The sequence below is a fragment of the Myxococcus sp. AM010 genome (genome assembly GCF_013372585.1).
GTDB classification, from domain to species: domain Bacteria; phylum Myxococcota; class Myxococcia; order Myxococcales; family Myxococcaceae; genus Myxococcus; species Myxococcus vastator.
Map to the genome: position 1 here is coordinate 1 of NZ_JABXEO010000043.1, position 57,671 is coordinate 57,671.

Annotated in this window: 43 protein-coding genes (1 of these 43 running past the window's edge); 19 read left to right on the forward strand and 24 right to left on the reverse strand. The window is 71.0% G+C overall.

From position 1 onward, the window contains the following. The first annotated feature begins 73 nt into the window (after positions 1 to 73). Positions 74 to 1,162: a glycosyltransferase family 1 protein gene (locus HV826_RS20030; protein WP_176418674.1), complete on the forward strand. Its 1,089-nt coding sequence runs from the start codon at positions 74 to 76 to the stop codon at positions 1,160 to 1,162. Here the strand turns inward: HV826_RS20030 and waaL are convergent. From waaL to HV826_RS20095, 13 genes are all read right to left on the reverse strand, one after another. Continuing rightward, complete coding sequence (waaL, locus tag HV826_RS20035) at positions 1,102 to 2,478, reverse strand: O-antigen ligase WaaL (protein WP_368670958.1); 1,377 nt, start codon at positions 2,476 to 2,478, stop codon at positions 1,102 to 1,104. The two genes, HV826_RS20030 and waaL, sit on opposite strands and share 61 nt — an antisense overlap. 1 nt (position 2,479) lies before the next feature. Beyond that, on the reverse strand, positions 2,480 to 3,595 hold the full coding sequence (locus tag HV826_RS20040; protein ID WP_176418632.1) for an LptF/LptG family permease: 1,116 nt from the start codon (positions 3,593 to 3,595) through the stop codon (positions 2,480 to 2,482). After that, the gene (locus HV826_RS20045) at positions 3,592 to 4,704 is read right to left on the reverse strand and encodes an LptF/LptG family permease (protein WP_176418633.1); all 1,113 of its coding nucleotides are present in this window, start codon (positions 4,702 to 4,704) and stop codon (positions 3,592 to 3,594) included. Before HV826_RS20045 ends, HV826_RS20040 begins: the two co-directional genes overlap by 4 nt. Beyond that, positions 4,701 to 5,966, reverse strand: a complete 1,266-nt coding sequence (purD, locus tag HV826_RS20050) for a phosphoribosylamine--glycine ligase (protein ID WP_176418634.1) — start codon at positions 5,964 to 5,966, stop codon at positions 4,701 to 4,703. The genes HV826_RS20045 and purD overlap by 4 nt, the downstream gene beginning before the upstream one ends. Position 5,967: 1 nt before the next feature. Beyond that, a complete protein-coding gene (locus HV826_RS37865; protein WP_176418635.1) occupies positions 5,968 to 8,826 on the reverse strand; it encodes a zinc-ribbon domain-containing protein in 2,859 nt (952 codons plus the stop codon). Positions 8,827 to 8,829: 3 nt separating this feature from the next. Then, positions 8,830 to 10,374, reverse strand: coding sequence for a bifunctional phosphoribosylaminoimidazolecarboxamide formyltransferase/IMP cyclohydrolase (gene purH, locus HV826_RS20060; protein WP_176418636.1), 1,545 nt, complete (start codon positions 10,372 to 10,374; stop codon positions 8,830 to 8,832). Positions 10,375 to 10,479: 105 nt separating this feature from the next. After that, entirely contained in the window at positions 10,480 to 10,971 is a 492-nt protein-coding gene (locus HV826_RS20065) for a sigma factor-like helix-turn-helix DNA-binding protein (protein ID WP_002635080.1), read from the reverse strand. 42 nt (positions 10,972 to 11,013) lie between these two features. Further along, complete coding sequence (locus HV826_RS20070) at positions 11,014 to 11,538, reverse strand: MerR family transcriptional regulator (protein ID WP_176418637.1); 525 nt, start codon at positions 11,536 to 11,538, stop codon at positions 11,014 to 11,016. Between the two features lie 301 nt (positions 11,539 to 11,839). Further along, positions 11,840 to 14,122 (reverse strand): protein kinase domain-containing protein, encoded by a 2,283-nt coding sequence (locus tag HV826_RS20075; RefSeq protein ID WP_176418638.1) that lies wholly within the window; start codon positions 14,120 to 14,122, stop codon positions 11,840 to 11,842. Positions 14,123 to 14,142: 20 nt separating this feature from the next. Next, complete coding sequence (locus HV826_RS20080) at positions 14,143 to 16,476, reverse strand: serine/threonine-protein kinase (protein WP_176418639.1); 2,334 nt, start codon at positions 16,474 to 16,476, stop codon at positions 14,143 to 14,145. Positions 16,477 to 16,606: 130 nt separating this feature from the next. Continuing rightward, positions 16,607 to 16,993, reverse strand: a complete 387-nt coding sequence (locus HV826_RS20085; protein WP_176418640.1) for a hypothetical protein — start codon at positions 16,991 to 16,993, stop codon at positions 16,607 to 16,609. A gap of 108 nt (positions 16,994 to 17,101) precedes the next feature. Further along, positions 17,102 to 20,068 carry a choice-of-anchor D domain-containing protein gene (locus HV826_RS20090; protein ID WP_176418641.1) on the reverse strand — a complete coding sequence of 989 codons (2,967 nt, stop codon included), beginning with the start codon at positions 20,066 to 20,068 and terminating at the stop codon, positions 17,102 to 17,104. Between the two features lie 156 nt (positions 20,069 to 20,224). Continuing rightward, on the reverse strand, positions 20,225 to 20,869 hold the full coding sequence (locus HV826_RS20095) for a phosphatidylcholine/phosphatidylserine synthase (protein ID WP_176418642.1): 645 nt from the start codon (positions 20,867 to 20,869) through the stop codon (positions 20,225 to 20,227). A gap of 146 nt (positions 20,870 to 21,015) precedes the next feature. On the opposite strand from HV826_RS20095, the gene HV826_RS20100 reads away from it, so the two are divergent. Both HV826_RS20100 and HV826_RS20105 read left to right on the forward strand, forming a co-directional pair. Further along, a complete protein-coding gene (locus HV826_RS20100) occupies positions 21,016 to 23,526 on the forward strand; it encodes a penicillin acylase family protein (RefSeq protein WP_176418643.1) in 2,511 nt (836 codons plus the stop codon). Positions 23,527 to 23,741: 215 nt separating this feature from the next. Continuing rightward, the gene (locus tag HV826_RS20105) at positions 23,742 to 24,188 is read left to right on the forward strand and encodes a DofA protein (protein WP_176418644.1); all 447 of its coding nucleotides are present in this window, start codon (positions 23,742 to 23,744) and stop codon (positions 24,186 to 24,188) included. Here HV826_RS20105 and HV826_RS20110 read toward each other — a convergent pair. Then, positions 24,116 to 24,976, reverse strand: a complete 861-nt coding sequence (locus HV826_RS20110; RefSeq protein WP_255208287.1) for a ThiF family adenylyltransferase — start codon at positions 24,974 to 24,976, stop codon at positions 24,116 to 24,118. The two genes, HV826_RS20105 and HV826_RS20110, sit on opposite strands and share 73 nt — an antisense overlap. Before the next feature lie 567 nt (positions 24,977 to 25,543). On the opposite strand from HV826_RS20110, the gene HV826_RS20115 reads away from it, so the two are divergent. Further along, positions 25,544 to 26,884 (forward strand): hypothetical protein, encoded by a 1,341-nt coding sequence (locus HV826_RS20115; protein ID WP_255208286.1) that lies wholly within the window; start codon positions 25,544 to 25,546, stop codon positions 26,882 to 26,884. A 10-nt stretch (positions 26,885 to 26,894) separates the two neighbouring features. Here the strand turns inward: HV826_RS20115 and HV826_RS20120 are convergent, their stop codons facing one another. Beyond that, on the reverse strand, positions 26,895 to 28,685 hold the full coding sequence (locus HV826_RS20120; protein WP_176418646.1) for a sigma 54-interacting transcriptional regulator: 1,791 nt from the start codon (positions 28,683 to 28,685) through the stop codon (positions 26,895 to 26,897). Between the two features lie 211 nt (positions 28,686 to 28,896). Here HV826_RS20120 and HV826_RS20125 point away from each other — a divergent pair, with 211 nt between their 5' ends. From HV826_RS20125 to HV826_RS20175, 11 genes are read left to right on the forward strand one after another with little or no spacing between them, the layout of a single operon-like run. Beyond that, positions 28,897 to 29,505, forward strand: coding sequence for a 4Fe-4S single cluster domain-containing protein (locus HV826_RS20125; protein WP_217918698.1), 609 nt, complete (start codon positions 28,897 to 28,899; stop codon positions 29,503 to 29,505). Then, a complete protein-coding gene (locus HV826_RS20130) occupies positions 29,502 to 30,578 on the forward strand; it encodes a hypothetical protein (RefSeq protein WP_176418647.1) in 1,077 nt (358 codons plus the stop codon). The genes HV826_RS20125 and HV826_RS20130 overlap by 4 nt, the downstream gene beginning before the upstream one ends. Next, positions 30,575 to 31,141, forward strand: coding sequence for a hypothetical protein (locus HV826_RS20135; protein ID WP_176418648.1), 567 nt, complete (start codon positions 30,575 to 30,577; stop codon positions 31,139 to 31,141). Before HV826_RS20130 ends, HV826_RS20135 begins: the two co-directional genes overlap by 4 nt. Next, positions 31,138 to 33,258, forward strand: coding sequence for an AAA family ATPase (locus tag HV826_RS20140; RefSeq protein ID WP_176418649.1), 2,121 nt, complete (start codon positions 31,138 to 31,140; stop codon positions 33,256 to 33,258). Before HV826_RS20135 ends, HV826_RS20140 begins: the two co-directional genes overlap by 4 nt. Further along, positions 33,251 to 33,517, forward strand: coding sequence for a hypothetical protein (locus HV826_RS20145; protein WP_176418650.1), 267 nt, complete (start codon positions 33,251 to 33,253; stop codon positions 33,515 to 33,517). The genes HV826_RS20140 and HV826_RS20145 overlap by 8 nt, the downstream gene beginning before the upstream one ends. Then, on the forward strand, positions 33,517 to 36,789 hold the full coding sequence (locus HV826_RS20150) for a hypothetical protein (RefSeq protein WP_176418651.1): 3,273 nt from the start codon (positions 33,517 to 33,519) through the stop codon (positions 36,787 to 36,789). The genes HV826_RS20145 and HV826_RS20150 overlap by 1 nt, the downstream gene beginning before the upstream one ends. Beyond that, positions 36,786 to 37,808, forward strand: coding sequence for an AAA family ATPase (locus HV826_RS20155; protein ID WP_176418652.1), 1,023 nt, complete (start codon positions 36,786 to 36,788; stop codon positions 37,806 to 37,808). Before HV826_RS20150 ends, HV826_RS20155 begins: the two co-directional genes overlap by 4 nt. Before the next feature lie 7 nt (positions 37,809 to 37,815). Further along, positions 37,816 to 39,288: a hypothetical protein gene (locus HV826_RS20160; protein ID WP_176418653.1), complete on the forward strand. Its 1,473-nt coding sequence runs from the start codon at positions 37,816 to 37,818 to the stop codon at positions 39,286 to 39,288. A gap of 50 nt (positions 39,289 to 39,338) precedes the next feature. Next, entirely contained in the window at positions 39,339 to 40,691 is a 1,353-nt protein-coding gene (locus HV826_RS20165; protein WP_176418654.1) for a WGR domain-containing protein, read from the forward strand. A 38-nt stretch (positions 40,692 to 40,729) separates the two neighbouring features. Then, positions 40,730 to 42,079: a TIGR02996 domain-containing protein gene (locus tag HV826_RS20170; protein ID WP_176418655.1), complete on the forward strand. Its 1,350-nt coding sequence runs from the start codon at positions 40,730 to 40,732 to the stop codon at positions 42,077 to 42,079. A 6-nt stretch (positions 42,080 to 42,085) separates the two neighbouring features. Further along, positions 42,086 to 43,222 (forward strand): STM4014 family protein, encoded by a 1,137-nt coding sequence (locus HV826_RS20175; RefSeq protein ID WP_176418656.1) that lies wholly within the window; start codon positions 42,086 to 42,088, stop codon positions 43,220 to 43,222. Here the strand turns inward: HV826_RS20175 and HV826_RS20180 are convergent. The 6 genes from HV826_RS20180 to HV826_RS20205 all read right to left on the reverse strand — a co-directional run bounded on the left by HV826_RS20180 (position 43,210) and on the right by HV826_RS20205 (position 50,588). Continuing rightward, the gene (locus tag HV826_RS20180; protein WP_176418657.1) at positions 43,210 to 44,139 is read right to left on the reverse strand and encodes an STM4011 family radical SAM protein; all 930 of its coding nucleotides are present in this window, start codon (positions 44,137 to 44,139) and stop codon (positions 43,210 to 43,212) included. The two genes, HV826_RS20175 and HV826_RS20180, sit on opposite strands and share 13 nt — an antisense overlap. After that, positions 44,136 to 45,452, reverse strand: coding sequence for an STM4012 family radical SAM protein (locus HV826_RS20185; RefSeq protein ID WP_176418658.1), 1,317 nt, complete (start codon positions 45,450 to 45,452; stop codon positions 44,136 to 44,138). Before HV826_RS20185 ends, HV826_RS20180 begins: the two co-directional genes overlap by 4 nt. Continuing rightward, positions 45,449 to 46,258 (reverse strand): STM4013/SEN3800 family hydrolase, encoded by an 810-nt coding sequence (locus HV826_RS20190; protein ID WP_176418659.1) that lies wholly within the window; start codon positions 46,256 to 46,258, stop codon positions 45,449 to 45,451. Before HV826_RS20190 ends, HV826_RS20185 begins: the two co-directional genes overlap by 4 nt. Continuing rightward, positions 46,249 to 46,932 carry an HAD family hydrolase gene (locus HV826_RS20195; protein WP_176418660.1) on the reverse strand — a complete coding sequence of 228 codons (684 nt, stop codon included), beginning with the start codon at positions 46,930 to 46,932 and terminating at the stop codon, positions 46,249 to 46,251. Before HV826_RS20195 ends, HV826_RS20190 begins: the two co-directional genes overlap by 10 nt. Positions 46,933 to 47,096: 164 nt before the next feature. Continuing rightward, positions 47,097 to 48,242 (reverse strand): hypothetical protein, encoded by a 1,146-nt coding sequence (locus tag HV826_RS20200; protein ID WP_176418661.1) that lies wholly within the window; start codon positions 48,240 to 48,242, stop codon positions 47,097 to 47,099. A gap of 75 nt (positions 48,243 to 48,317) precedes the next feature. Beyond that, positions 48,318 to 50,588 (reverse strand): AAA family ATPase, encoded by a 2,271-nt coding sequence (locus tag HV826_RS20205; RefSeq protein ID WP_255217312.1) that lies wholly within the window; start codon positions 50,586 to 50,588, stop codon positions 48,318 to 48,320. A gap of 493 nt (positions 50,589 to 51,081) precedes the next feature. Between HV826_RS20205 and HV826_RS20210 the strand changes: the two genes are divergently transcribed. From HV826_RS20210 to HV826_RS20220, 3 genes are all read left to right on the forward strand, one after another. Then, positions 51,082 to 52,386: a heparin lyase I family protein gene (locus HV826_RS20210; RefSeq protein ID WP_176418663.1), complete on the forward strand. Its 1,305-nt coding sequence runs from the start codon at positions 51,082 to 51,084 to the stop codon at positions 52,384 to 52,386. Between the two features lie 87 nt (positions 52,387 to 52,473). Next, positions 52,474 to 52,791 (forward strand): antibiotic biosynthesis monooxygenase, encoded by a 318-nt coding sequence (locus HV826_RS20215; RefSeq protein ID WP_176418664.1) that lies wholly within the window; start codon positions 52,474 to 52,476, stop codon positions 52,789 to 52,791. Next, positions 52,785 to 53,966: an iron-containing alcohol dehydrogenase gene (locus HV826_RS20220; RefSeq protein WP_176418665.1), complete on the forward strand. Its 1,182-nt coding sequence runs from the start codon at positions 52,785 to 52,787 to the stop codon at positions 53,964 to 53,966. The genes HV826_RS20215 and HV826_RS20220 overlap by 7 nt, the downstream gene beginning before the upstream one ends. 167 nt (positions 53,967 to 54,133) lie before the next feature. Here HV826_RS20220 and HV826_RS20225 read toward each other — a convergent pair whose 3' ends face one another. Further along, positions 54,134 to 54,997 (reverse strand): LysR family transcriptional regulator, encoded by an 864-nt coding sequence (locus tag HV826_RS20225; RefSeq protein WP_255217313.1) that lies wholly within the window; start codon positions 54,995 to 54,997, stop codon positions 54,134 to 54,136. 48 nt (positions 54,998 to 55,045) lie between these two features. Here HV826_RS20225 and HV826_RS20230 point away from each other — a divergent pair, with 48 nt between their 5' ends. Further along, positions 55,046 to 55,915 carry an aldo/keto reductase family oxidoreductase gene (locus HV826_RS20230; RefSeq protein ID WP_176418666.1) on the forward strand — a complete coding sequence of 290 codons (870 nt, stop codon included), beginning with the start codon at positions 55,046 to 55,048 and terminating at the stop codon, positions 55,913 to 55,915. A 125-nt stretch (positions 55,916 to 56,040) separates the two neighbouring features. Here HV826_RS20230 and HV826_RS20235 read toward each other — a convergent pair whose 3' ends face one another. Beyond that, positions 56,041 to 57,570 carry an aminotransferase class V-fold PLP-dependent enzyme gene (locus HV826_RS20235; RefSeq protein ID WP_176418667.1) on the reverse strand — a complete coding sequence of 510 codons (1,530 nt, stop codon included), beginning with the start codon at positions 57,568 to 57,570 and terminating at the stop codon, positions 56,041 to 56,043. Between the two features lie 18 nt (positions 57,571 to 57,588). Continuing rightward, positions 57,589 to 57,671: the final stretch of an FGGY-family carbohydrate kinase gene (locus tag HV826_RS20240; protein ID WP_176418668.1), read on the reverse strand. It continues 1,525 nt past the right edge of the window; only the last 83 of its 1,608 coding nucleotides appear in the window; the start codon falls outside the window, past its right edge; its stop codon occupies positions 57,589 to 57,591.

Genomic DNA, 57,671 nt, shown 5'->3' on the forward strand with positions numbered 1-57,671 from the left:
TGCCCGCCCGCCCCCATGGAGGCCGCGCGTGTGATACGCGGAGGCCGTGGCTCACGTCCTCCTCGACCTGCGCATGGTGCGTGGCCGGCTGCATGGGATTGCCCGCTACGCCCTGGAGCTGGCGCGGCGGATGCCCGCGCTCGCGCCCGACCTGCGCTTCTCCGCGTTGGTGCCCCCCGAAGGGCTCGCTCCCGACCTGGGTGAGCTGACGCCACGCATGCCGCTTCACCGCGCGCTGGCCGGGTTTCTTTCGCCCATTGAGCAGCCGGCGCTCGCGGCGGACCTGGTGAGGCTGGCGCCAGCCGCGTTCCACGCCACGTCCTTCTCGCTGCCCCTCTTCTGGAACGGGCGGCTGGTGGCCACGCTCCACGACGCCAACCACCTGGCGCTGGCGGACCAGTACTCGCCGGCCCAGTCCCTCTACTACCGCGTCGTCGTGGGACCTCGCGCGAAGCGGGCCACCGCGCTGGTGACGGTGTCCGGGTTCTCACGCGACGAGCTCGCGAAGCACCTCAAGCTGTCGCCCTACCGCCTCCAGGTGATTCACAACGGAGTGGACGCCCGCTTCCAGCCGCCGACCCAGGCCGAGGCCGCCGCGTTCCGCGAACGGTACGCGCTGCCAGCGCGCTACGTGGCGGCGGTGGGCAACGCCAAGCGCTTCAAGAACCTGGCGCTGCTGAGGGACTTCGCTGGGGAGCTGCCGGTGCCCGTGGTGCTGCTGGCGGGCAAGGGCGCGGTGGCGCACGAGCTGGGGCTTCATGAGAACGTGCTCGACCTGGAGGAGCTGCCCGAGGACCAGATGCCGCTGTTCTACGGCGCGGCGTCGGCGCTGCTGCTGCCCTCACGCTACGAAGGCTTCGGGCTGCCGGCCCTGGAGGCCATGGGCGCGGGCTGTCCGGTGCTGGCGGCGGACGCGACCGCCCTGCCCGAGGTCGTGGGCAACGCGGCGCTGAGACTCCCCCCGGACGACGCGGCGGCATGGCGTGAAGCGACGCTGCGCGTGCTCCGCGACGACGCGCTGCGCCGGGAGCTGGTGGAGCTGGGCCGGGAGCGCGTGGCGCGCTTCACCTGGGACGACTGTGCCCGGCGCACCCTGGCCGTCTACCGCCGCGTGCTGGAGACCCCCGCGCCCGGAGGCTCGCGCGGGACGCCTGGCCGATAGGGCGTGGGCGCGCCTTCCAGCGGCAAGCGGCCCTGACGGGCCTCCCGGCCGCGCAGGCGCTCACTGCCCTCGCACAACCCCAGGCCCCAGACGAGCGAGAAGGACAGGTACACGCTGGAGTGGAACGGGAGGTAGTGCACCAGCGCGAGGATGTGGAAGCCCACCCAGGACAGCAGCGCGCCCGTGGCCGCGAGCGAGCCCTCGCGGTAGCGCCGGATGAGCGCGCGCCCCAGGAAGCCGTGCATCGCCAGCATCAGCAACAGCCCCACCAGGCCCGTCTCCGCCCACACCGTCAGCCACAGGTTGTGCGAATCGGTGGCCAGCAAGTCCGTGATGCCCGTCTCGTCTTGCGTGGCCAGGGCCGCCGGCTTGTGGTTGCCGAAGCCCACGCCCGTCAGCGGGTATTCGCGCACCAGGCTCCAGCCCACGACCATGGCGTGCTCCCGCTCGCCGCCGTAGATGTTGCCCAGCGCCTTCTCCAGGCGCGTGCGCCAGGCCGGGCTCATGGAGACGACGGCCACCAGCGCGAACATGAGCGCCAGCCCCAGCTTCCGCGCGGACCCCTGGACCAGCAGCAGCAGCGCCACCACGCTGACGAGCAGCGCCGCGCCCAGCGCCGCTCGCGCGAAGGCGTTGTAGATGGAGATGAGCATCCCCATCACCACCGCGCCCGCCAGGATGCGCCGCCGCGCCTGGTCCGCGCTGCCCAGCACCGACAGCGCGGGCCCGAGCGCCGCGATGGCGCCATGCGCGAAGCGAAGCCGGTGGGAGAAGAAGCCACCCGCCGCGTAGCGCGGAGACTCCTCCGTGCCGAAGTTCTCGTGCAGCCGCCCCAGGTTCAGCTTGAGGAAGGCGGGCAGCTCCATGGACCAGCGCACCCGGTTCTGGAACACCCCCAGCAGCGCGGCCAACAGCCACCCTCCCGCCAGGACGCCCGCCAGCAGCAGCCACGGCACGCCCACGGCGCCAATGCACGCGGCCGCGGCGCCCGCCACCGAGTCCAGCACCTGCCCGTACCGCGAGCCGCGCGGCCACGCCTCCGCCGCGCCCGTCAGCAGCGCCACCGCGGGAGACACCGCCTGCCACAGGCACAGCACCCCGCTGGCCCCGGCATAGGCGCGCACGTCCGGCGCCAGGCGGAGCCGCCCCCGCACCAGCAGAATCGCCGCCAGCAGCACCGCCGCCCCCGTCGCCACCTGGAGGACGACCTCCGCCAGCACCAGGCCCACGGTCCACGTCACCAGCACGGCGTTGATGGCGCGGCGCCAGCGCAGGTCCAGCGGAAGCTCGGACGCGGTTCCCATGAGCGCGGACACGCTACCTCACCGGCAGCCAGCGCCGCGGCAGGGACAGCCGGCCCTCGCGCCGCAACCACACCGCCCCCGCGATGAGGCCCAGCAGCACGGTGGGCGCCCACGCGGCGACGCCAGGAGACAGCCGCTCCGTGAGCACCAGCGTCCGGCACACCATCATCAAGCCCCACATCGCCACCGCCGTCAGCAGGCCCTCGATGATGGCGGCCGTGAGGTGCCCCCGCCGGTTGGCGCGCAGGGCCAGCCCCACCCCCAGCAGCGCGGCGGGGAAGGCCGCCATCGGGTAGGCGAAGCGGTTGTGCAGGGCCAGCTCGAACTGCTTCGTCGCCAGCCCCACGTCGCGGCGCGCGACAATCTGCTCGCGCAGCTCGGACGCCCGCATCTGCTCCGGACGCCCTGGCCGGATGCGGAACGCGGTGACGGCCACGCCCAGCGCGTACTCCGCCTCCGGGAGCTGCCGCACGGACGTCTTCCCCTCGCCGTCGAAGGTGCGCTCCACCACGTCCGTCAGGCGCCAGCGCATGCCCTCCACCGGGAACATGCCGGAGGCGTCCAGGCGCCGCTGAAGGTTGAAGGACTCCGTCACCGTGAAGACGGACACGTCCTGGAACCCCTCCTGCGCGCTGCCGCCCCGGAGGAAGAAGATGTTGTCTCCGCGCCGGAACCACTGCTTCGGCGTGTAGTAGAAGCGCCAGTCGCCCCACTTGTTGAAGCGCTGGGTGGAGATTTCGTCCACGCGCCGGCCGGAGTACGTCGCCACCCGCTCGTCGAAGGCCACCAGCCCCACGCAGGCCACGAACGACGCCACGAGGATGGGCAGGTACAGCGCGGACGGGCCGAAGGTCAGCGCCCGGATGGCGGTGACTTCGCCCTGCTTGCGCAGCGCGGACACCGTGGTGCCCGCCGCCAGCAGCAGCGCCGCCGGCCCCAGCTGCTGCACCGACATCATCGCCTTGTAGAAGTAGAGCTCCGCCGCGTCCCGCACCCAGCCCGGCCCCGTGTAGAGCTTCGCGCGGTCCACGAAGTCCACCACCACGAACACCAGCACCAGCCCCCCGAGGATGCCCAGGACGAAGCGCAGGTACGTGCGCAGCACGTAGAGGAAGAGCGTTCCCCTCACTTGACCGTCCCCGAGCGGCTCACCCGGAACAGGGCCCAAAGCCCCACCGCGATGAACACCAGGTTGGCCATCTGCCCCGCCAGGCCCACGGGCAACTGGCCCTTCTGCCCCATCTGCTCGAAGACGCGGCTCAGCAGGTAGTAGAGGACGTAGCCGCCCAGCGTCAGCAGGTAGCCCCACGCCCGGCCCGACTGGCGCCGGCCCATGGCCAGCGGCGTGCCCAGCAGCGCGAAGGCGATGGGCGCCAGCGCGTTCCCCAACCGGCTGTGCAGCGCCATCCGGAACACGCGCGCATCCTCGCCCCGCGCTTCCGCCTCGCGCGCCGCCTCCATCAGCTCGCCGGGCGTCAGCTCCTCACGGGAGAACGAGAAGCGGCTGCGCTTGCCCATGGAGGCGCCCATGCCCACGCTGATTTCGGCCTGGTCGAACCGGATGATGCTGTACTCCTCCGTCTCGCGGCCCGCGGAGCGGTGCACCTCCCCCTCCTCCAGCGCGAAGCGCAGCACCTCCCCGCCGGTGGACGTGCCCACCTGCCCCCGCTGCGCCAGCACCAGCAGCGGCGAGTTCGCCTCCCGGTCGTCATGCAGGAGCACGTGGGTCCACTTCCCGTCCGCCGACACCTGCTCCGCGTACAGCGTCAGGTTGCTGAGGTCCTCGTAGAAGACGCCGGACTTCACGTCGCCCACGGCGTTCTTCCGGATGACCTCGCTCACCAGCACCTTCAAGCCCGCAAGGCCCCAGGGCTGCGCCGTGGAGGTGATGACCAGCATCAGCACGCTGAGCGCCACCGCGATGCCCATCGGCGCGGCCAGCAGGCGCACCGGCCCGATGCCCAGCGCCTGGAGCGCGACCAGCTCCCGGTCCTCGCCCAGCCGCCCCAGCCCCAGGAGGATGGCCAGCAGGAAGGCGATGGGCAGCGCCATCATCAGGAAGTGCGGCGCCAGGTACGCCAGCAGCCGCGCCAGGTCCACCAGCGTCACCGACGAGCCCAGCAGCACGTCGGTGCCCCGCAGGAACTGCATGACGAAGAGCAACAGGAACATGAACGCCACCCACACGCCGAGCGGGACCAACAGCTCCCGGAGCAGGTAGCGCGAAAGGCGGTTCACGGGGCGGCCTTCATCCCTCGCGCGCCGATGTCCCGGCGCAAGTGCATGCCCTCGAAGCGCACGGCCGCCGCCGCCGCGTAGGCCCGCTCGCGCGCCTGCGCCAGGTCCTCGCCCCGCGCGCACACCGTCAGCACCCGGCCTCCGGCCGTCACGACGCCGCCATCACGCGCCTCCACGCCCGCCAGGAACACCGTGGCGTCGGGCGGCACCGCGTCCAGCCCCTCAATCCGCTGGCCCTTCTGCGGCGCATCCGGATAGCCCCGCGCCGCCAGCACCACGCCCACCGAGGCACCGGGCGCGGACACCAGCGTCCGCGGCGTGAGCGCGCCCCGCGCACACGCGTCCAGCAACGGCAGCAGGTCCTCACCCAGCTGCATCATCAGCACCTGCGTCTCCGGGTCACCGAAGCGCGCGTTGAACTCCAGCACCTTCGGGCCGCCGCGCGTGAGCATCAGCCCCGCATACAGCACGCCCCGGAAGGGAATTCCGCGCCGGCGCAGCACGGCCAGCGTCGGGGCAACCACGCGCTCGCCCACCTCGGCGAGCTGCGCGGCGGACAGGAAGGGCGCGGGGCTGTACGCGCCCATGCCGCCGGTGTTGGGCCCCGTGTCGCCTTCGCCCACGCGCTTGTGGTCCTGGGACAAGGGCAGCATGGCGTAGCGCTCGCCATCACACAGCGCCATCGCCGACACCTCTTCGCCCTCCAGCAGCTCCTCCAGGACCATCGTCTGGCCCGCCACGCCCATGGCGCCCACGGCCCGCACCGCCGCGCGCGCGGCCTCCACGTCGTGGGCGACGATGACGCCCTTGCCCGCCGCCAGGCCATCCGCCTTGACGACGATGCGGCCCTGCGCCACCGCGTAGGCCTCCGCCGCAGCCACGTCGGTGAACGTCCGGAACGCGGCGGTGGGCACGCCGGCCTCGGCCATGATCTCCTTCGCGAAGGCCTTGGAGCCCTCGATGCGCGCGCCCGCCGCCACGGGCCCGAAGCAGGCGATGCCCGCGTCGGCCAGCGCGTCCGCGACGCCCGCGACCAGCGGCGCTTCCGGGCCCACCACCACCAGGTCCACCGCCTCGCGCTTCGCGAACGCGGCGACCTCCGCGGGTGCGTCCGCGCGCAGGGCCACGTTGGTGCCCAGCTTCGCCGTGCCCGGGTTGCCCGGAGCGCACCAGAGCTGGGTCAACAAGGGACTCTGCGACAGCTTCCACGCGAGCGCGTGCTCACGGCCACCGGAACCGAGCAGCAGGACCTTCACATCCACCTCACCGTTCCAACAGGTAGAGCATCCGCTTCGCGGGGAGGTAGGCTGGATCCAACCCCACCACCTTCACCAGGGTGTCTCGCGCCGCGTCCTTGCCCCGGGCAGACTCCAGCTGCGCCAGCCGCGCCTGCGCCGACAGCAGGGTGGGCGCCAGGGCCAGCGCGTCCCGAAGCGCGCGCTTGGCCGGCTCCACCTGCCGGGCCTCCGCCAGCGCCAGGCCGCGCGCCAGGTGCGACACCGGCAGCTGCCGCCCCGCCGCCGCGGAGCGCTCGCCCAGGCGCCGGGCCTCCGCGGTCGCACCTCGCCGCAGCGCGATGAGCGCGCGGTAGGCCAGGGCCCCCGCGTTGTTCGCGTCCACCTCCAACACGCTGCGCAGATGGCGCTCGGCCGCGTCGAACTGGTGCTGGTGGAAGCGCAGCAGGCCCTCGTACAGCAGCGGAGACGGGTCCTCCGGCCCCTCGGACAGCGCGAGGATGGCCCCCTCCACGCCCTCCACCGTCTCGCGTGGGCGCAGCCAGTAGGCGGACGTCGCGGGCCGCGGCTCCAGCCGGAGCGGGTCTGACTGCAAGGCCTGGTGCAGCGCGCGGAAGGCATCGTCCCGCCGCTTCGCGCTCGCCGCGGCGACGCCCGCCAGCAGCTGCGCGTCCAGCCGCCGCGCGTCCAGCTTCACCGCTTCCTGGAAGGCCTCCAGGGCCTCCAGCGGCTTCTTCTCCAGGAGCAGCAGCCGGCCTTCGAGCACCTTCTCCAGCGCGCCGTCCTCCAACTGCCCGCGGAAGCCCGGCAGATGGGCTCGCGCCTTCTCCGCGTCGCGGCGGCCCAGGGCCACCAGGAAGAGCTGGAGCTGCGCCTCGGGCAGGTCCTTCACGAGCCGCAGGGCCTCTTCCGCCGACTTCACCGCCGCGTCCTGACTGCCCGCGGTGCGCTCCGCCGCCGCCAGGTGCACCAGCACCTCGGCCACCTCGGGCGCGTCGTAGCGCGCGCGGTTCTTCATCAGCGCGCGCAAGTCCCTCACCGCGCCCGCGGCGTTGCCCTCCGCCTGGTAGCGCAGCATCGCCAGCGGCAGCAGCGCGCGCAGCTCGCCGGGCTCCGCCTTCACCCGGGCCTCGTACAGCTTGCGCGCCTCCGCGGGCTCACCCACCTCCTGGTAGATGCGGGCGGTGAGCGCCAGGCTCTCCCAGTCCTTCGGGCTCGCCTCCAGCCGCTTGCGCAGGGTGTCCAGCGCGGCGGAGTACTCACCGCCCGACACATGCGCGAGCGCGCGGTAGTAGTGCAGCCGCTTGATGTCCGGCGACAGCTTCTGCGCGGAGTCGAAGTGGCTGCGCGCCAGCTCGCGGGACGACGACAGCCACGTGCGGCCCAGCACCAGGTGCGCTTCGGCCTTCTGCGCGTCGGGGAGCTCCGCGCGGGCCAGCAGCTCCTCCGCCAGCGGACGGGCCTGCTCGGGCTGCCCGGAGCGGGCCAGCAGGAGGTTCGCGTGCGCCAGCAGCAGCGGCGCCGTGCGGCCGGACCGGGACTCCGCCGCCGACAGCAGCGCGCGGGCCTCCTGGAACGTCGCGTCGTCCATGCGCGCGCCGCGTCCCAGGGCCAGCGCCTGGACGTAGCCCGCGATGGCGGCGTCGTTGGCCGGGTCCAGCACCAGCGCCTGCTGGAAGGACTCCTCCGCCTCGGCGTACGCGAAGCGCTCGTCACGGGCGAGCTGCTGCTGCCCGTACGCGAACCGCTCCGCGCTGGTGCCCTGAATCTCCAGGTACTTCAGCTTCCAGCGAGGCAGCACCGCCTGCACCGCCTCCGGGATGGGGGCCGCGGGCGGAGGGCCCGCCTGGCGGCGCGACGCCTCCTGCTGCTGCTGGTACAGGAAGTAACCGCCCACGCCTCCGCCCACGACGACGAGCCCCACGAGGCCCGCCACCAGCCCGCCCTTGCCTCCACGGGAGCGCCCGTCGCTGATGCGCACCGGCGCGGAGCGCGAACCACTGCGAGGCTCCGCGCCCAGCTGCGGCGAGGAGGCGCGGAGGCCACTGCGAGGCTCCGGCCCCATGTCCGGAATGATGTCGGTGCTGATGGGCACACGCGCGCCACCGCGGGACTCGGTCCCCGGCGCTGGCGCGGAGCCCTGCGCCTCCACCCCCGACGCGGAGCCCCCACCCAGGTCCGCCATGGGCGGCAGGAAGTCAGAGCTCCCGGCCGGAGCGGCCGGACGGCTCGCGGCGGCGGGCGGCACCTGCGCGGAACCAGGCTGGCGGCAGTCGTCACAGATGCCGAGCGCCTGGTCGAAGGAGTCCGTCAGCGGCCTCTGGCAGACGCGGCAACCGGACGTCGCGGCCGGCGCGGCGGCGGGCTTCGCCGGACGCGAAGGCTGGGACTCCAGGCCCTGCGGCGCGACGGGCGCCGGTCCCAGGAAGTCGAGCAGCGGGTCCTCCGCACCCGCCCCACCGCCTCCCGACGCCGGCGTCCCCAGGTCCGCGAAGGGGTCCACGGGCGGCGCGGACGCGGGAGCCGGCGACGGCATCGCCCCGAAGTCGCCGAACAGGTCCGAGCCGGACGCGCGCTCGCCCTGGACCGGCTTGGGCGCCGGAGCCGCGCCAGGTGTCGGCGCGGCGGGCGGCGGCGCACCGAAGTCGCCGAAGAGGTCGTCCGCGGGATTCGACGCGGGCGCGGCGCCGGAGACAGGCGTCAGCGTGACGGGCGCCGCGGGCTGCGACGCCGGAGCCGGCGCGCCAGCAGCGGGCACAGCCGAGGGATCGCGCCGGACCAACTGAAGGTTCCGGCAGCGAGGACACTGCGCGCGAACGCCCTTGGCGGTGATGAGCTTGTCATCAATCGCGTAGGCGGCCGCGCATTTCTGACAGACGATGCGCATGGCTCAGTGCCGGAAGTGTCGCACTCCCGTCAGCACCATGGCCATCCCATGTTCATCCGCCGCGGCAATCAACTCCGCGTCACGGACCGAACCGCCGGGTTGTACGACACAGGTGGCCCCCGCCCGGGCGGCCTCGTCCAGGCCGTCCCGGAACGGGAAGAAGGCGTCCGAGGCCACCGCGCTCCCCTGCAGGGCCGCTCCGCCGCGGTGCATCGCGATGCGGACCGAGTCCACCCGGTTCGTCTGTCCCCCGCCCTGCGCCAGCAGCTGGTCACCCGAGGCGAAGACGATGGCGTTGCTCTTGACGTGTTTGCACACCTTCCAGGCGAAGCGCATGGCCCGCTCCTCCTCCGGCGTGGGGGCCCGCTTGGAGACCACCTTCCACGACAGCGGCGGCTCCACCGCGTCCCGGTCCATCAGCAGCATGCCGCCGGACACGCTGCGAGCGTCCAGCTGGGCACGCGGCCGGGCCTGGGGACTGGCGAGCGCGGGGCCCGCCTCCAGGAGCCGCAGGTTCTTCTTCGCCGCCAGCACCCGCAGCGCCTCCGGCGAGTAGGACGGCGCGATGACCGCCTCCAGGAACGTCTCCGCCATGGCCTGGGCCGTGTCCGCGTCCACCTCGCGGTTGAGCGCGACGATGCCACCGAAGGCGGAGACCTCGTCCACCGCGCGGGCGGTGCGGTAGGCCTTCACCAGGGCGCCGTCCACCGCCACCCCGCACGGCGTGTTGTGCTTGATGATGACGGCCGCGGGGGCCTCCGGGAACTCCAGCAGCAGGCCCAGCGCCGCGTCCAGGTCCAGGATGTTGTTGTACGAGAGCTCCTTGCCCTGCAGCACCGTGGCGAAGGCGACCGTCGGCTCCTGGGGCGTGGCGTGCTCGCGGTAGAAGGCGCCACGCTGGTGCGGGTTCTCCCCGTAGCGCAGGTCCCGCGACTTCTGGAACGCCAGCGACAGCTCCCCCGGGAACGGCTCGCCCGCCTGCGCGGACAGCCACGCGGAGATGGAGGCGTCGTAGGCCGCCGTATGCGCGAAGGCCTTGCGCATCAGCCGGCGCCGCGTGTCCTCGCTCACCGCCTGCCGCTGCTCCAGTTCCGCCAGCACCGCCGGATAGTCGTCCGGGTCCACCACCACCGAGACGTGCCGGAAGTTCTTCGCGGAGGCGCGCACCATCGCGGGCCCGCCGATATCAATCTGCTCGATGACCTCCGGCTCCGCGGCGCCCGAGGCCACCGTCTGCCGGAACGGATACAGGTTCACCGCGACCAGGGAGATGGGCTCGATGCCGTGCGCCCTCATCTCCTCCCGGTCGGCCTCCAGCTCCAGCCGTCCCAGGATGCCGCCGTGGATGCGGGGGTGGAGCGTCTTCACGCGGCCACCCAGAATCTCGGGGCTCTGCGTGTGCTCGGACACCTTGGTGACGGGCACCCCCGCGCCCTTGAGCGCCTCCAGCGTGCCCCCGGTGGACAACAACCGGAAGCCCAGGCGGACGAGCCCCTGGGCGAAGGAAACCAGACCTCGCTTGTCGGAAACGCTCAGGAGAGCCAGCACGTGTGGGCCTCGGTGTGCGGGAAGCGGCGGTAGTAGCAACCACCCCCTGGGGTGTCAACGCAACACGTCGGCCCTACATTTGCGGGTGGAAACCACCCGCGGACATCAGGGCTTGCGAGCCGAAACCGGCGGCTCGGCTTCGGTGGCTTCGCGCAGCTTCATCAGCCCGCGCGTCTCCACCTGGCGGATGCGCTCACGGGTGAGGTTCATGATCTCCCCCACCTCCTCGAGCGTGATGCCGCCCTTCTCCGCCACGTCCAGGGCGCAGGTGTGCTCCAGCTCCCAGATCTCCTTGTCCGGGAAGTTGAGCTTGATGGACCCCGTCTCCGGATTCACGTCCAGGTAGAGGTTGTGCTTGCAGGAGACGAAGTTGCACGGCCGGGGACCGTTGATGCAGTCCGCGCGCGTGCGGGGCCGCGTGTCGTCCATCTGCTTCAGCAGGTCGGCCTCTTCGGGATCAACCTGCCCCGTGAGGCGCCGCCTCCGCAGGTCGCGCGCCATCTCCTTGCGCGACATGGTCTTGGAACGGCGGCGCTCCTGCGCCTGGTCCGATTCCTGGTCCCCCCCCTCCTCCTGTAGCTGCTTCACTTCCGACATGTCCCCTCCACGTGAGGCCAGTCTACCCGGTTCCCGGGTATTCTATTGCGAACGGATGGTTTCGTCTGCGCGTGCGGTCACGGCACTACCCAGCCGGGCGACATCCCGGACCAGATCCTGCGCTCTTTGCCGCAAGGTTGCTAGCTGCGCCTCAAGCGTACGCCGATGCTCCCCCCCAAAGGCACGGTCCCCCAGCTCCTCCTGGAACCCATTCAGGAGGCCCGCCAGGTCCCGCTCCAACTGGTCGATGTAGTTGCCGTGGAAGACATAGGACCGCTTGATGTCCTCCAGGGTGTGCCCCTCCGCCATCATCTTCTTGATGACATTGATGCGGCGCACCGCCTCCACCGGGTAGAGCCCGACACTCCCCTGGTGCTTCCCCTTCCGGCCCACCCGGCGGCTCCTGGGTAGCAAGCCCGCCTGCACGTACTTCCGGAACGTCGCCTCCGAGAGGCGCACGCCCCGTGGCCGGAAGATTTCCAGGATGGCGCTCGCGGGCAGACCGCTCGCGTTCTCGCGCTCGATCCGAGCAATCTCCTCAGGAGCCAGCAGGTCCATGGATTCCATTGAATATAATCCACTGAGTGGAGGCCACTGAGTGCCAGAACGGACGGTTGGGTGTCAAGGCAGACCACCAGGCAGGCAGGCGGCGACGGACGAATCGCGCGCCTTTGAACAGGCGGGACGGCAGGTGGGGCGAGGTAGGCGTGACAGGCCGAAGGCAGCTCGCCTGGTGCGCGGCGGCAGCGTTCAGCACTGGACTTCGACGGCGCTCAAGCCGAAGCGAGCACGGGCGGGTGACTTCGGACCTGCGGTCAGGTTCTGGCGCGGCCGCCGGTGAGGCCGCCGCGCCGGGAGCCGGCCTGGTTCAGCGGCCCCTGGGGGCGCGGAACTCGCGGCTGACGGTGCCTCCCGCGGTGACGGCGACGTCGTAGCGGCGCTCGCCGGACGGGTGCTGGAAGACGAGCTTGTGGTTGCCGGCGGGCAACCGGTACGACGCCCGTCCCGTCACCTCGCCCATGCGCTTGCCGTTGATGAACACGGTGGCGTAGGGCGCGGCCTGGACCTGGAGCGTTCCGCTGGCCGGCGCCGCGCGCACGCGCTTCGTCTCCTGGGGCTCAGCAGGACCCGGCGTGGGGGCGGCAGGCGGGTTGGTGGCGGCGACGAGCACTTCCTCGCGCATCAGCCCGTCCACCTCGGCGTCGGCGTCGGCGGCGTCGTCGGCGGCTACGGCGGGCGCCTGCTCCCCGCTCCCGGCGCTCCCAGGCGCCGCTGACGGCGCGGGCTGGTCATCCGGCACGGCCTCATCCACAACGGGTGCGGCCACCACGGGCTCCGTCGGCGTCACCGGAGGAGCTGCACCGGGCCCCCGCATCACAGCGAGGCCGCTCCCGACGACAGCGAGCCCCAACGCCACGGACAGCCCCAGCGCCCACGGACGGCGCGCCGTCGGCACGGCCCCTGGGGCCACGGGGCCGGGCGAACGGGCCCCCGCCGCGGACACCTCGGCCCCGGAGCCATGAGCACTCGCTGCGAGCGCCTCGGGACCGGACGAACGGGCCCCCGTCGCGGACACCTCGGCCCCGGAGCCACGGTCACTCGCTGCGAGCGCGTCGGGGCCGGGCGCACGAGCACTCGCCGCGCGAGCCTCGGGGCCGGACGCATGGACCCCCGCCGCGGGCACCTCGGAAGCCTCAGGCGCGGCTGCCCACATCCCGGGACGCGACTCTGGCTCTGTATTCGACGGGGTCCCTTCCTCGTCGTCGTCCTCATCGTCCCAGGCGCTGGCCAGCCTCAGGCTCCCGGAGGGCCCTGACGGTGACGCGACGGCGGCGCTCCCGTCCGGACGACTCGGGGTTCGCGCGCTCCCAGACACCGCCGGGACACCCGAGCTCCTGCTCGGCGTCTGCTCGGCCCGTGAATCCTCGCTGGAGGCGGCACCGCGAGGCACCGGCGACGACGCCACCGCGGGCAGCGGCATCATCGGCGTGGCCATGGGCGGCAGCGGCGCCGCGTCCAGCGCGGCCTCCTCGCCCCTGCGAGGCAACACGAAGGTCGGCGCGTTGACGTCCTCGTCCGGAGATGTCGGCAACGCCAGGCCGCTGCGGCCAGGAGGCGCCAGCACCGCGGTGGGCTCGCGCGGCACGGCCCCCACCCCTGCCCCAGGTGCCGGCTCCCCTTCCACGACGACGTGCGTGCGCTCCTGCACGGTGGGAATCGCCTGGGTGAGGCTGGTGGGGAACAAGCGGCGCATGAAGGCGCTCAGGTCCGTGTCATCCACGGACCTCGCATGCGTCAGCACGCACTGGGCCAGGGCGCGCTCGAACTCGGCGGCCGTCTGGAAGCGCAGCGCGGGGTCTCTGTCCAGCGCGCGCACCACGGCGGCATCCAGGTCCGCCGGCACGTCCGGATTCAGCCGGGCCGGAGGCGGGATGGTGCTCAGCTGCACCGCGCGCAGCACCGCCACCTCGGAGTCCCCGTCGAACAGGCGACCGCCGGTGAGCATCTCCCACAGCACCACGCCCAGCGCGAAGATGTCCGTGCGCGCATCCACGGCCTCGCCCCGGGCCTGCTCGGGCGACATGTACGCGAACTTGCCCTTCAGCACGCCCGGCTGCGTCAGCTTGTTGCCCGCCTTGGCGATGCCGAAGTCCGTCAGCTTCACCGCGCCGTCGAAGGACAGCAGCACGTTGTGCGGCGTGACGTCCCGGTGCACCAGGTCCAGCGGCTGGCCATTGACGCGGACGCGGTGCGCGTAGTGCAGCCCCCGGGCGACCTCGGCGCCGATGTGCGCCACCAGCATGGGCGGCACCGGCTCCATCAGCTCCTTGCCGCGCTTGCGCAGCTCCCACAACGAGCAGCCGCGCACATACTCCATGGCCAGGTAGTACGTGTCCTCGTGCTTGTCGAAGTCGAAAATCTGCACCACGTTCGCGTGGTTCAGCCGCGAGGCCAGCCGGGCCTCGGCGATGAACATCCCCACGAACTCCGGGTCGCTGGCGAGGAAGGCGCGCACCCGCTTGATGACGACTTCCTTCTCGAAGCCCTCCGCGCCGCGCGCCGTGCACAAGTAGATTTCCGCCATGCCGCCCTCGGCGAGCTTGCGGCGGACGACGTACTTGCCGATGTGAGTGCCGGCTTCGAGCGTCACGGGAGCATCCAAGGCATGTGCTATTCGAACTTCACGCTCACGACGTTGAGGTCGATGGGCTTCACCTCGATACGTCGACTGAGCGTCTTCTTGAGGTCGGGGTTGACGAAGCGGCAGTCATAGCTGCCCACGCGCAGCTCCACGGCCTCGAAGGGCGTTTCGCCCATCCGCTTGCCACCGCACGTCACCTCCGCCCATGGATGCACGACGAAGCGCACCCGGGCCAGTCGCCCCTCCTGCCGGGGCTCCGGCCGGGCCGGCCGCTCGCGAACCACCGCCGCCACGGGCGCGGCGGTCACCGCACCGGGCTCGGGCTCCAGCGTGAAGCGCGCCACCTGCTCCGCTTCCTCACCCACCGTCACCGTGCGCGTCTGCGCCTGGTGCCGGTCGGCCTCCACTCGCACGGCGACCTGCTGGCCCACCGCCGTTTCGAGCACGACCGGCCGCTCGCCGTGGCGCTGGCCATCCACCAGCACCACCGCGTCCGCGGGCTGCGTCTCGATGTGCAGCCGCACCGGCGCGGGCGCGGCCTCCATGGGAGGATGGTGCACCACGGGCGGGGGCCGCAGCTCTGTCGGCGCCTCGGCCTGCATGGGCACGCGCGCGGGCACCGCGGCCTCCGGGTCCAAGGACACCGGGGTTGGCTCCGTCGAGCGCATCGACCAGAACACCACGCCCACCGCCAGGACGACCAGCAACCCCAGCCCCACCACGTACAGCCACGTCTTGCCGCCCGTCGCCGCCGCGCGGGCCACGGGGCGCTTCGCCGCGCGCGCCATGCCCAGCGACAGCGTGGGGGCGTCCTCCTCGAGCTGCTCCCCGTCCCGCAGCGGAATCACCACTCGCGCGGGCCGGCCCGTGTCCACCATGGCGATGGTGGGCGCGTCCTCCTCCACGACGAACCCCCCTCGTGCCTGCGAGCGCGCGCCGGCGCGGGCATCCACCGTGGGGGCATCCTCGTCATCCACGGGGAGGGCCGGCGCGCCCACATCGAAGCGCCCCGTGTTGCCGAATGGCCGCGGAGCGCCTCGAGGGTCCGTCGGCGCGGCGGCGGCCCCGCCCAGCTTCACGTCCGTCCGGGTCACCGACGCGGGCGCGCGCGCATCCACCGTGGGCGCGTCCTCCTCCACGGGCGGAGGAGGCGGCGGAGGCGCCACGTTCATGCCGGAGCGCGAGGGCCGCTCGGGCTCCACCGCCCGGCGCTGTCCCGTCTGCCGCGGCGCGGGCTTGTCCGGCTCCAGTTCGAAGCGGCCCGTCCGGGACGCCGGTCGCGGGCGCAGCGCCGCCGTCGCGTCATCCTCCGGCGACATCGGCGGTGGACGGGGCGGCAGCGCGGGCCGCAGGCCGGTGCGGCGCGGCGGAGCCTCCTGCCTCGACGCGCCCGAATCCGAGTCCTCGCCCAGCACATCGCCCGCCCGGGCCTCCTCGGCCAGCCGCTCCGCGAAGACCTCCTTCATGAAGGCGGACAGGTGCGCGGACGATGCGGGCGCCTGGTGCGCGCGCAGCCACTCCTCCAGCGCGTGCTGAAGGTGCGCCGCTTCCTGGTACCGGTCCGGCAGCTCCTTCGCGAGCGCCTTGAGGACGATGGCGTCCAGGTCCGCCGGCACATGCGCCGTCACGCGCGAGGGCGGCACCACCCGGCACTCCGACACCGCCGTCAGCGTCTGGATGTCGTTGGGGCGCTTGAACAGGCGCGTGCCGGTGAGCAGCTCGTACAGGACGATGCCCAGCGCGAAGATGTCCGCGCGGCAGTCCACCCGCATGCCCGCCGCCTGCTCCGGGGACATGTACGAATACTTCCCCTTCAGCACGCCAGAGCGGGTCACCGTGGCCTGGTCCGCCGCCTTGGCGATACCGAAGTCCACCACCTTCACCCCACCCTCGAACGTCACCAGGATGTTCTGGGGGGACACGTCGCGGTGGACGATGCCCAGCGGCCGGCCCGTCGTCGGGTCCGTGCGCTTGTGCGCGTAGTCCAGGCCGGCGCAGGCCTCGATGAGGATGCGGCACACCAGCGGCACCGGCAGCGGCTGGCCCATCAGCTCCGACTGCTTCCACAGCCGGCGCAGGTCGTCGCCGTGGATGTACTCCATGGCGATGAAGAAGGAGTCGTCCTGGGCGCCCAGGTCGAAAATCTGCACCACGTTGGGGTGGTTCAGCCGGGCGGCGATGCGCGCCTCGTCCAGGAACATCTTGACGAAGTCGTCGTTCTCCGCGAGGTGCGGGAGGATCCGCTTGACCACCACCCGCTTGTCAGGCTCCGCCCCCTGAGGCCGCGCAAGATAGATCTGCGCCATCCCGCCCGTGGCGAGACGCTTCAGGAGCTGATACCTGCCATAGGTTTCGATGGACACGGCGACCTGACCGGCCCCTAAACAACCACCCTTGGAGTGGCCCCGAGTTCCGGGCGCGGAATGGCCCCGAGCGTAAGCGCACCGGGAAGGAGGGTCAAACCCCCAACTGCTCCGGAAACGGCCTTTGTCGCTATCTCCGAGCGGCCCGCACCTCGCGGGTCTCCCGCATCAGGGTCTCCAGCTCGTCCAGGTGCCGCTTCAGCACTGGCATCAGCACCGGCGCCGCGTCCACCCGGTCGAACAGGTCCAGGACCCGGTCCACCTTCCGCTCAATCTCCCCCGCCCGCGCCGGGCTGATTCGCCGCAGCAGCAGGTCCGCCCCGGCCTCCATCAGCACCCGGGCCACGGCGTCCCGGGAAGCGAGCGGCTCCTCCCTCCGCTGCCCCTCTCCCTTGATGACGCGCAGCCCAGGGGCCCTTCCAGAGGGGCGGGCCGCGCTCGTCATCGTTCCTTCAAAGTCCTGGGAGTTCACCGGGTGCCTCCTCGGCAGCTGCAGGTACGACCTCAGGGTACACACCGCGAGGTGACCTCCAATTTTCTGGTCATCCGCACAGGCGGAAGCAGACCTGTAGCACCGGGGACTGACACCACCGTGGAGGGCCGGATATCCGGCCCTCCGGGTGCGTTACATCGCGTCGCACGAACGGCGGTAGTTGATGGCGATGCGGGTGCCCGCTGGCGGCACGATGTTGAACACCACGCTGTTGGTGGCCGCGTCGTAGGTCCAGCCGGTCGTGGACGGCGTGCCATTCACCATCACCGTCACGCTGCCGGGCTCCGGCAGGTCGCTCAGCGGGAAGCGCTCCTGCGCGGAGAAGGCCTTGTCACCCACCGCCTGCAGCAGCGGCCGGTAGTCTTCCGCGCAGACGCTCACCACCTCGCCTCCCGTGCGTGAGGTGGCCTGCGAGTAGCGGGTACCGGCGCCGCCCGCCGTCGCGCAGCCCTCGGCCGGCGGAGCGATGGCGTAGAAGGTCGCGCGCTGCGGCTGGTTCTGTCCCTTGAGCTGCTGGGCCCAGTCCACGTAGGTGTCCACCGCGTCGGGCGAGTGGTCGTCCTCGTCGCTGACGAACAGCACCACCAGCGCGGCCTCCTCGCGCAGGAAGCCCGCGTTGCCGTCGTTGGGCAGCGGCGTGCGCGGGTCATTCGCGCCGTTCACCAGCGGCCGGGACAGCGCGCGGCGCATCGCCTCGAAGCCCTGCTCCACCTCCGCGCACCGGCCCACCTGCACGTTCTGCTGGAGCTGCTGGGCCAGGTTCGGCGTCGCGTTCGTGAGGATGCGCGGCAGCGACTGGTCCACCGGGAAGAAGCGGCCCGCCTCGCCGCCCTCCGCGCCGCCCGGGCACGCGTTGGCCGGGTCCGACGGCGTCACCGGGTGGATGCCCGTCGTCGTCACCGCCACGTTGAGACTCACCCCCCGGTCCAACGCCGTCTGCACGAAGGTCGGAATGGCCTCCACCAGCCGCGGGTGCTCCACCGCCATGGAGGCGGTGTTGTCCACCACCAGCAGCACGTCCACCTTGCTGACGTCCTGCTGGACGAAGTTGTCCGTCTTCTCCACCCGCATCGACGACTCGCCCACCAGCGGAACCATCAGCGGCGCCGGCAAGTCACTGGAGCCCACGTACAGCGGCGACAGGTTCATGCCCGACACCAGGCCGAAGTACTCCACGCCCACCGTGAAGGCCTCGTTGGGCGGCAGCACGAAGGGGATGGGGTCTGGCAACGCCGACAGCCCGAACTCCGAATCCGTGGTGCCCGGCCCGATCCACACGTCGTTCACCGTCACCGGCGCGGCGCAGGCATTGAGGAAGTTCACCTCCATGGGCTCGGCGGGGCAGTCCGGCCGGGCCACGCCCCAGTCCATGTAGCGGCGCGAGGCCACCAGGCACACCGCCTGGGTGTTGGCCACCAGCGGCACCAGCATCACCGGGTTGGCCGGCTCCATCTGCTCAATCTGCACGGTGCCGGTGAAGTGCCCCCCCGCCACGGGCGCCATGAAGGCCACCTGGAAGCTGAACCAGTCGCCGGGGTACATGATGCCGCCGTAGAGGTCCCCGCCCGGCAGCGTGAAGACGCCGCCGCCGTCGTCCCGCAGGCGGATGTTCTTCACCGGGCACAAGTCGGTGCCGCGGTTCTCCAGCTTGAGCCCCAGCACCGCGCCCTGCGTGGGCGGAATGGTGCCGAAGTCCAGGGCCTGCGGCGTGAGCGCGAGCTCACAGGGCGCGTGCGCCTCCGGGTTGCCGCGGAAGTCCATCTGCACCGTGGCCGCGGAGAAGGCGTTGGTCGTCATCACCAGCGAGCCCTCCGCCGCGCGCAGCTCGGTGGGCTCGTAGAAGACCTCCAGGTTCACCTCGCCGCCGGGCGGCAGCGTCACCGGCAGCGCCAGCGGCGTGTGGTTGAACTGGGGCGCCCCACCCTGCTGAGGCAGCCAGCCCAGCGTGTTGATGGTGAGCCCGCCCTCGTTGGACGCGCCGCAGTTCTTCACGTTGACGATGACGCGCACCTTCGCGCCGAGCGGCTGCGTGCCGAAGTCGTGGAACGACGGGGACACACACAGCTCCGGCGCGCCGCCGTAGCCGCGCAACTGCACGGGCGTCGTCGGATGGCGGCGGCTCTCCACGTGGTACAGCGCGGTGTCCTGCGCCGCGCCCTGGTGGTCCGGGGTGTAGCGGAACGTGAAGGACCGCACCTCGCCCGGCTGGAGCACCAGGGGGAAGCCGGCGCTGTTGTGGGTGAAGGACGCGTCGCGGCCCTCCAGCGTCAGCCGCGTCACCGTCACCGGCTCGGTGCTGATGTTGCGGATGCTCGACTCGCGCACCGCGTCCCGGTCCACGGGCACCGCGCCAAAGTCCAGGACCTCCGGCTCGGCCACCACCGCGCGCTCCAGCGCCTCCGCGGCCACCTGCACCGTCACGTCCGCGCAGCCGCGGCAGGGCGACACCGCCAGCGCCACCTGCTTGCGGCCCACCCGCACCGGGTGGAACGTCACCATGAGCTCGCGCCCCTCACCGGGCGAAAGCGTCACCGGCTCCACGCTGAACTCGTCGCGGTCCGCGCCCACCAGCCGCGGCGTCACCTCCACGGGCAGCTCCGTGGGGTTCTCCAGGCGCAGCGGCAGCACCTTCGTGGCGTCCGCTTCGATGCGGCCGAAGTCCAGCCGCCGCGGCGACACGCGGGCCCAGGCGTCCACGCCGCTCCCCGTCAGGGGGATGCGCAGCAGCGGTTCGATGCGCGTGTCCGAGCGCACCACCAGCACCGCCGGCTGAGAACCCTCGGCGGGCGGCGCGAACCGCACGCGCAGCGAGCACGCGCTCCCGGGCTGCAAGCTGTGCGGCCCCTCATGGGTGAACTCGGCGCGGTAGGCCCCCTCCGGGCCCTCCACCCAGACCTCGTTCACGTCAACGGGTGCGCGGCCCACGTTGCGCAGCGAAATCTCCGCTTCGCGCGCATCGAAGATGGCCACCCGCTCGAAGTCGACGCCACCCGGCGTCGCCGTCAGCCGCCCGTCCGCCAGCGCCGAGCGCTCGCGATCCGCGCAACCGACCAGCAACCCCACCACCGCGAGGGCGACCCAGCCCAAGCGCCCTGTCATGGCCCACCCCTTCCCCACTACCGTCAACCCTGGCCGCCGCGCGCCCCACATGGAGGACGGCGGAAGGAACGGTGGCGAAGCTAGGCACCCACTTCAGGGTGGGCAACCAGCCACACATGGGGAACCCCGCGCCCAGGGGTGGGTGGGTGTCCGGTATCAAATCTTCGGAATGCGCAATGTCTTGCTGATCATCGCGCTTCCGCTGGCCACGAACATCAGCGCCAACGGGTGCAGCACCAACGGCCCCAGGCGCCACACACCGCCCCACAGGTCCGGACCGATGCGCCCCGCCCACAGCGCCGCGGCCATCACCATCACCAGCGCCAGGCTGGTGGGAATGGGGGTGCCCTCGAAGTACTTCACCTTCCCCGTGTCGTCCGACAGGTCCGCCGACGTGACGTTGAAGCGCGCCAGCCGGCTGATGCCACACGCCACGAAGTAGAGGAGCGCCGCCACGTCCAGCGAGCCGCGCATCCCCACCGCGAAGGCCAGCGCCGCCGGCGCCATGCCGAAGGAGATGACGTCCGCCAGTGAGTCCAGGTCCGCGCCCAGCGGTGACTTCTTGAAGCGCCAGCGCGCGATGCGCCCATCCATGACGTCCATCACCAGCGCCACCGGCATCAGGCCGAAGGCCACCCACAGCCAGCCCACCTCCCCGGAAGCCAGGTACTGCATGGAGGAGAGGATGGCGCCCGCGCCCGCGAAGCCGTTGCCCAGCGTCACGAAGTCAGCGAGCACGAACGTGCGAATCATCGAGAAGTGACGGCGCGGGCGGCGGGCACGAGACGGCTCGGTCGGCATATGCGCGATTTCCTACCACACCCCTCCCGCTCGGCCGGAAGCTCGTTCTTGCCACACTGCGTTGTGCCCGGCGGTGTGAGAAATCAATCCAGTTTCAGAAACATTTTGACGGTGTGATCAGCCGGTCCCTACGCTCGACGACTGTCATGCACCCCAAACTTCCCTCGCCCCTCCGGCGCGGTGTGCTCCGCCGTACGCGGAGCACCCGCTGGCAGTTCTCCCTTCTCGCAGGCATGAGCCTGCTGTTCAGCACCGCGTGTGGTGACGACGACGACGAAGGGACGCCTCCGGCCCAGACGCCCACCTACGAAGCCACCATCCGCCGCACCGCCCATGGCGTCCCCCACATCACCGGCAAGGACCTGGGCAGCGTGGCGTACGGCAACGGCTATGCCTTCGCCCAGGACCACGTCTGCATCCTCGCGGATCAGATCCTCAAGGTGCGCGGTGAGCGCGCCCGCTTCCTGGGCCAGGGCCCCGGCAGCACCTACGCGGGCAGCGACTTCGCCTACCGCGCGCTGGGCCTCCACGCGCGCGCCACGGAGCGCTTCAGCGCGCAGCCCGCCAACGTCCAGGCCATGCTCAAGGGCTACGCGGCCGGCTTCAACCGCTACCTCGAGGAGACGCCCAAGGATCAGCTCCCCGCGCCCTGCACCGGCGCCAGGTGGGTGCGGCCCATCTCCGAGGTGGACCTGCTGGCCTACGCCTTCAGCGCGGCGCTGACGGGCAGCAGCTACCAGGTCGCCCTGGCCCTCGCCGCGGCCACGCCGCCCAACGTGACGGCGACCGCCATCGGCACGCCGGACCGCGACCACGTCAAAATCCAGCGGCCCGAGCTGCACCAGGTGGGCAGCAACGGCTGGGCCATTGGCCGCGACCGCTCCGCCACCGGCCACGGCATGGTGGTGGCCAACCCGCACTTCCCCTGGGAAGGCGAGCTCAAGCTGTGGGAGAGCCACCTCACCGTCCCCGGGGAGCTGGACATCTACGGCGTGGGCCTGCTGGGCGTGCCCGCGGTCCTCATCGGCTTCAACAACGACGTGGCCTGGACGCACACCTTCTCCTCCGGCCAGCGCATGACGCTGTACGGACTGCGCCTGGTGCCGGGCAAGCCGACCTCGTACTACTACGACGACGAAGAGCGGGAGATGACCTGGAAGGACATCACCATCCTCGTCCTGCTCGACAACGGCACGCTCGTCAACGTCACCCGCCGCATGTACAGCAGCCACTACGGCCCCATCATCTCCATCCCCGGCACCGCGGAGTGGACCGAGCAGACCGCGCTCACCTACCGGGACGCCAACCTGGAGAACGACACCCTGCTGGCGCAGTTCATGGGCATGAACCAGGCCGGCAGCCTGGCTGAGTTCAAGGCCGTCTACGCGCGCGAGCAGGGCATCCCCTGGGTCAACACCATGGCGGCCGACCGCGCGGGCAACACCTGGTACACGGATGCCACCCCCACGCCGAACCTGTCGCCCGTGGCCCTGGCCACCTGGAACGCCGCCCGCCAGGGCGCGGACCTGGCCACCACCGCCATCTGGCAGCAGATGGGCCTGGTGCTGCTCGACGGCAGCAACAGCCAGAACGAGTGGCAGGAAGAGGCCGGCGCCCGCAGCCCGGGCCTGGTGCCCTTCAGCAAGGTGCCCAAGCTGGACCGCACCGACTTCGTCTTCAACGCCAATGACAGCTACTGGCTGGCCAACCCCGCCGCGCCGCTCAAGGGCTTCTCGCCCCTGCACGGCCTGGAGGACGTGCCCCAGACGCCGCGCACGCGCCTCAACGCCGTCATGCTCACCGAACAGGTCGAAGGTGGCGCGTCCGGCGCGGACGGCCTCTTCACCCGCACCGAGCTGCAGGACGCCATCCTCAACAACCGCGGCATGATCGCCGAGCTGCTCATCGACGACGTGGTGGCCCGCTGCACCGGCCAGACGACGGTGCCCTATGGCGCTGGCACCGTGGACATCAGCCAGGCGTGCGCGCTGATTGCCCAGTGGGATCGTCGCTATGACGTGGACAGCGTGGGCGCCATCGTCTGGCGCGAGTTCGCGGGCGCGTTCACCATGAGCGAGCTGCAGGCGAGCCCGGCGCTGTACGCCACGCCCTTCGACCCGGCCAACCCCATCGCCACGCCCCACACGCTGGCGCCCGCGCCGGCCCAGGGCACCGACCCCGTCCTGACGAAGCTGGCCCAGGCCGTGGACACGCTGACGCGCGCGGGCCTGGCCCTGGACCTCCCGCTGGGCCAGGCGCAGTTCACCCCCCGCGTGAGCGGCGAGCGCATCCCCATCCACGGCGGCGGCAACTACGACGGCGCGGCGAACATCGTCAGCTTCGGCACGCTGAAGTCCACCACGCCCAACGCCGAGTCGGGCACCGCCACGCGCACCGTGGTCAACAGCCGCACGGCCCTGGCCAACGGCGGCTACGTCATCAACAACGGCAGCAGCTTCATCATGGCCATGGAGTTCACGCCCACCGGCGTGCAGGCCAGCGCCCTGCTGACCTACAGCGAGTCCAGCAACCCGGCCTCGCCGTACTACGCGGACCAGACGCGGCTGTTCTCCCAGAAGCAGTGGCGGCCCATCCTCTTCACCGCCGAGGAAGTCGCCGCCGCGCCGGGTGAGCAGATCACCCTCATCGGCAACTGACGCACCCCGCCGGCCCCCGCTTCGTCGGGGGCCGGACACCTCGCGGCCCGGCGGGGCAATGTCGGGCCGCGGATGTCCGCCCTCCAGTCTGATTCCGTCTGCTCCCGGGACGCGCGCCAATGGGTGCGCAGACCGCCAGGCGCCGCCGTTCGTTCCTGGCGAAGGGGCACCGGGATTTCCCGGTGGAATCACCGAGGCAGCAGCAGGGGGACATCATGGCCACATCCGTCTACAAGACCGCCATCATCGGCAGAGTGTTCTTCCTCCGATGGGAGGCGCCACCCAGTCAGGAAGAAATCCACACCGTCTTCCAGCAGATGAAGGGCGCGCACGAGCAGCTCCAGCACCCGCTGGTCCTCGTCGCCAGCCTCTCACCGAAGTCGTCCGTGCCCAACTCAGAGCAGCGGCGCAACCTGTCCACCTTCCATTCGGACGCGCGCCCCCTCTTCACGGAGATTCACGCCATCGTCGAAGGCAATGACCTGCAATACAACCTGCAGCGGGTCATCATCTCCGGCATCAACCTGGTGACGCGCACCTTCGACGAGGCCTTCCACCGCGTGCACAAGCACGCCGACCTCGTCGCCCCCTACCTGGGCAAGAGCCTGGGCGTGGACGGCGTGAAGGTCATCGAGGAGGCCCGCTCGCGCGGCGTGGTGTGAGCCTGGGCGACGGTGCCCCGGACGAAGCGGTGGTCGAAGAAGTCCACGTAGAGGTACTCCGGCCACGACACCATGGACCGGGGTCCCCGCATCACCGCGCGCGTCAGCTCCGTCACCATCATCCCCGCCGCGCTCGTCGCGCCCACCACGCAGGTGGGCGCGTGGCCCCGGCCCTGGTAGCACGCGTCCATGTACTCGCGGAGCATGTAGCTGCCCAGGTGGGGGATGATGGCCGGCAGGTCGATGCGCCCATCCGGCAGGAGGTAGAGCGCTTCGTACAGCGGCGCGTCCGGCTGGAAGACGTGCAGCGCCGCGCCAAAGCCCAACATCAGCCCCGTCATCGCCGGCACCCCACGCTGACGGCAGGCGCGGTGGAGCACCTGCTTCTCGCACGCTCCCGCGATGTCGATGACCTCCACCACGTAGTCCACCGGGCCCAGCCCGCCGCCTCCGCCAAGCACGTCCTCCACGTTGGCCGCGGTGATGCCCTCCAGCACCTCCCGCAGCCGCAGGTTCGGGTGGATGTCCCGGCACATCCGCCCCACCACCTCCACCTTGGCGCGGCCCAGCGTGCTCTCGAAGCAGCCCACCTGCCGGTTCATGTTGTGGCGCTCGTAGACGTCGAAGTCCGCCAGCGTCACGCCGCCGAACCCCAGCCGCGCCAGGTCCACCGCGCACTGGCCTCCCGCGCCGCCCACGCCCGCCACCAACACATGCGTGCGTGACAGCTTGTCCAGCGTCTCCGCATCCACCACGCCCAGACTGCGCTGGAACCGCTGCTCGACCATGGGCCGCCTCGCGTTGAAGTCTGGCTTTCATGTGCCCCCCACCCAGGAGGGTGGCGAGCGCCCCATGGGCGCGTGTGTTCAGCACCCCTCCCACGTCACCTGGTGCCGTTCGGACCCCGTCAGTCCTCCCGTACTGGAGCGCTAATCCGCTCTTGCCCGTTCTGGTCGCCTGTGGTCATTTGCGCGCGCTCGTCACCCAAGCCTCTCAATCCCTGCCGGGTTCCTCGTGACGCCCCGGAAGCCGCACCGGTGATGCGCGGGCTTCAGTGATGAAGCACGCGCCGAAGTCCCCCACCTGGCAGGGGATGTCAGAGGTTCGATCCACAGTGGCATTCACCCATGAAGTCCCTGCCTGGAGAACACTCCAGGAGTTACAGGGGTTTGGTGATTGGCGTGAATTCTGCTCGGGGGGGCGACACGTCAGGGGCGTCATGGGCCGGCGGTAAGTCGACTCCCCCGAACATCTTCAGCCGATCCGAGGTCTGTATGCGTTCCGTGTTCTTCCTCTGTGTCTCGTTGGCATGTCTGTCGTTGGCTCGAACCGCCGAAGCGGCCCCCTCTGAGGACATGCGACAGGCTGTCTCACGGGCCGCGGCGCTCCAGGGCGTGGCGCTGGCGGAGGGCGCGCCGGTCAGCGCCGCGTTCCTGGGCTCCAGCAATCTGGGAGGCGGTGAGCGGGTGGCGCTGTTCGGCGACGTGGCCCACTACCGCTACCGCCTGCAGGTGGGGCCGTCGCGGCATGACGTCGTCACCCTGCACCGGGTGGTGCGGGAGGACGGGGCGTGGCGGCCTGCGCGTGCGACGCGCGCGGTGTTCATGGTGCACGGCGACGGGTGGGGCTTCGAGGCCGCGTTCCTCTCCAGCGTCGGCTCCGCGTTCGTGCCGCCGGAGCAGTCGCTCGCCGCGTACCTGGCGAAGGAGGGCGTGGACGTGTGGGGCATCGACCTGAGGTGGGCGGGCGTGCCGCGGGACACGCGGGATTTTCGCTTCATGAAGCACTGGACGCTGGAAACGCACGCGGCCGACGTGGGCGTGGGGTTGGGCGTGGCGAAGCTGCTGCGGCTCGCGGGCGGCAACTTCCAGGGCCCCCTGCACCTGCTGGGCTGGAGCCGGGGCGCGGTGGTCGGCTACGCGTACCTCAACCGTGAGGCCCGGCTGCCGCGCGCGCTGCGCCAGGTGGACGGCTTCATCCCCATGGACATGGCGGTGCGCTTCTCGCCGCGGGACGCGCAGCAGCAGGCGTGGGCGTGTGAGCGCTACGAGGTGCTGAGCAATGCCCGCCAGGAGGGCCAGTTGGAGGGCGGCCTGCTCGGGCCGGCGCCGGGCATCATGCTGCAGGCCATTGGCCAGCTCGCCGCGGCGCAGCCGGCCGCGCCGTCTCCATTGGTGATGGAAGACATCTTCGGGCCGGGCACGGGCGTGCCCACCAACCGCAAGCTGGCCGTGGTCGCGGCGGGCGCGACGAGCGTGCTCTTCGCGCCGCTGCAGCCCATCGTCCCCGCCTACCACTTGATGGGCAGCACGCCGGACGCCCTGGGCCTGCCGGAGCAGCTCTCCTTCACCCGCGAGGGCTACCTCTTCGAGTTCGGCCAGCGCACCGCCCCGTACCAGAGCATCAACGAGGTAGTGGAGACGGAGGCGTGGGCTTGCGGGAAGAGCGTGCCCTACGACGACCGCCTGCACGACGTGAAGGTGCCGGTGCTGTACGTGGGCGCCGCGGGCGGCGTGGGGCGCTACGGCGAGCACAGCCTCACGCTGCTGGGCAGCCGGGACGTCACCCGGCTCAACGTCAGCACGCTGCCGGAGGCCGCGCGCGCCCTGGACTTCGGGCACGCGGACCTGTTCCTCGCGGATGACGCGCGCGCGCGCGTCTGGAAGCCCATTCTCCAGTGGATTCGCACCCACTGAGGCAGAGGGCCTAGCTGTCTGCCTTCCACAAGCCGTGGCGCCGGGCCCGCCGGCCCAGCGTCACCGGGTCCATCCCCAGCGCCACGGCCGCGCGCCGCAGCACCCCGCCGTGGCGCTCCAGGGCCTCGCGGATGAACTCCCGCTCCACCCGCTCCAGCCGGGCGCGCAGTGAGCCATCCCCACCCGGCTCGCCGCGCAGGGCCAGGGTGGAGCCCAGCACCGGCGGCAGCAGCCGCCGCGACACCACCTCGCCCGGGCGGGAGAGCAACACCGAGCGCTCCATGACGTTGCGCAGCTCGCGCACGTTGCCCGGCCAGCCGTAGGCCCGCAGCGCGTCCACCGCGTCCGGCGCGATGCCGCTGGCCGAGCGGCGCAAGGTGCGGTTGAACAGCTCCAGGAAGTAGAGCGCCAGCTCCGGCACGTCCTCTGGCCTGTCCCTCAGCGGCGGGATGTCCACCGTGAAGCTGTTGAGCCGGTAGAAGAGGTCCGCGCGGAAGCGGCTGGCGCGCACTTCCTCGCCCAGGTCCTTGTTGCTGGCGGCCACCACGCGCACGTCCACGTGGCGCACCTGGGTGCCGCCCACCGGACGCACGTCCCCCGTCTCCAGCACGCGGAGCAGCTTCGCCTGGAGGTTGGCGGTGGTGTTCTCGATTTCGTCCAGGAAGATGGTGCCGCCGTTGGCGAGCACGAAGAGCCCGGGGTGGTCCGCCACCGCGCCCGTGAAGGACCCCTTCACGTGGCCGAACAGCTCGCTCTCCAGCAGCGTCTCCGACAGCGCGCCGCAGTCCTGGACCACGAGCGGCACGTCCCCCCGGCCACTGAGCCGGTGGAGGATGCGCGCCAGCACCTCCTTGCCCGTCCCCGTCTCGCCCTGGAGCAGCACGGCCACGCGGTGGGGCGCCACCAGGCGCACCAGCTCCATCACCCGCTGCATGGCGGCGCTGCGGAAGCCCACCTCGTCCCCGCCGCGTCCACCGGGGGCGGGCGGCAGCTCCTGCGACAGCGCGCGCTCACGCAGCAGGCTGCGCTCCAGCTCCAGCGCCATGCGCCACTGTTCGGTGCGCACGCCGTGCTCGCGCCCCGCTTGAAGCACCGCCTGGTGCATGGCCTCCCGCGAGGGTGAAGGCCCGAGCGCGCGGAAGATGCGCCCGGCGTTGAAGAGGGCCACCAGCCGCTCCGACGCGGCCGGCGCGCAGTAGACGATTCGCGACGCCAAATCACTGGGCGGCCCCGCGCCAGAAGGGTCCGCGTCCGCGCGGCCGGCGGCCAGGGACTCCACCAGGGACAGGGCCTGCTCCTCGTCCTGGCCGCACACCACCAGGCACGCCGCGTCCCCGCGCGTCACCAGCGCGTGGGCGTCCGACGGGCTGGCGGCGAAGTGGAGCTTGGCCACCCCCTCCAGCGCGGCCGTCACCGCGCGCGCCTCCGGTTCGGTGGCGAAGGCCACCACCACCTGGAGGTGCGACGAGGCGAGGTAGCGCGCCAGCTTCACGCCGTCCGCTTCCTCGAAGGCGCGGAAGCTCACGCCCATGGCCGCCACCGCGCCGGACGCGTCGTGACGCCAGCGCACCACGCCGCGCACGCGGATGTGCTCACCGGAGTCCGGAAGGGAGAACGACAGCTCCACGTCCTCGCCCTCACGCGGCCCGTCGGACGGCGTGTGCGGCGTGGCGATGAGCCCGATGCCCGTCTCACTGATGTTGACGGCCCAGCACCCATGGAGCGCGGGCTGCGTCACCACCTTCACGTACAACGGCTTGCGTTCGCTTCGAGGGGCGTGGGCGGACACAGGCCGCGTCATGACCACCACAGTCTACTTGAGGAATGAAGCGACGCTGACAATTTGCGACGCGGGAAGATTCGCCAGCCATCACTCGACCTGGATGTAGGTACAGGTCATGAATGACCGGGCGGGGGAAGGTATCAACAAGCAATCGAGCCCGTCTCGCGGCATGTGACACGCCCTGGCGCTCCCCCTGCCCCGCCGCTGCTGGCATGCTGGGGCCGTCTTCATGGCCATCGAAGCAGGCACCTCCCGCTCCGGCCCCACGCTCCGGATTGCCCAGCGAGTCCCGCGCACGGAAGCGGAGGGCCCCGGTGTGCGCTACGCCCTCTGGGTCCAGGGCTGCCCCCTGCGCTGCCCGGGGTGCTGCAACCCGGAGATGTTCGCGACCGAGCGCGGCACCGTGGAGACGGTGGAGGCCCTGGCCCGGCAGGTCCTGGCCACGCCCGGCATCGAGGGCCTCACCCTGCTGGGCGGCGAGCCCTTCTCCCAGCCCGGGCCCGCCGCGGCGCTGTGCGAGCGCGTCCGCGCCGCCGGGCTGAGCATCATGGTCTTCACCGGCCATACGCTCGCGGAGCTGCGGGCCCAGGCGCGCGGCGACGTGGACCGGCTGCTAGGGGCGGTGGACCTGCTGGTGGACGGCCGCTTCGAGGCGGACCAGCCGGAGACGGCGCGGCGGTGGATTGGCTCGCGCAACCAGGTGATGCACTTCCTCACCGGCCGCTACTCGCCGCACGACGCGTGCTTCACCGCGCCGAACACGGCGGAGGTGCACTTCGTCGGCGGCAAGCTCGTCATCAACGGCTGGCCCGCGCTCGCTGACCGGTTCCGTCCATGATTCGCGTCGCTCCGTCCGAGCTCGAGCTGCTCACGCTCGCCCGCGCCATCGCCGGCCTGGGACAGTACGCCCCCGTGGAGGACCTGCTCCGCAACCGGCACGCCGTCCCCGCGAAGTTCAGCCCCGGCGCGATGCACGTCCTACGGGACACGCTCGCCAAGGGCGGAGTGCTCGCGCTCGCCCGGTGCGGCGGCTGGCGCCAGCAGCGCACGGTGCGCGACGGGCAGGCTCGCGCCGGCCGGCTCTGGGAGCGGCATGCGCCGCCCGCCCTGCGCTTCTCCCCCCTCACCTTCCACGTCCTGAGGTGGCTGCTGGAGCAGCCCCTGACGAAGCACGGGGCCATGCCGCTGGAAGTGGACGCAGCGCCCACGCTCGCCGACGAGCTCTTCCTCTATCTCTGCTGCCGCCTGGTGGCGGGCACCCCCTGCGCGCCGGCCCTGGGCGCCCAACGCCTCTTCCGCCGCTCCGCGCTCTGCTGGCTGGGCTTCCCGGAGCAGTTCGGGACGCAGCGCCCGGAGCTCGATGCCGCCGCCTTCGCGCCGCTGCTGGCGGACGGCGCGTGGCTGCTGGAGGCGCTGCGGCTGGAGCTCGTGCGGCGTTGGCGTGGGTTGGAGGAGTCCAAGCGCCACCTCGCGTCCCCCGGAGAGGCGCTGGCCCTGGGCGCGGCGCAGGAGGCCGTGCTCGCCGCGTTCCTCGACGCGGTGGATGGCGCGGGCAGAAGGGACCTCGCGGGCTTCCTCCTCGAAGCGGCGCGCCCCCTGCTGGAGCAGCCCGCCACGCGCTGGGTGGAGGGGCTGTCTTCCACGGCGACGTTGTCCTCTCGGGCCGAGGCGGCCCGTGCCGCCGCGGCCTTCCTGCGCGCCCTGGGCCGCCTGTCACGCTGGGACGCGGAGCACCGCGCCGTGCGCTTCTTCGACGACGACTACGACGCCGCCCAGCACCTGCTGTCTGAATGGAGCGCCTTCGGTGAGGCAGGCTTCCGCCGCGCCGAGGACCATGCCCGGCAACTGACGACCGCCCTCACCAGCGCCTCCGCCGCACCTCCACCTTCCTCCGCCGGGAGCGCTTCATGAGCCGCGCCTACCGAGTCTCCGTCTCCGAGTCCCTCAACCGCGTCGTCCAGGCCGAGGACGGCCTGTGCTCCAAGCTGGAGCTGCTCCCGCTCCTATCGCGCGAGGAGCTGGCCGGGCTGCTCGCGGCCGAGCTGGCCAACCGCGGCTTCACGCAAGAGGGCGACGTGGCGCTGCGCACGGAGGCGGATGGCGTCCGCGTCGCCATTGACGTCACCACCGGCGACGTCAGCGTCACCCTCAGCGGCGAGCAGGAGGTGGAGCTGCAGGCGCGCGGCGAGCTGGCCGTGGAGCGGCCCGACGAGGTGGAGCAGGCGAAGCTGCGCGCCCAGGACCTGGCGCGCGCGCGGCTGGAGGACGCGGCGGACGTCGCCACCGACAAGCTGCGGCAGCAGGTCACCCAGCGGCTCGAAGGTCGGTTGCGCGACCTCAAGTCGGAGCTGGATGCCATCTCCAACAAGGTGACGGCGGAGGCGCTCAAGGTGCGCGCCGGGCAGCTCGGCACCATCGAGGAGGTCCACGAGGACGCGGCGACGGGCTCGCTCACCATCAAGGTGCGCGTATGAGTCAGCGCATCCCCGAGGAGTCTCTGCCGACGGAGCTGTCGCCCTTCGCCGCCGTCGAGGCCGCCTACCCCTCCGAGCTGAACCGCGTCTGCGAGGCGCTGCTGCGCGGGCTGCCCGTCATGGTGGAGGCGGACAAGGAGCTGACGCCCTACTTCTACAAGTGCCTGCGCGACAGGCTGAAGCAGGACGGCAAGCAGTTCCTCTACCTGGACGGCCGCACCGCGCAGGAGCCCCCACCGGGCATGCCCGCGCCCAGCATGATGGCCACGCTCATCGCGCAGCTCCGGGACGCGGTGCGCGGCGCGGTGCGCGAGCGCATCGTCGTGTTGCCCCACCTGGACCTGCTCACCACCAGCACCGGCGGGCTCACCAGCGAGGCGCGCGAGGTCATCCCCCTGCTGTACGAAAACCCGGAGATGCTCTGGGTCGGCTTCAAGGACCCGTCCTTCGCCGTGCCGCGCGTCATCGAGAACCTCTTCCCCCACAAGGAGAGCATCCTCGGCGTGGGCAGGGACAGGCTGCGCTACCTCATCACCCAGCGCGAGTGCCGCAAGTTCGGCAGGGGCCTGCAGCCCTACGCGCTCTACAAGCACGTCTCTGGCGTCAACGCCGTGCGGCTGCGCCGGCTGCTGGGCGCGATTACTGGCGAGGACTACCCCGCAAACCCGAAGCCCGCGTATGCGCAGCTGCGCTCGGCCACGCTCACCGGTTCGCTCAGCGTGCCAGAGCTGGAGCTGCACACGGACATCGGCGGCTACGCCAAGGTGAAGCAGCGGCTCCAGCAGGAGCTTCTGGACGTCCTGTCGCACAAGGACACGCTGAGTGACGCGGAGGCGGTGAAGCGCGTGGAGGCGCTGCTGCCGCGCGGGATGATCTTCTGGGGCCCTCCCGGCACCGGCAAGACGCTGTTCGCCAAGGCCATGGCCTCGGCGCTGGGCGCGGCCGTCCAGGTGGTGAGCGGCCCCGAGCTCAAGAGCCGCTGGGTGGGCGAGAGCGAGGAGAACCTCCGTCAGATCTTCGTCCGCGCCCGGCAGGCGGCGCCCAGCATCATCATCTTCGACGAGTTGGACTCCTTCGCGTCGGCGCGTGGCACGTACACGGGCTCGGGCGTGGAGCACTCCATGGTGAACCAGCTCCTCACGGAGATGGACGGCTTCCGCAAGGAGGAGCTGGTCTTCGTCGTGGGCACCACCAACTTCGTGGAGTCCCTGGACCCCGCGCTGCTGCGCCCCGGCCGCTTCGAGTTCCAGCTCTGCATCCCCTACCCCAACAGCGCGGACCGGCGCGCCATCCTGTCCATCTACAACCAGAAGCTGGGACTGGAGCTGACGGAGCGCGCCCTGGACTACGCGGTGAAGCGCACGGGCGACCGCGTGGAAGGCACCGGGACGCGCTTCTCCGGCGACCACATCCAAGCGCTGTGCCGGGCGCTCGCGCGGCGAAGGCTGCGCGAGGGCGTCCAGGGCCCCACCGAGGCGGTGGACGTGGAGCGCGCCCTCACGGAGTTCCTGGACCGACCGGAGCTCACGCCCACGGAGGAGCGCGTGGTGGCCACGCATGAGGCGGGGCACGCGGTGTGCGCCCTGTTCTGTAAGCACGCGCCCGCCATCGACCGCATCAGCATCCGGGGCGACCTGGCGGGCTCGCTGGGCCACGTGCAGTACGCGGACCCGGCGCACCGGTACGTCGTCACTCGAGGCCAGTTGCTGGACAGCATCTGCATGCTCTTCGGCGGCCGGGAGGCGGAGGACCTGCTGTTGGACGACCTCTCCCTGGGCAGCGCGCACGACCTGGAGCGCGCCACGGAGATCGCGCGCGAGCTGGTGGAGGACCTGGGCATGGGCGGAGACGGCGTGCCCGTGCGCCGCTTTGATGCTCCGGGACGGCAGGCGGACCGGCATGCCCTGTCCGACGCGACGCGGAGCACGCTGGAGGCCGCGATACAGGAAGTCCTCGCCGTCCAACGGGCCCGGGCCCGGGATATCCTCCAGCGGGAGAAGGAGCGGGTCGTGGCCCTGAGGGATTTGCTCATCGAACGCAAGGTGTTGGACCGCGAGGCCTTCACCCACCTGGTGCCCGCGCCCGTGGCACCGAAGAAGGAGCCCGCGCTTGGCTAGCCTCATCCTCCGCCTCCAGGTGGACCCGGCGACGGGCCGCAAGGACGTCATCATCCAGTACGAGAGCGACGCGGACGCGCTGCCCATGGAGCACGAGGACGAGCACCGTCGGCTCGTGGACTCGCTCATCCAGGGTGGCACGCTGAAGGCCTCAGAGCTGGGCCGCGTCATCGTCGAGCGCGACACGCCAGCGGGCAAGACGGCCGAGCCCAACTCCACCGCCGAGGACGCCTCCGAGAAGGTCAGCCAGAAGGCCTGATGTCCATGCTCGTCTTCACCAGTGAGGAAGCGCTCCACCTGGCGCTGACCTCCGGACTCGTCCCCGCCGAAGTCCAGGCCGCCCCCGCCCGCTACCACCGGACGCCCGACGGCGCGCTTCACGTCCTGCCGGAGGTGATGCCCGCGAAAGAGGTGCTCGCGCGCCTCGCGTCCCTGGGCGTGCAGGAGACGCGGAGCCGCGCGAAAGAGGCCACACCGGTCCTCTGCTGGGCGGAGCTGGTGACGTCGCGGCGCGCGCCGCTGGAGACCGCCCCCACCGGCCCGGTGCTGTTCCTGCCCCCGAGCGCCGACGCGCTCCTTCCCTTGGCGGGCGAGATGCTGCGCCTGGGGTGCGACCGGCAGGAGGTGTGCTTCGCCCAAACCGCGGAGGGAAGCGGACAGCGGGCCTTGCTGCGCGCGATGGCGCCGCCCTACTTCACCCTCACCCGCGCGCTGGACGCCGCGGGCCCGCTGCGCGCCTTCGTTCCCGCCGTCCCAGGGCAGCTCTCCGTCTGGGTCGAGGTGGGCTACACGCATCCGCTCGCGCGCACGCTCCAGGCGCCTGTCGGGACGTTGCTGCTCATCCGCGGCGAAGGCCCCTGGCTGACCGCGCCGGACGGCCCGTGGACGGACCTGTACCAACACACCGACCTGCGGCTCCCAGCCCCGGGCGAGGACTGGACACCCGCGCCCACGCCGGGCCGGCTGACGGTGCCGCTGCGCCTCACGCGAGCCGCGCGCATGGAGCCCGCGAGCCTGTGGGTGCTGCGCGAGAATGCGCTCGCCCAGGTGGAGTCCCTGGTCCACACGTTGCCGGAGCCGCTGCTCGCGCAGCTTCGCTTCGCCGTCACGGGACCAGCGGAGGCGCCGTGCATCGTGCTGCGTGCGCGAGCGGGCCGGGAGCGGCCCCCGGAGCTGGGCCTGTCGGGCATGGCCTACGCGCCGCTGCCGCAGCTCGCGGACCTCTTCCTCCCGTGTGACGGACTGTTGGAGCCACCCGTGCGCCGGGACCGCCTGCGCGCGCTGCTCGTCCCCCAGGCCGACACCGTGACGTGGCTGCATCCCACCGGGGGCGGTGGGTTCCGCGCGGAGCGGCTGCCGGAGTCCGCGTTCCAGCCGCTCGACACCTGGGTGGACTACGTCGTGGATACCCACGCCGACGCACTCATGCCGTGGGTCCGGAGCGCCAGCTTCGACTTCGCCGCCTTTGAGGCCGCGGAGGGTGAGTGGCAGAGCGCGGCCCGCGCGGTGCAATCGGACGAAGCGGCGGACCGGAGCTCGCGCGGCACGCGCCGTGGCCGCAGTGAGGAGCCAACCTCCTCGGTGGCGCCCGCGAGTCCTCCGCCCATTGTCGCGGTCCGCGTCGCTCAGCCCGTGCCCACCGGCGCCCGCCTGGCGCCGCTCACGCCCGCGCAATCCAACGCGGTGGAAGAGGAGCTGGGTGCGCTGGAGAAGTCCTTCCTGGCCCTGGAAGTGCCCGCCGACTCGCCGCAGCGGCAGGAGCTCTGGACTCGCATGGCGGAGCTGAACGGACGGCTGGGGCGCAAGCGCGAGGCGAGCCTGTGCTGGACGCGCGCGCTGTGGTCCGCGTCCGACACCGAGACCACCGAGCTGGTACGGCGCTGGGCTGATTCAGAGAACGAAGGAGGCGCCTCCCCCGCGGAACGGATGGCGTCACCCGCGCCCACGGGTGATGACGTGCGCGGCGTCGCCAGCAGCCTGGTGCGCGCGGTGCGCGTCCCGGGTGCGCCCGTGCCCGTCGACTTGGCGGCACTCCAGCGATGGCTGGACCGGCATGACGCGGAGCTCGACGTCCGGACGCTCTGGCTCACCCGGACGGCGCTCGACACGCTGGCGGGGGGCGATGCGCTCGGACTTGCACGCGCGAGCGACCGGGTGCTGGAGCTGCTTGAGCGAGGCCTGTCGCTCGCCAGAGACGTGCCCCGCTTCCTGCGAGCTGGCACTGATTCGGCGCAGGTGCCTCGGGTGGTGGCGCAGCTCGAAGCCCTGCTGGAGCGCTTCGAGCACACGCCTCGCCGCCGCTCGTCCATCGAAGCGGCGCCCGCGCTCACGCTCGCTTATGTCCGCTACGTCTTCGCGGTGGGGCTCGCGCGGCTCGGGCAGGCGGACCGTGCGCGGACCCTGGCGTCCGCGGCGTCGGAGGCGGTCGACACGAAGGAGGCCATCCACGGCTTCCTCTCCCGTGCCTACGGTGCGCGCGTGGCCCAGGCCCTGGAAGGCCAGCCGCCCGAGACACCGCTGCCCTCCGACATCGCCGCCGAACTGAACGCCCTGAGCACGTTCCAGCGGTACAAGGTGGACCGGCTGCGGCAGGCCTCGGTGTTGCTGGAGCCCAGCGAGCGGCTCGACCCCGCGAGGGCCTTCGGGCGCGGCGCGCGGGACTTGCGCGGCGAGGAGTTCGCCACCCTTCGCGACTTGAAGGAGCCGGCGCAGGTGGCCGCGCAGGTGGAGACCCTGACGGCCCGGGCCACCGAAGCGACGCTTCCCGCCGAGGAACGGCAGCGGCTCATCGGAGGCCTGCTGGACACGCTGCCCCGCGTCGCTCCGGCGCGCGCGCTTCCACTCCTGAACCGGCTCGTCGCATCCATGGAAGCGCTCCCCGGTGAAGCCCAGGCGGTGATGCTGGGTGATGCGCTGACGCTGGCGGCCCTCTTCGGCCGGGCGGACCACGCGATGACGCTGGCGGCGCGGCTGCGCAAGGTACTCTCGGCGCTGGCCCCCACGTCGCCCGCCTGGAGTCGGGGCATCCTGGGAGTGATCCTGCGGGGCCTGCGCCGGGTGGGCCTGTCACGCGAAGCCGCCGAGCTGGTGGACGCGGCGCAAGAGCGCCTGACGGGCCCCAAGACACCGCTGACGGCGAGGCTCGGCGTGGCGGCGGGCCTGTCCATGCAGGGGCGCACGGCCGAGGCCGTTGACGTGTTCGACGCCGCCTTCGAGTCACTGGGCGCGGCGAAGGGAGGACTGCCGGAGCGACTGACGCTGATGCGCAGCCTCGCGAGCGCGTTGGCACACGCCCCCGTGGAGCTGGCGCTGCCGGGGCTGGCGCGCATCTCGGAGGGGCTGCCCATCGTCACGGACAGCTACAACACCAACAGCCACTTCTGCCTCTCCGTGGTGGAGCTGGCGGACGCGCTGGTGCAGGGCCACGTGGAGGTGGCGCAAGGCACCGGAGCGCGCGCGCGAAGCTGGCTGGACGAAGACGAATTCCTGGTGCGACGGCGCATCCATCGGGAGCTGGAGGAGCGCACATGAGCAGTCACCCCGCCATCTCCGAGCTGACGTTCGACACGCTCGCCCAGGAAGCCCACGGCCTGCGCGAGCGCCTCAACCGCTTCCGCCTGGCGCTGGGCCGTCACTTCGTGGGCAAGCAGACGCTGGTGGACCTGATGACGGTGGCGGCGGTGGCGCAGGAGCCGCTGCTGCTGGTGGGCCCACCGGGCACGGCCAAGTCGGACCTCGTCCTCAAGTTCCGGGACGCGCTGCGCATCCCCAACGAGGATTACTTCGAGTACCTCCTGACGCGCTTCACCGAGCCGTCGGAGGTGCTGGGTCCCATCGACATCAACCTGCTGCGCCAGGGCCGCTACATCCGGCGTGAGGGCGGCAAGCTGCCCACGGCGAAGCTGGTGTTCCTCGATGAGGTGTTCAAGGCCAGCTCCGCCATCCTCAACGCGCTGCTCACCGTCATCAACGAGCGCAAGTTCTACCAGGACGGCGCGCCGCAGCCGGTGAAGCTGAAGGTGCTCTTCGCCGCCACCAACGAGCTGCCCGAGCACGCCGAGCTGGGCGCGCTGAAGGACCGCTTCTGCCTCAAGGCCGCGTGCCGTCCGGTGCAGGACCGCTACTTCCTGGAGCTGCTGGACTCCGGCCTGGATTCGCAGACGCACCGCGAGCTGAACCAGAAGCCCTGGGCGGAGGGCCACGCCACGCTGGACGACCTGCTCAAGGCCCACCGCTACCTGACGCTGATGATGGGCAAGCGCGAGACGGGCCCGGACGGCCGCGAGCTGCGCGACCGGGACCTGTTCTTCCGCGACGACCTGCTGCGTGAGTTCCGCCGCGTGGTGCAGACGCTGACGCGCGAGGACGGCGTGTTCATCAGTGACCGCAAGCTGGTGAAGCTCTACCGCCTGCTGCGCACACGAGCGTGGATCTTCCACGGCGGCGCGGTGGAGCGACAGGACCTCCAGCTCCTCTCGTACCTGGGCGAGACGCGGGAAGAAATCGACCTGCTGGAGGAGAAGGTGCCCCGGCTGCTGGGCCTCTCGTGAGTCGCGGATGAGCACGGAGCTGAGAAGCCCCCAGGACACGGAGCGCTGGCTGTGCGCGGGGCTGTGCCTGATACGGCACGAGGACCTCACGGCCGACGCGTTGACCCCGGCAGTGCCGTGGCTGCTCGCCACGCTCGCGGAGTCACCCACCCTGCCCCCACCCGCCTTCATCGCGGACCTCGGCCGGCTCGTCGCGGGGCTTCCACTCGCGCCCTCCGCGCCCGTCCCCGACACCCAGCCCCGGCTGCGCACGGCGGTGCGCGCGTATGACGACCACGTGCTGGCACGCCTGGCCGCGGAGCCCCATCTGGAGGCGGTCTCCGCCGCCCTCGCACGGCTGCCCGAGATGCTCCGTCCGCGAGGTGTCGCCTTCCTCGTCGCACGCATCCTGACCCGCCTGGGCTTCACCGAGGGGAGCCCGGTGAGCCCCGCCTTGGCCCGGCGCGTCCTGGAGCGTCCGCCCGCGGAGCTGCTCCAGGCGGGCTACGCGGCCCTGCGCGAATCAGGAACCCGCACCGCGCTGGACCGGCTCACGGAAGGCTACGAAGCCCTGGCGAGCGCGGCCCGGCGCGCCCATGCGCTGCTCGGCGACGCGGAGTCCTTCACGCTGGAGAACCTGGAGCACCTTCAGGGCAAGGCGCAGCGGCTGGCCCTGGAGCAGGCAGTAGAGGCCGCGGAGGCCCTGTCGCGAACCCTGCCGCCCAAGCTGCGCGCCCGCCCGGTGAGCACCGCACCGCTCCCCATGGCGATGGAGGACGAGGCCGCCTTCCCACAAGGTGGCTTCTCCTCCGTGTCCAACGTGGGCAGCCTGGAGAACCTCGTCACCTCCGAGCTCGTCTACATGGAGGACGAGCCCGACCTCGACCTCTTCGACGTGCGCTACGTGGAGGGCGAGCTCCTCTACTACACGCGCGACGAGAGCATCTCCGTCCGCCGCAGGCGCGTCATCACCTTCGTCCTGCCTCCGAGCCTCGTGGATGCGCGCGTGAAGGACGCGGGGGTCCGCTGGCAGCGCGTGGTGCTGGCGATGGGCCTGCTGCTCTGCCTCGTGCGACGACTCTCCCTCTGGCTGGGCAGCGAGGAGCTCCTCTTCCGCGCCGTCTTCCTGCGCGCCCCTGACGGCTCGGCGCCCCTGGAGGCCGAGCGCGGCCTCTGCGAACTGCTGCTGCGCGAATGGCGCGCCCGTGGCACGGCGGAGGTCCTCACCGCCGCCACGCTGGAAGAGGTCCTGACGGATGCGGAGACACGTGCGAAGCGCGCGCGGGTGGACCTGGTGCTCCTCAACGCAAGCAGTCAAGCCGAGGAGCCGTTTCACCCCAGCGCCCCCCGTGTCGAGTGGCAGGTGCTCGACCTCAGCGGCCCCTCCCCGCGCGTGCTGGATTCTCGAAATCCGGAGTCACCGATGAGCGCCGACCTCCACCGCGCGCATTGGGAGGCCTGGACGGGGGTAACGCTTGAGCTTGCGCAAGGGCTTCTCTAGCGTCCGCTTCACAACGCGCCCCACCCGGCGCTACGGACGAAGGACGGGCCATGCCGCGGTACGAGTTCAAGGAAGGCAGCTCCAGCAAGTTCTGGGAAATCAACCTCTCCGGCAACAGCTTCACCGCGCGGTGGGGCCGCATTGGCACCGACGGCCAGGAGAAGACCCAGACCTTCGGCTCTCCCGAAGAGGCCCAGAAGGAGCACGACAAGCTCGTCCGCGAGAAAGAGAAGAAGGGCTACGTCCTCGCGGGCAAGGGCGAGGACGACGACTCCGACGGCGGTGGCGGTGAGGAGCCCGCCTCCAACCCGGAGCTGGAGGCCGCCATCCTCAAGGACCCGAACAACGTGGACGCGTACCTCGTCTACAGCGACTGGCTCCAGGGCCAGGGCGACCCGCGCGGCGAGCTCATCGCCATCCAGCACGCAGCCGCTCAGGCCAGCGGCACGGAGGCCAGCGACCTGAAGCGCAAGGCCACCGCGCACATCAAGAAGTACCAGACGCTGCTGCTCGGCGAGCTGGCGGCCGGAGTGAAGTCGGAGGAGCTGTCCCTTGAGTGGCACCTGGGCTTCATCCGCTCCGCGCGCGTGGGCAAGAAGGATTACGACTCTGAGTTCGACGTCGCCGAGGCACTCGGGACGCTGCTCAAGCATCCCTCCGCGCGCTTCATCCGTGGCCTCACGCTGGGCATGGCGGACTTCGAGGAGAACGACTACAGCACGGCCGTCGAAGCCATCGTCCAGGCGGGCGGCTCGAAGACGATTGAGGAGCTGTTCATCGGCGACTTCGAGTACCCGGACGAGACCGAGATCTCCTGGACGCACCTGCACGACATCTCCGGCCTCCTCAAGCTGCTGCCCGGCCTGCGCAAGCTGCGGCTGCGCGGCGGCGACCTGGCGCTGGGCGACGTGGACCTGCCCGAGCTGCGTGAGTTCACTGTGGAGACGGGCGGATTGCCCCTGGCGGCCATCAAGTCCATCTCCAGCGCGAAGTGGCCGAAGCTGGAGCGCCTGGAGGTGTGGTTCGGCAGTGACAACTACGGCGCGGAGGGCGGCGTGGAGGACATCCAGCCCATCCTCGACGGCAAGGACCTGCCGAACCTCAAGCAGTTGGGTCTGTGCAACTCCGAATTCACTGATGCCCTCGCCCAGGTGCTGCCCACCGCGAAGGTGCTGAAGCAGTTGGAGAAGCTGGACATCTCCATGGGCATCCTGTCGCATGAGGGCGCGCAAGCCCTGGCGGACAACGCGGCGGCCTTCGCCCACCTCAAGCAGTTCGACGTCACGGAGAACACGCTGACGGCAGAGGCGCAATCCCTGCTGTCCAAGGCGCTCCCCAACGCCACCGTGGGCAACCAGCGCGACTACGAAGAGGACTACCGCTACTCCGCGGTGGGCGAGTAGCCCAGAGTCGCCGAGCAGCCACTCCAGGGGGACACACCATGCCGCGCTTCGAATACACGGAAGGCACTTCGAGCAGGTTCTGGGAAATCGAACGGAAGGGCGCCGTCATCACCACCCGTTGGGGCCGCCTCGGCACGGAGGGACAGGTGAAGGCCCAGACGCTCAAGACGCCCTACGCGGCGATGACGGCGTACCAGAAGCAGGTCCTGGAGAAGACGAAGAAGGGCTACACGCGCGTCAAGCCGAAGGACACGGCGCCCGCGCCCAAGACGAACCCGGAGCTGGAGGCCGCCATCCTCCAGGCGCCGGACGCTGACGACGGCTACCTCGTCTACGCCGACTGGCTCCAGGGCCAGGGCGACCCGCGCGGGGAGCTGATTGCCTTGCAGCACGCGCAGCAACAGGTCCAGGGCGCGGAGGCCACCCGCCTCAAGCGCAAGGCTGCGGCGCTATACAAGGAGAACCAGGGAACGCTCCTGGGCGCGGGCCTCATGTCGATGCTCGGCGAGAAGTCCCTGACCCTGGCATGGCACCTGGGCTTCATCCGCGGCGCGCGGGTGGCGGCCTCCGACTTCAACGCGGACCCGGACTTCGACATCGTCGAGGTGCTGACGATGCTGCTCCGTCACCCCTCGGGCAGGTTCCTCCAGGAGCTGACGCTCGGATTGCCGGACCGCGATGATGACCCCGGGTACAACGAAGTCGTCGAGGTCCTGACGAAGTGGGCACCGACGACGCTGAAGACGCTGTTCATCGGTGACTTCGTCTTCCCGGATGAGGCCGAGCTTTCCTGGGTCCCCCTGGGAAACCTCGCCCCCCTGCTCAAGGCCCTGCCCCAGCTCACCTCCCTGCGCCTGCGCGGCGGAGACGCACGCCTGGGGACGCTGGACCTCCCCGAGCTGCGGCGCTTCACCTTGGAGTCGGCCGCACTCCCGCGGACGGCGGTGCAGGCCATCGCCAGCGCGCAGTGGCCGAAGCTGGAACACCTGGAGGTCTGGTTCGGCGGAGATGAGCACGGCGGCCGGGGACGCGCCAGCGACGTACAGCCCATCCTGGACGCCGCCGGCCTGCCGAGGCTGAAGCACCTGGGGTTGAGCAACGCGGCGTTCTCCGAGGACCTCGCGCCCCTGCTGACGAAGTCGAAGGTGCTGCGGCAGTTGGAGTCGCTGGACTTGTCGAACGGCACGCTGAGGGACTCCGACGCGGCGGTCCTGGCGGCGAGCGCGGCGGCGTTCAAGCACCTCAAGAAGCTGGACGTGTCGCGGAACCTGCTCACGCGCAAGGGCGTGAAGTTGCTGGCCAACCTGTGTCCCGTCGTGGCGACGGGGAGTCAGCGCGATGAGTTCGACGACGAGGAAGGCCTCCGCTACGCGGCGGTGGGCGAGTAGTCCGGCATGAACCGCGCGCCGCCGTTCATCCTCATCGGCAACGCGGAGAACCGGCGCGTCACGCTGTTCCAGGAGGCCCTGTCCCACCAGGGGCTCCCGCCCGCGCACGTCGTGCCCTGGCGCGAGCTGCTGGCGGCGCCGGGCCTGCTGGCGGACCTGCCGGACTCGGAGTCGCTGGTCCGCATTGATTCCACGGGGGAGAACTGGGACGTGGAGAAGGCCCTGCTCAAGCAGGGCTACGTGGACGCGGTGGGCCACGGCTGCTCCGTCCTGACGCCGGAGCAGGTGGACCGATTGCCCGTGGACCACGGCCGGATTCTCAGCCCACGGCAGCACCACCTGGGCTTCCTGCGCGTCCTGGCGGAGCTGGAGGCCATCTTCGCTGCGCACCCACGGTGGCGTGTCCTCCAGAAGCCCTCCGCCATCGCGGACCTCTTCGACAAGCGCATCACCTCCCGTCGCTACGCCGCCCTGGGCGTGCCGGTCCCCGAGCCGCTGGACGGCGTCACGGACGTGGAATCGCTCCGGGAGCGGATGGAGGCGGAGGACTGCCGCGAGGTGTACGTGAAGGTGTCGTGCGGCTCCTCCGCGTCATGCCTCGCCATCTACCGGCGGGGGCGCTCGGCGGACGCGTTGACCACCACCATCGAGGTGACGAAGACGGGTTGGTACAACTCGCTGAAGGTCCGCCGCGTCGAGGCTCCAGCGCAGGTGGATGAACTCCTCACGTATCTGCTGGGCGAAGGCGCACAGGTGGAGCGCTCGATTCCCAAGGCGCGGCTGGGCGGCGACTACTTCGACTGCCGGGTGCTGATGGTCCGGGGCGAGCCGGCCTTCACGGTGGTGCGGCAGAGCATGCGGCCCATCACCAACCTGCACCTGGGTGGCTGGCGCGGGGATTTGGACGACTTCCACGCGGCGGTGCCCGGAAACGAGCTCGCGGACGCCATGGAGAGCTGCCGCACGGTGGCGCGCGCGCATGACTGCCTGCACGTGGGCATCGACCTCATGTACGAGGAGCACTTCACCGGGCACCGGGTGCTGGAGGCCAACGCCTTCGGAGACCTGCTCCCCAACCTCCGCCGTGACGGGCTCACCGTCTACGAGTGGGAGATTCGCGAAGCCCTGCGTCAGCTCCCGTGACGTTCGCCCCTTCCGCTGCCGGGAACCGCTCCAGATACTCCTTTACCCAGCGCGCCCTTCCACAAGGGAGTCGCCGGGACGCGCTCCAGGATGCCAGAGCCAAACACGCGGTCCAGCTCCAGGTACTCCAGGTGCACGTACCCAATGTGACAACCGCAGGTCTGCTTCGCGCACGGCCGCGGCCTCAACGCTGAATCGAAGTCCGGCGCGTAGATGTTCCCAATCGGCTCGTCGATGAAGTGACACCGCCGCGCCGTGCCCTCACCATCCACGGAGATGACGGACTCCCCGCCCCGGCACGCGCGGCCCAGGCTCGGGTGGCGTGTGTTGTTCACCGGGAAGAGCGGATCCAGACGCGTAAACCGCGCCACGTCCTCCGCCGTGTACGGCTCCTCCTGCCCGTCCTTCACCGCGTTGATCCACAAGTAGGTGTCCGCGGGCAGCTCGGCGCGCAGGGTCTCCGCCTCCTCCGTGAAGCGCAGGAAGCCCACCACGCCCACGCTGTGCCGCACGCCCAGCTCCGTCAGCTTCGCGCACTGGGCCACGAAGCGGTGCCGCTTCGTCCACTCCGGATGGTACGTGGCCCAGATGCCCAGCTTGTCCGCGCGCGCCTGGGCCACCCAGTCCAGCTTGCAGGACAGGTTCGTCTGGATGGCCAACCGCTCCACGTGCGGCAGGTGTGACAGGCGCGTCAGCGCCTCCTGGTACCAGGGCCAGATGAGCGCCTCGCCCCATGGCGTGAAGAACACCGACACCGTGTCCTGCGTCCGCGCCTCCACCCACGCGACGAAGCGCTCCAGGTCCGCGCGGTCCTTGGCCAGCTCCTCGTCGGTGTGCTTCCACTTGCCGAAGGGGCAGTACTCGCAGCCGTAGTTGCAGCTCGACAGCGGGCCCCGATAGAGCACGGTGAGCTTCATCGCCAGGCGTACTCCTTCATCATCGCCTGCACCTGGTCGGAGTGCAGCCAGGGACCAATCAGGTCGGAGCGCTCCACGCCCGCCGCGGTGAGCTGCACCACCCCGCCGTTCTTCCGCGCCAGCCCGTGCGATTCCAGCTCCTCCAGCTCCGGGAAATCCTCCAGCGCGTCGGTGCAGAAGCGCTGCCGGTAGACGGCCAGGTCCACGCCGTCCGCCAGCAGGGACAACAGCATGTAGCGCCGCCGCCGCTCCTCGGAGTCCAGGCGGAAGCCGTAGCCCACCTCACCGAAGGACGCCTCGGTCCGCTCGCTATACGACGAGATGATGGAGCGCACCTCGCGAGAGCCCACCGCGTACTCAGACGAGTAATGCACCTGTCCCGTGTACGAGCGCGCCCCGCAGCCCAGCCCCACCATGCCGTCCTCCTGGCAGCGATACACCGGACCGCCCGCGTCCGGCGCATGGCGCGCGCGGAACATCCGCATGGAGACCTGCGTGTAGCCCTCCGACAGGAGGAAGTCGCGGCCCACGCGGTACAACGACAGGCGCAGGTCGTCCCACGCCCGCGCCTTCTTGCCCAGGAAGGTCAGCGGCCGGACGTAGAGCGGGTAGAGATAAATCTCCTCCGGCGAGTAACGGAGCGCCGTGCGCAGCGAGTAGAGGAAGCTCTCCTTCGTCTGCCCCTCCATGCCGTAGATGAGGTCCAGGTTCAGCGTGGGGAAGCCCGTGGAGCGGATGAGCTCCAGCGCGGCCTCCACCTGCGCCGTCTTCTGGGGCCGCTTCACCGCGGCCACCTCCGCCTCGATGAAGCTCTGGATGCCCATGCTCACCCGGTCCGTGCCGCGCGAGCGCAGCACCTGGAGCTTCTGCGCGTCCACCGTCTCCGGCGACACCTCCACGGACACGGGGATGTTCTTCATGTCCGCGCCCATGACGCCCTCGGCCAGGTCGAACACGGTGTTCAACCCCGCCACGTCCAGCAGCGTCGGCGTGCCACCGCCAATGGCGGCCCGGGCGAAGCTCGCCGTCCCCAGCGCCTCCTTCACCCGCTTCGTCTCGCGCACCAGGGCGCCCAGGAACCCGTCCACCACGTCCTGCTTCGGCCCGGCGGCGGTGAAGAGGTTGCAGAAGCCGCAGCGCATCTCACAGAAGGGCACGTGGATGTAGAGGAACAGCGCGTCGCGCCGCTCCTCCGCCCAGACGGACTCCAGCGGGAGCGCGGGGGTGAAGGGCCGGTAGGCCGTCTTGTGTGGGTAGCCGTAGAGGTACGCCACATAGGGCGACCCTTCGAGCATCTGCTCCAGACGCGTCATGGTGCGGTTTCTCGAGGTAGCAGGAATTCAGCGTAGGGCACCGTCCACACCACGGGGTGCGCCAGGCGATGGCCGGTGAAGCCGTCCTCGCCGTAGGTGGTGCCATGGTCCGAGCAGACGATGCAGAAGGCGGGCCCCCGGCGCCGCAGGGCCGCGAACAACGGAGGGAGCCGCGAGTCCACGTACTCCAAGGCCGCGGCGTGGGACTCGCGTGAGTCCTGGGTGGCACCAGGCACATAGTGCCGGTTCGGCTGGTGCAGCGCCGACACGTTGATGAAGAGGAAGACGCGCTGCTCACGTGGCAGCGCCTCCAGCCGCTGGACGGCCAGCGCCACCTGGTGCTCGGTGGAGCGCGCGTCCGTCACGCCCAGCTCGGAGCGCCAGTGGCTCTCCGCGAAGAGCCCGGGGAGCACGTTGCCTAGCGGATTGCGCTTGTTGAAGAAGCCCACGCCGCCAATGCAGACGGTGTGGTACCCGCGGCCCGCCAGCCCGGTGACGAGGTCCGGCGCGTCCAGCACACAGGTGGTGGAGGCCGTCGTCTCGCTGCCCTCGAAGCGCATCGAGAACAACCGGGGATGCGGCCCCGGCGTGGCGGGCGTGGGCAGGAAGCCCGCGAAGAAGGCGTGGTGCGCCGCGTACGTGAAGCTCGCGGGGGAGTGCCGCGGCTCCCACCGGCCTCCGGGCAGCAGCGCGGAGAGGTTCGGCGTGCGCCCCTGGGCCGCGAGCGCCTCGGCGACGTCGAAGCGCAGCGTGTCCAGGGTGATGAAGAGCAGGTCGTGCGAGCCGACCACGGCGTTCATGTCCATCGCGTGAGCACTCCGGCGATGTCGTCGATGCGCGAAGGGATGCACTCCACCGTGAACGTGGGCGGCGGCAGCGCGGAGGGCCACGGCCGGCCGTGAGACACCCAGCAGGTGGCCAGCCCCAGCCGCGCGGCGCCCACGACGTCCCGCTCCGGGTCGTCGCCCACGTGCAGCACCTCTTCCGGCGAACGTCCGACGTGGGCCAGCGCGGCCTCGAAGATGCGGGCATCCGGCTTCGCCGCGCCCACCTCGCCGGAGAGGAAGACCTCCGGCAGCACCTCCGCGAGCCCCGCGCGGGCCAGCTTCGTGCGCTGCACCCGCGCCGAGCCATTGGACACCACCACCACCGGCCGGCAGCGGGCCACGGAGGCCACCCAATCACAGACGCCCGCGTCCGCCTGGACGAGCTGAGGCAGGCGCGTCGCCATGTCCTCCCAGAGCGCGTCGGGCGTGAGGCCCAGGCAGGGGAACGCCTCCGTCACCTGCTGACAGAACGCACTCCGGGACGCGCCGCCACGCGCATCCACCGCGTGCATCCAGGCCACGGCGTCGGCACGCCGAGCCGCGGGGAGCAACGACAGGTAGCGGGAGACGAGCGAGTCCACGTAGCGCGTGAAGGCGCCCGCGCGGTCAATCAGCGTGTCATCCAAGTCAAAGAAGACGGCCCGGGGCCGCATCCGAGCGCTCCTTCCCGAGACCGCGAGGATACGCCGCCCCGGCTGCGTCGAACAGCGACAACGCAGTGGGGCGACCACGTCCAGGCGAATTCGCCGGGCCCCTGCCCCCGTGCCTGCCCGCTGGAGGCGGGAGACTCGGAGAATCCCGGCGAGGCCGCGGGCGTTCAGGGAGACGGGTGCGCCTCGCGGTCATACGCCTCCAGCGCCCGGACGACCTCCTCCTGCGAATCCGTGAGCATGAGGTAGCGCGCGTAGTCGTAGCCCTGCGCGAGTTGATGCAGCAGCGGGTACACGGGCCGGGTGCGCGTCCAGAACTCGGTGCCCAGGAAGATCATGGGGCTGATGACGCCCACCGAGTTGTAGTGATTCTGGCACGCGTCCTGGAACACCTCCTGGATGGTGCCGGCGCTGCCGGGTGAATAGACGATGCCGCCCTTGGCGATGGTCAGCAGACCGTCTTCCCGCACGCTGTTGGCGAAGTACTTCGCGATGTGCGTGGCGAAGGGGTTGGGCGGCTCGTGCCCGTAGTGCCATGTGGGGATGCCCAGGCTGGCGCAGTACGGCAGGTCGTCCTCACCCAGGGGGAAGGCGCGGCGAACATCGAAGGCGCGCGCGAGCCACTCCCGGTCGGTGTAGCTGGGCGCCCGCGCGAGCATGGCCAGCCCCGCGTCCAGCTCCGCCTCCGTGCGCCGCGCGAACCACGCGCCCACGTGCGTGGCCTCCATGGCCCCCGGGCCTCCGCCGCTGACCATGAAGAAGCCACGGCGTGCCAGCTCACGCGCCAGGGAGGCCACCACGCGGTAGTCCGGCTGGCCGCGCTTCATGGAGTGGCCCCCCATGATGGCCACCACCTTGCGCACGCCACCCGACGGGTACAGCAGCGCCTCCATGGCCTCCGTCACCGAGTGGTCATGGAGCCGCTGCGCCAGCGTCTCCAGCAGCGTGGGAGGATTGCCGCGCCCGTTCGCCGCCCAGTGCGCGTAGATGCGCGCATCCGGCGTGTCCGCGTAGGACTCCGGCCGCGCGGGGTCAAAGCCCGAGTACAGCTCCTCCGGCGAGTACAGCGCGCCACGGTAGGGCTGATAGGGCACGCCGGAGATGGGCGGGAACACCATGGCCCCGTGCTCCACGGTGGCCTTCAGCGCGTCCTTCTCCAGCACACAGCCCAGGAAGACGGCGCCCACGAGCTCGGCGGAGGCCAGCGCCTGGGTGTACCCCCGCAGGTCCAATCCTTGGATGATGACGTTGGCGAACCCGGCGCCCGCCGCGAGGTGCCGTTCGAAGGCCTCGATGCTCTCGATTTCAATCACGCATGAACAATTTCATGCCTCCCGGCCCCGTGGGTAGCGAGGAGTGCGGCGCAGGCCCGCCGCGGCCCCTGACGCTCAGCGCCGCGCCTCCAGCACCCGCAGGCACGCCTCCGCCTGAAGCAGCTCCAGGCGAGCCCCCACGGCGGAGGCATCTCTCGCCGCGAGCTGGAGCTGACGGCCGGCCTCTTCCCATTCGCCCAGCTGCAACTGGGCCCGCCCCAGCACGCACCGGAGCAGCGATTGGAGGCGCCGGTCCTCCAGCATGGACGCCAGCTGGAGCCCTCGCAGCGCGTCTTCCTTCGCCAACTCCGGCGCACCCGCGCGCGTGTGCAGCAGCGCCAGTCCATGGTGCGTGTAGGCCATGCCCCGGCGGTCGCCCGTGCGTGAATCCAGCTCCAGCGACAGTTGGAAGAAGTGCGCCGCGCGCTCCCTGTCTCCCGCGCGCGAATACGCATCGCCCAGGTTCAGCAGCGCGGTGGAGTGCTCCCACGTGTCCCCCGACCGCTCGCTCCAGCGCAGGACCTGGACGTACTCGGACGCCGCCGCCTCCGGGAACCCCAGCCCGAGCTGTACGCTGCCCATGGCCCGGTGGAGCAGCGCCTCCACGCCCGCCCTCGCGGGGCCGTCTTCCTGGGCCGCCTGCAGCAACTGCTCGCGGGCCAGGACGACCCGCGCGCGCGCGTCCTCGAACCGGCCCAGCGCGGACAGCGCCAGCGCGGACAGCGCATCCAGCGACACGGACAGCAGCGGCGCCGCGGACAGACAGTCCCGGCGCCCTTCCCTGTCGAGCCCCAGCACCTCCTCATACCTGCCGAGCGAGAGCACCACCGACGCCCGCTTGAACAGACGCCGGGCCCGGTCTCCCGCGGGAGACGCCAACCCCTCATCATCCAGCTTCCGCGCCGTGTGCCACGCGGCCTCCGCTTCGACGGGCTCACCCGCCAGCCGGTGCGCGTCGCCCATGTATTCCCAGAGCCGCCGCCGCCACTCCCGCGCGGCGTCTGGCTTTAGCGCATCCGCCAGACCCAACGCGAAGCGATACACAGCCATGGCGGGCCCCGGCTCCAATGCCGCCAGATGCCAGCCCGCCAGTGACACCAGACAGGGCAGCGCCCGGGAGGACTCCTCCGCTGACAGCCATTGCCGTGTCAACTCCATGCAGGCGCGTTGACGCAGCGGCTCCGGCAGGGCCTCATAGGCCTCCGCGGCCCTTCGGTGCGCCGCGGGAAGCTCCTCCTCGGAGAGTTCATCGACACCCGGTGCGGGCTCCACCGCCCACGTGTACCGGCCTCCCGCGACGGAGCGCAGCCAGCCCCCCGTCTCCAGCAGCGCCAGCGGCCCCACCCCACCCGCCAACGCCACCAGCACCGCCCGGGGAAACGACGGGCCCAGCACCGACGCCGCTCGCAGCACGTCCCGTTGTACCGGAGGCAACAAGGCCTGCCGCGCGGCCAGCGCCGCCTCGCCCATGACTGGCGCCTCCCGCTCCGGTTGCTCCTCATGCAGCGTCACCGCGTGCAGCAGGTGCAGCGGGTGTCCGGCGCTGCCGCGCAGCACCGCCTCCCGGGCCGCGGGCGTCAGGGCTCCCCGGTGCCGCAGCCGCCCCTCCAGCAGCGCCGCGGACTCGGCGGGCCCCAGCCGCCCCACCGTCAGGACCTCCGCCGACAGGGGCGCCGGCGCCGTGCCGCTGGGGCGCTGGAGCGCCAGCAACAGCAGCGGCGTGTGCGACAGCCGCGACACCAGCTCCTCCACCAGCGCATGGCTGAGCGCGTCCCCGTGCTGCCAGTCCTCCAGCACCAGCAGGCGCGGACGGCGGTGGGGCATCAGCGCGTGGCACAGGGAGTCGAACAGGGCGGTGCGCTCGGAGGCGAGGCTCGCCGGAATGCCCTGGCGCTCACGACCCTCCAGGAAGCGCTGGATTCGCTCCGCGTCCGCGCTGGACACGCGGCCCGTCCCGGAGGGCGGGCTGAGCGCCCGCGTGGCGTCCAGCAGCTCCCGGAAGATGCCCGCCGGTGCGCCCGGCAACGCCAGGCCACTGCCTTCCCAGACTTCGAAGCCCTCCGAGGCCAGGCGCTCCACGAAGGCGTCCTTGACGCGCGTCTTGCCCATCCCCGCCTCCCCCATCAACCACACCGCACGTCCCAGCCCGCGCCGCACGTCCTCCGCCAGCCCCACCAGTCGCTTCAGCACCGCGACGCGGCCCACCAGCGGCGGGTGGCACAACCCAGGCGCCCACCGGCGGACCGGCGCGTCCCGGGGTACCCCCGCCGCGCTCCGCGGACACGCCAGTACGCCTCCCAGGAAACGCGCCCCACACGCAACGCACGAGCCCGAAGCCGGGTTCATGGCCACCTCCCTGAAGGATGACGCTGTGTGAGTCGAGCGCCGGTCCTTCGCGTCGCCGGTACGACCCGGGGTGTTGTAGCGCCTGCACGCACCTCGCGCCTCCGGTCGCCAGGGGTGTGGGAGTGTTCGCTCCCCACCGCACACCCTCGACTCGCGTCGCAGTGCGCCCCGGCGCCCACCCAGGCCCGCAGTGCATGGAAAGCCTCACGCCCAGCGCGCCTCCAGCGCCCGCATCGCACAATGACAAACAATTCCAATCAGGCCAGATGAAACAGCAACAAGGTACGCCCCGGGCGACGCCTGGCGAGCAGGCGAGCTCGAAATCGCGTGTTGAATACGAAATACTTTTGGCGGATGCTCGTTGAGAGCACGACACGGCAATCACCCGCCGTGACCTTGGAGAAGCCCACCTAGCAAAGCCAAACACCCTCCGCCCGTCCCCCCACGGCGCGGAGTCACCACCTGTCTGTCCTTTGTTCCCAGAGAGCCCCCCATGAAGAAGACCCTCCTGCTGGTTGGAACGCTGCTCGGTATGAGCGGCACGGGCTGTGGCGCCCCGGAAGATGTCTCCCCCGAATCCGACGCGTCCCCCATTGAATTCGATACCCCCGACAACCAGACGGTCAGCGCCGCGGCGCTGACCACGACGGGCTGCACCCAGCTGACGGCCCGGTCGGTGATTTCCAATGGCCATGATGGAAACGTTCCGGCCAATACCATGGACTCCAATCTGGGCACCCGGTGGAGCCGCCTCGGCAAGGGCTCCTGGATTGACTACGACTTGGGCTCCATCCAAAAGGTCGCCGGTGTCTCCGTCGCGTGGCATCAGGGCAACCTCCGCGCGAATGACTTCTTCGTCTCGGTCTCACCGGACGGCTATACCTATACACAGGTCTATTCGGGAAAGAGCAGCGGCAAGACGGCCGCCGCGGAGACGTACAGCTTCCCCACCATCAACACGCGGCGCGTCCGCGTCACGTTCCAGGGCAACAGCCTGAACGAGTGGGCCAGCATCGCCGAGGCGCGTGCCTGCTCGTCCACGTCGTCGACGGTGCCTCCTACCGAGCCGACCCCCACTCCGGAGCCGAACCCCACGCCGGAGCAACCCCAGCCGGGCAATGGCGCCAGTGTGGTGTGGGTCGGTGACTTCGAGACCAACAGCCGCTCCCAGTGGAGTCACACGCAGATGGTGAGCGCGGACCGGCTGGCGCTGGTGAGCTCGCCCTTGCGGCAGGGCCGCTACGCCCTCAAGGCCACCGTGCGCAAGGGTGACGACCCCATCAACTCCAGCGGCAACCGCAACGAGCTGGTGCGCATGACGCGCGAGCCCGTGAACTCCGAGTACTACTACCGCTTCAGCACCATGTTCGACTCGAGCTTCCCCAGCGCGAAGACGTGGCAGCTCTTCACCCAGTGGCACCACGAGGGCAACTCGGGTTCGCCCCCGGTGGAGTTCTACGTCTACGGCGAGGAGATTCGCCTCAACATCGGCGGCAACCCGGGCACCATCGTCTGGCGCACGCCGCTGGTTCGCGGTCGCTGGCTGGACTTCATCTTCCACGTGAAGTGGTCGCCGGACTCGAAGGTGGGCTTCGTGGAGCTGTACCTGGACGGCAAGGTGGTGCTGCCCAAGCGCTTCATCGCCACGCAGTACAAGGGCCAGCTCAACTACCTGAAGGTCGGCCTGTACCGGAACGACACCATCAGCCCCGTGGGCATCGTCTACCACGACGGGTGGACCATGGCCCGCAAGCTGGAAGACGTCATCAGCCCGACGACGGTCCTCAAGGCCCCGTAGTCACTGACGGGCAGCCAACACCCCTGCCCCCTCCTGGGCCGGAGGCCGCGTCCCCACGCGGCCCCGGCCCGGAGTAGTTTCCAGGACATGTCCCACAGCCTCCTCGTCGTTCACGTCCAGGTCCACGTCAAGCCGGAGCACGTGGACGCCTTCCACCAGGCCACGCTCGCCAACGCGCGCGAAAGCGTGAAGGAGCCTGGCATTGCGCGCTTCGACGTCATGCAGGACGCCGAGGCGCCCACGCGCTTCGTGCTCGTGGAGGCGTACCGGACGCCGCAGGCCCCCGCAGCGCACAAGCAGACGGCGCACTACCTCACCTGGCGCGACACCGTGGCGCCGATGATGGCGGAGCCCCGCACCAGCCGGAGGTTCGTCAACCGCTTCCCCGACGACGCCGGATGGTGACGGACGTGAGCGCGTCTTCCTCGTTCGAGTTCGCCACCGCCACTCGCGTCCTCTTCGGCCCGGGCCGCCTGGCCGAAGCGCCGGAGGCCATCCGCGGCCTCGGGGGCTCCCGGGTGCTGCTCGTCACTGGCGCCAATCCCACACGCGCACGGCCTCTCCAGGAAGCCTTGGAGCGCCTGGGTTTGGGGGTGACTGTCTTTTCCGTGGACGGCGAGCCCACGGTGGAGCGTGCTCGCGAAGGCACCGCGCGCGTCAAGGAAGCGGGCTGTGACGCGGTGGTGGCCCTGGGCGGAGGCAGCGCGCTGGACGCGGGCAAGGCCATTGCCGTGCTCGCCGCCAATGGGGGCGACCCGCTGGACTACCTGGAAGTCATTGGCCGGGGCCAGCCGCTCACCCGCCCGTCCCTGCCCTTCATGGCCATCCCCACCACGGCTGGCACTGGCTCCGAGGTGACGCGCAACGCGGTGCTCGGCTCGAAGGACGCGAAGGTGAAGGCCAGCCTGCGCAGTCCGCACATGTTGCCGCGCGTGGCGCTGGTGGACCCGAACCTGCTCACGGGGGCGCCGGCCGCCGTGCTGGCGTCCAGTGGCATGGATGCGCTGTCGCAGCTCATCGAGCCCTTCCTCTCCGCGCGCGCCAACCCGCTGACGGACGCGCTGGCACGAGAGGGCCTGCGAAGGTCGGCCCGCTCGCTGCGGCGCGCGGTGCTGGACGGCGCGGATGCGCCCGCGCGCGAGGACCTGGCGCTGGCCAGCCTCTTCGGCGGCCTGTGTCTGGCCAACGCCGGCCTGGGCGCGGTGCACGGCTTCGCCGCGCCCGTGGGCGGCATGTTCGACGCGCCCCACGGGGCGGTGTGCGCGGCGCTGCTGCCCGCGGTGCTGGACGTCAACCTGCGCGCGCTGCGAGCCCGGGCGCCGGAGCATCCGTCCCTGCCCCGGGCGCGGGAGCTGGCGGCGCTGCTGACAGGGCGGGTGGATGCAAGGGCCGAGGACGCCGTGGCGTGGGTGGACGAACTGCGCGCGGCGCTGGGTGTGCCGGGGCTGAGACGGTACGGGGTGACGGAGGCCCAGGTGCCCGCGCTGGTCGCGAAGGCCAAGGGGGCCAGCAGCATGAAGGCCAACCCCCTGGTGCTGACGGACGCGGAGCTGACGGAGATCGCCAGCCGATCGCTTTAATTCGACGGAAGGAGCCTCGGCAGATGGGGCCGAGCAACTCGCTCGGCCCCCACGCGGTCGGGGGGCGGCGAGGTGTTGGAGAGCGACTGCGAGAGCGTCAAGGGGTCGCGGGCACCTGCTTAACGATATCGATGATCGCGGCGCGTACGAAGGCGCACGCGTCGTCGTCATCCAGCGCGGCGGGCCAGAGCAGGTCCATGCCGCCAGCGCGGTGCGCGAAGGGGAAGGGCGCGCTGCGAAGGTGCGGACGCTGCCGCAGGAGTTGCGCCGCGAAGACGTCGGGCAAGGTCGCCACCAGTTGGCTGCCGTCGACGATGGCGCCGATCGCGCTGAAGCTCGCGACCGAACAGCGGACGCGTCGCTCGACGCCGTATGTGTCCTCGACCGTGCCGCGGAGGTCGCCGTTGTAGGAGACGATGACGTGCTCCTGCGCGAGATACGTGCGCTTGCTGGGCCGCGCGCCGAGCGAGGCGTACGTGGCGCGGGTCGAACAGGCAAACGAAGTGGCCGCGGATGAGCGGTGTGCGCAGGATGGCCTGCGGCAGCTTGTCGATGACCGTCGCCGCGAGGTCGACGCGACGGGTCGCCAGCGCCTCGACCACCGTACGGAACTGGACCGGAATGCAGACGAGCCGCATCTTGGGTGCGTCGCGTCCGAGCCGGCGCAGCAGCGGTGGCAGCAGCCACTCGTCTCCGAAGTCGGAGAGCCCCAGGCGGATGGTCCGCTCGCTCGTGCGCGGGTCGAAGCGCGCCGGTGCGAGCGAGGCCTGGAGCATCGCCTCGAGCAGCGGACGGACCTCGGTCACGAGGCGTGCTGCCCGGCTCGTCAAGATCACGCCGCGGCCGTGGCGCACGAGCACCGGCGTGTCCAGCGACTCGCTGAGCCGGGCGAGCGCCGCGCTCACCGCTGACTGCGTGAGGTAGAGCCGCGCGGCCGCCTTCGTGACCGATCCCGTGTCAGCGACGGCGACGAGCACTCGCAGCAGGTTGAGGTCGAGATTCCTGGCACGAACAGCATTCATGATTGCCATGCATCCTATTTGCTGGTGTGGACTGTGACCATCGTTAGATTCAAGCGCATGACCAATACAGACAAGCTCGGCGGTCGGTTCACGTTCCCCGGCACATCGCTCACGGTGCACCGCATGGGCTATGGCGCCATGCAGCTCGCGGGCCCTCACGTCTGGGGACCGCCGCGTGATCCCGAAGCGGCTGCCGCGGTGCTGCGCGAGGCGATCTCCATCGGCATCGACCACTTCGACACGAGCGATGCCTACGGGCCACACGTCACGAACCAGCTCATTCGCGACACGCTGCATCCGTATCCCAAGAATGTCGTGATTGTGTCGAAGGTGGGTGGGCGGCGTGGCGCGGACAAGTCGTGGCTCCCGGCGCTGTCGCCCGCCGAAATCCGCTCGGACATCCAGGACAACCTGCGCCACCTCGGGCTCGACGCGATCGACGTCGTGAACCTGCGCATGATGAGCATGACGCCGACGGAAGGCCCGCTCGACAAAGAGCTCGCCGTCCTCATCGAGCTCAAGCGCGAGGGGCTCGTTCGCCACATCGGCCTCAGCAACGTGACGGCGCGTCAGGTCGAGCAGGCGCAAGCGCTCACCGAGGTCGTGTGCGTGCAGAACCACTACAATCTGGCGCATCGCGGAGACGACGCGCTCATCGACGCGCTGGCGAAGCAGGGCATCGCCTACGTGCCGTTCTTCCCGCTCGGCGGCTTCACGCCGCTCCAGTCCTCGACGCTGTCTGAAGTCGCGAGCGAGCTGGGCGCGACGCCGATGCAGGTCGCGCTCGCGTGGCTGCTGCACCGCGCGCCGAACATCCTGCTCATCCCGGGTACGTCGTCGGTCCCGCACCTGCGCGAGAACGTCGCCGCGGCGACGCTCGTATTGCCGGAAAAGAGCATCGCCGCGCTTGACGGAATCGCGCGTTGAAAAGGAGCAACCGTCCGCACAGGGGCCAGGCCATGCCGCCGGAGCCCCCCTCTTGCCGCGCACACCTGCCCGCCATCCAGCATCTCATCCTTCCTGGCGGGGACAGCTGTTTGAAGGGGTGACGCTCACACCTTGTAGAGCAGGTCCATGTAATTCTTGAGCAGGTCACTCACCAGGCCGCGGAAGGGCACGGAGGCGGCCATGCCGTACACGGGCGCCATCGTCCCCTTCGCGCTGGGGTGGGACTTCACGTAGTCCACGGCGTCGCGCAGGTCGACCAGGAACTGCTCCGCGACGCCGGGCTGCGTGTGGCGCAGCGTGACGCACAGGTGGACGGCGGACGGCTTGTGCAGGCCGTTGAGGTTCCACCCGTGCTCGCTCATCCGCTCCATCACCTGGAAGATGTCCAGGGACTCCGAGCCGAAGGCGATGACGAACAGCGGGTCCCCCAGCACGTGCAGCTCGGGCATATCGCGGATGCCCTGCTTGATGGCCGCCGCTGTCTCCAGGATGTGCCGGGTGGCGTCCAGATAGCCCTGCTCCCCCGTACTCACCAGCGCGGCCCACGCCGAGGCGATGAGCGCCCCTGGCCGGCTGCCGGAGAAGGTGGGCGAGAAGTAGATGCCACCAGGCCAGTCCGTCGCCGTGAAGTACTGGTGCGAGCGCAGCTCCGTGCCCCGGTACAACACCACCGACGAGCCCTTGGCCGCGTAGCCGAACTTGTGCGTGTCCACGGACATGGACGTCACGCCCGGCAGCCGGAAGTCGAAGGGCGGCACGTCGTAACCCAGCTTCATGGCGAAGGGCAGCACGAAGCCGCCCAGGCACGCGTCGGTGTGGAAGCCGATGCGCTTTTTGCGCGCGAGCTCGGACAGCGCCTCGATGGGGTCGATGACACCGTGCGGAAAGCCGGGCGCCGAGCCGACAAGGACGATGGTGTTGCGGTTGATGGCCTTGCGCATGGCGGCCACGTCGGCGCGGTAGTCCGGGCCCACCGGCACCCGCACCATCTTGATGCCGAAGTAGTGCGCCGCCTTGTCGAAGGCCGGGTGCGCGCTGGCGGGCGCCACCATCTCCGGCCGGGTGATGCGCTTGGTGTCCCGGGCCCAGTCCCGGTACGTCTTCATCGCCAGCATGATGCTCTCGGTGCCACCGGACGACATGGCCCCGCAGATGCGTGCCTCCTCCGGCTGACCCGCGTTCGCCACGTCCGCGCCGAGCATGCTGGCCGTCATCGCCACCACCTCCGCCTCGAACTTGGTGGCGCTGGGCCACAGGTCGGCGTGCAGCGGGTTGCTCTGTGAATGCAGCGCATAGACGCGGTTGAGGAACGCGATGTGCTCCGCGTCACCGTTGTACACACCGCCGGACACGCGGCCCTCGCGCCAGCGGTACTCCTCCTGCGACTCCAGGGCCTGGAGTTCGCGCAGCACGTCCTCGCGCGCGCGCCCCGTCGGCGGCAGGTGGTCGAACGACTGCATCTTCCCGCGGTAGGGCTTGAGGCCGCTCTCCAGTTCAGACAGCAGCGTGCCCGTCTCCCGGTTGAGCAGGCCCTTCACGCCCGGAACGGCCTTGAGGTAGCGCTCGGCCGCGGACAGCAACCGCGGCGGGACGTGGTTGAGCAGGCTCAGCGCCTTCAGGTCTGGAAGTGCCATGGCGGACTCCTCGGGGGTTCAGGCGCTTCGCGCGCGATTGAGCCGCGCGAAGATGGCCTTGTTGTGTTTGTAGATGTTGACGAACTCGCGGAACAGCTCGT

What these genes read in the sequence shown, in the direction of transcription:
- HV826_RS20030 (WP_176418674.1), top strand. Translation starts at nt 74, where the DNA reads ATGGTGCGTGGCCGGCTGCATGGGATTGCCCGCTACGCCCTGGAGCTG.
- HV826_RS37865 (WP_176418635.1), bottom strand. Translation starts at nt 8,826, where the DNA reads ATGCGCATCGTCTGTCAGAAATGCGCGGCCGCCTACGCGATTGATGAC.
- HV826_RS20065 (WP_002635080.1), bottom strand. Translation starts at nt 10,971, where the DNA reads ATGTCGGAAGTGAAGCAGCTACAGGAGGAGGGGGGGGACCAGGAATCG.
- HV826_RS20070 (WP_176418637.1), bottom strand. Translation starts at nt 11,538, where the DNA reads ATGGAATCCATGGACCTGCTGGCTCCTGAGGAGATTGCTCGGATCGAG.
- HV826_RS20090 (WP_176418641.1), bottom strand. Translation starts at nt 20,068, where the DNA reads ATGACAGGGCGCTTGGGCTGGGTCGCCCTCGCGGTGGTGGGGTTGCTG.
- HV826_RS20095 (WP_176418642.1), bottom strand. Translation starts at nt 20,869, where the DNA reads ATGCCGACCGAGCCGTCTCGTGCCCGCCGCCCGCGCCGTCACTTCTCG.
- HV826_RS20100 (WP_176418643.1), top strand. Translation starts at nt 21,016, where the DNA reads ATGCACCCCAAACTTCCCTCGCCCCTCCGGCGCGGTGTGCTCCGCCGT.
- HV826_RS20105 (WP_176418644.1), top strand. Translation starts at nt 23,742, where the DNA reads ATGGCCACATCCGTCTACAAGACCGCCATCATCGGCAGAGTGTTCTTC.
- HV826_RS20110 (WP_255208287.1), bottom strand. Translation starts at nt 24,976, where the DNA reads ATGGTCGAGCAGCGGTTCCAGCGCAGTCTGGGCGTGGTGGATGCGGAG.
- HV826_RS20115 (WP_255208286.1), top strand. Translation starts at nt 25,544, where the DNA reads ATGCGACAGGCTGTCTCACGGGCCGCGGCGCTCCAGGGCGTGGCGCTG.
- HV826_RS20120 (WP_176418646.1), bottom strand. Translation starts at nt 28,685, where the DNA reads ATGACGCGGCCTGTGTCCGCCCACGCCCCTCGAAGCGAACGCAAGCCG.
- HV826_RS20125 (WP_217918698.1), top strand. Translation starts at nt 28,897, where the DNA reads ATGGCCATCGAAGCAGGCACCTCCCGCTCCGGCCCCACGCTCCGGATT.
- HV826_RS20130 (WP_176418647.1), top strand. Translation starts at nt 29,502, where the DNA reads ATGATTCGCGTCGCTCCGTCCGAGCTCGAGCTGCTCACGCTCGCCCGC.
- HV826_RS20135 (WP_176418648.1), top strand. Translation starts at nt 30,575, where the DNA reads ATGAGCCGCGCCTACCGAGTCTCCGTCTCCGAGTCCCTCAACCGCGTC.
- HV826_RS20140 (WP_176418649.1), top strand. Translation starts at nt 31,138, where the DNA reads ATGAGTCAGCGCATCCCCGAGGAGTCTCTGCCGACGGAGCTGTCGCCC.
- HV826_RS20150 (WP_176418651.1), top strand. Translation starts at nt 33,517, where the DNA reads ATGTCCATGCTCGTCTTCACCAGTGAGGAAGCGCTCCACCTGGCGCTG.
- HV826_RS20155 (WP_176418652.1), top strand. Translation starts at nt 36,786, where the DNA reads ATGAGCAGTCACCCCGCCATCTCCGAGCTGACGTTCGACACGCTCGCC.
- HV826_RS20160 (WP_176418653.1), top strand. Translation starts at nt 37,816, where the DNA reads ATGAGCACGGAGCTGAGAAGCCCCCAGGACACGGAGCGCTGGCTGTGC.
- HV826_RS20165 (WP_176418654.1), top strand. Translation starts at nt 39,339, where the DNA reads ATGCCGCGGTACGAGTTCAAGGAAGGCAGCTCCAGCAAGTTCTGGGAA.
- HV826_RS20170 (WP_176418655.1), top strand. Translation starts at nt 40,730, where the DNA reads ATGCCGCGCTTCGAATACACGGAAGGCACTTCGAGCAGGTTCTGGGAA.
- HV826_RS20175 (WP_176418656.1), top strand. Translation starts at nt 42,086, where the DNA reads ATGAACCGCGCGCCGCCGTTCATCCTCATCGGCAACGCGGAGAACCGG.
- HV826_RS20180 (WP_176418657.1), bottom strand. Translation starts at nt 44,139, where the DNA reads ATGAAGCTCACCGTGCTCTATCGGGGCCCGCTGTCGAGCTGCAACTAC.
- HV826_RS20185 (WP_176418658.1), bottom strand. Translation starts at nt 45,452, where the DNA reads ATGACGCGTCTGGAGCAGATGCTCGAAGGGTCGCCCTATGTGGCGTAC.
- HV826_RS20190 (WP_176418659.1), bottom strand. Translation starts at nt 46,258, where the DNA reads ATGGACATGAACGCCGTGGTCGGCTCGCACGACCTGCTCTTCATCACC.
- HV826_RS20195 (WP_176418660.1), bottom strand. Translation starts at nt 46,932, where the DNA reads ATGCGGCCCCGGGCCGTCTTCTTTGACTTGGATGACACGCTGATTGAC.
- HV826_RS20205 (WP_255217312.1), bottom strand. Translation starts at nt 50,588, where the DNA reads ATGAACCCGGCTTCGGGCTCGTGCGTTGCGTGTGGGGCGCGTTTCCTG.
- HV826_RS20210 (WP_176418663.1), top strand. Translation starts at nt 51,082, where the DNA reads ATGAAGAAGACCCTCCTGCTGGTTGGAACGCTGCTCGGTATGAGCGGC.
- HV826_RS20215 (WP_176418664.1), top strand. Translation starts at nt 52,474, where the DNA reads ATGTCCCACAGCCTCCTCGTCGTTCACGTCCAGGTCCACGTCAAGCCG.
- HV826_RS20220 (WP_176418665.1), top strand. Translation starts at nt 52,785, where the DNA reads ATGGTGACGGACGTGAGCGCGTCTTCCTCGTTCGAGTTCGCCACCGCC.
- HV826_RS20225 (WP_255217313.1), bottom strand. Translation starts at nt 54,997, where the DNA reads ATGGCAATCATGAATGCTGTTCGTGCCAGGAATCTCGACCTCAACCTG.
- HV826_RS20230 (WP_176418666.1), top strand. Translation starts at nt 55,046, where the DNA reads ATGACCAATACAGACAAGCTCGGCGGTCGGTTCACGTTCCCCGGCACA.
- HV826_RS20235 (WP_176418667.1), bottom strand. Translation starts at nt 57,570, where the DNA reads ATGGCACTTCCAGACCTGAAGGCGCTGAGCCTGCTCAACCACGTCCCG.